50 protein-coding genes and 1 tRNA gene (1 of these 51 only partly in view) are annotated in these 57,671 nt (G+C 58.3%); 30 read left to right on the forward strand and 21 right to left on the reverse strand.

Annotated features, from left to right (window positions below):
- Complete coding sequence (locus tag BUE15_RS21490; RefSeq protein ID WP_139252163.1) at positions 1–213, forward strand: hypothetical protein; 213 nt, start codon at positions 1–3, stop codon at positions 211–213.
- On the opposite strand, the gene BUE15_RS06900 is transcribed toward BUE15_RS21490, so the two are convergent.
- Entirely contained in the window at positions 208–1,074 is an 867-nt protein-coding gene (locus BUE15_RS06900) for a LysM peptidoglycan-binding domain-containing protein (RefSeq protein WP_073282460.1), read from the reverse strand. The genes BUE15_RS21490 and BUE15_RS06900 overlap by 6 nt on opposite strands.
- A gap of 186 nt (positions 1,075–1,260) precedes the next feature.
- Between BUE15_RS06900 and BUE15_RS06905 the strand changes: the two genes are divergently transcribed.
- The gene (locus tag BUE15_RS06905; protein WP_073282462.1) at positions 1,261–2,019 is read left to right on the forward strand and encodes a glycosyltransferase family 2 protein; all 759 of its coding nucleotides are present in this window, start codon (positions 1,261–1,263) and stop codon (positions 2,017–2,019) included.
- On the opposite strand, the gene BUE15_RS06910 is transcribed toward BUE15_RS06905, so the two are convergent.
- The 4 genes from BUE15_RS06910 to BUE15_RS06925 all read right to left on the reverse strand — a co-directional run bounded on the left by BUE15_RS06910 (position 2,016) and on the right by BUE15_RS06925 (position 6,604).
- Positions 2,016–2,846, reverse strand: a complete 831-nt coding sequence (locus tag BUE15_RS06910) for a hypothetical protein (RefSeq protein ID WP_073282464.1) — start codon at positions 2,844–2,846, stop codon at positions 2,016–2,018. The two genes, BUE15_RS06905 and BUE15_RS06910, sit on opposite strands and share 4 nt — an antisense overlap.
- Positions 2,847–3,063: 217 nt before the next feature.
- Positions 3,064–5,328 carry a S46 family peptidase gene (locus BUE15_RS06915; protein ID WP_073282466.1) on the reverse strand — a complete coding sequence of 755 codons (2,265 nt, stop codon included), beginning with the start codon at positions 5,326–5,328 and terminating at the stop codon, positions 3,064–3,066.
- A gap of 140 nt (positions 5,329–5,468) precedes the next feature.
- A complete protein-coding gene (locus BUE15_RS06920) occupies positions 5,469–5,990 on the reverse strand; it encodes a YkvA family protein (RefSeq protein ID WP_073282468.1) in 522 nt (173 codons plus the stop codon).
- Between the two features lie 77 nt (positions 5,991–6,067).
- On the reverse strand, positions 6,068–6,604 hold the full coding sequence (locus tag BUE15_RS06925) for a YdcF family protein (RefSeq protein WP_211617599.1): 537 nt from the start codon (positions 6,602–6,604) through the stop codon (positions 6,068–6,070).
- 374 nt (positions 6,605–6,978) lie between these two features.
- Between BUE15_RS06925 and BUE15_RS06930 the strand changes: the two genes are divergently transcribed.
- Positions 6,979–7,509: a DinB family protein gene (locus BUE15_RS06930; protein ID WP_073282470.1), complete on the forward strand. Its 531-nt coding sequence runs from the start codon at positions 6,979–6,981 to the stop codon at positions 7,507–7,509.
- A 233-nt stretch (positions 7,510–7,742) separates the two neighbouring features.
- On the opposite strand, the gene BUE15_RS06935 is transcribed toward BUE15_RS06930, so the two are convergent.
- The 3 genes from BUE15_RS06935 to BUE15_RS06945 all read right to left on the reverse strand — a co-directional run bounded on the left by BUE15_RS06935 (position 7,743) and on the right by BUE15_RS06945 (position 9,931).
- Entirely contained in the window at positions 7,743–8,375 is a 633-nt protein-coding gene (locus tag BUE15_RS06935; RefSeq protein ID WP_073282472.1) for an AlbA family DNA-binding domain-containing protein, read from the reverse strand.
- A 64-nt stretch (positions 8,376–8,439) separates the two neighbouring features.
- A complete protein-coding gene (locus tag BUE15_RS06940; RefSeq protein ID WP_073282625.1) occupies positions 8,440–9,312 on the reverse strand; it encodes an SDR family oxidoreductase in 873 nt (290 codons plus the stop codon).
- 199 nt (positions 9,313–9,511) lie between these two features.
- Entirely contained in the window at positions 9,512–9,931 is a 420-nt protein-coding gene (locus BUE15_RS06945) for a DUF3127 domain-containing protein (RefSeq protein WP_073282474.1), read from the reverse strand.
- 145 nt (positions 9,932–10,076) lie between these two features.
- Between BUE15_RS06945 and BUE15_RS06950 the strand changes: the two genes are divergently transcribed.
- On the forward strand, positions 10,077–11,072 hold the full coding sequence (locus tag BUE15_RS06950) for an isoaspartyl peptidase/L-asparaginase family protein (protein WP_073282476.1): 996 nt from the start codon (positions 10,077–10,079) through the stop codon (positions 11,070–11,072).
- A 117-nt stretch (positions 11,073–11,189) separates the two neighbouring features.
- On the opposite strand, the gene BUE15_RS06955 is transcribed toward BUE15_RS06950, so the two are convergent.
- The gene (locus tag BUE15_RS06955) at positions 11,190–12,128 is read right to left on the reverse strand and encodes a cyanophycinase (RefSeq protein ID WP_073282478.1); all 939 of its coding nucleotides are present in this window, start codon (positions 12,126–12,128) and stop codon (positions 11,190–11,192) included.
- Between the two features lie 120 nt (positions 12,129–12,248).
- Positions 12,249–14,057 (reverse strand): M1 family metallopeptidase, encoded by a 1,809-nt coding sequence (locus BUE15_RS06960; protein ID WP_073282479.1) that lies wholly within the window; start codon positions 14,055–14,057, stop codon positions 12,249–12,251.
- Between the two features lie 362 nt (positions 14,058–14,419).
- Between BUE15_RS06960 and BUE15_RS06965 the strand changes: the two genes are divergently transcribed.
- From BUE15_RS06965 to BUE15_RS21910, 3 genes are all read left to right on the forward strand, one after another.
- Positions 14,420–16,204 (forward strand): L,D-transpeptidase family protein, encoded by a 1,785-nt coding sequence (locus BUE15_RS06965; RefSeq protein WP_073282481.1) that lies wholly within the window; start codon positions 14,420–14,422, stop codon positions 16,202–16,204.
- A gap of 311 nt (positions 16,205–16,515) precedes the next feature.
- Positions 16,516–17,175: a helix-turn-helix domain-containing protein gene (locus BUE15_RS22615; RefSeq protein WP_073282483.1), complete on the forward strand. Its 660-nt coding sequence runs from the start codon at positions 16,516–16,518 to the stop codon at positions 17,173–17,175.
- A gap of 769 nt (positions 17,176–17,944) precedes the next feature.
- Complete coding sequence (locus BUE15_RS21910; protein WP_170865206.1) at positions 17,945–18,112, forward strand: hypothetical protein; 168 nt, start codon at positions 17,945–17,947, stop codon at positions 18,110–18,112.
- Between the two features lie 145 nt (positions 18,113–18,257).
- Here BUE15_RS21910 and BUE15_RS06975 read toward each other — a convergent pair whose 3' ends face one another.
- Both BUE15_RS06975 and BUE15_RS06980 read right to left on the reverse strand, forming a co-directional pair.
- Complete coding sequence (locus BUE15_RS06975; RefSeq protein ID WP_073282484.1) at positions 18,258–18,728, reverse strand: hypothetical protein; 471 nt, start codon at positions 18,726–18,728, stop codon at positions 18,258–18,260.
- A gap of 201 nt (positions 18,729–18,929) precedes the next feature.
- Complete coding sequence (locus BUE15_RS06980) at positions 18,930–20,354, reverse strand: DEAD/DEAH box helicase (protein ID WP_073282486.1); 1,425 nt, start codon at positions 20,352–20,354, stop codon at positions 18,930–18,932.
- 377 nt (positions 20,355–20,731) lie between these two features.
- On the opposite strand from BUE15_RS06980, the gene BUE15_RS06985 reads away from it, so the two are divergent.
- Complete coding sequence (locus BUE15_RS06985; protein ID WP_073282488.1) at positions 20,732–21,247, forward strand: NUDIX domain-containing protein; 516 nt, start codon at positions 20,732–20,734, stop codon at positions 21,245–21,247.
- Between the two features lie 102 nt (positions 21,248–21,349).
- Here the strand turns inward: BUE15_RS06985 and BUE15_RS06990 are convergent, their stop codons facing one another.
- Positions 21,350–21,910 carry a hypothetical protein gene (locus tag BUE15_RS06990; RefSeq protein ID WP_073282490.1) on the reverse strand — a complete coding sequence of 187 codons (561 nt, stop codon included), beginning with the start codon at positions 21,908–21,910 and terminating at the stop codon, positions 21,350–21,352.
- 304 nt (positions 21,911–22,214) lie between these two features.
- Between BUE15_RS06990 and BUE15_RS06995 the strand changes: the two genes are divergently transcribed.
- From BUE15_RS06995 to BUE15_RS07010, 3 genes are all read left to right on the forward strand, one after another.
- Positions 22,215–24,167: an OmpA family protein gene (locus BUE15_RS06995; protein ID WP_084548879.1), complete on the forward strand. Its 1,953-nt coding sequence runs from the start codon at positions 22,215–22,217 to the stop codon at positions 24,165–24,167.
- 357 nt (positions 24,168–24,524) lie between these two features.
- Complete coding sequence (locus tag BUE15_RS07000) at positions 24,525–25,931, forward strand: 3' terminal RNA ribose 2'-O-methyltransferase Hen1 (protein ID WP_073282494.1); 1,407 nt, start codon at positions 24,525–24,527, stop codon at positions 25,929–25,931.
- 130 nt (positions 25,932–26,061) lie between these two features.
- Positions 26,062–28,788, forward strand: coding sequence for a polynucleotide kinase-phosphatase (locus tag BUE15_RS07010; protein WP_084548880.1), 2,727 nt, complete (start codon positions 26,062–26,064; stop codon positions 28,786–28,788).
- 73 nt (positions 28,789–28,861) lie between these two features.
- On the opposite strand, the gene BUE15_RS07015 is transcribed toward BUE15_RS07010, so the two are convergent.
- Complete coding sequence (locus BUE15_RS07015; protein WP_084548881.1) at positions 28,862–29,707, reverse strand: YwqG family protein; 846 nt, start codon at positions 29,705–29,707, stop codon at positions 28,862–28,864.
- A 127-nt stretch (positions 29,708–29,834) separates the two neighbouring features.
- Positions 29,835–31,544, reverse strand: a complete 1,710-nt coding sequence (locus BUE15_RS07020) for a M28 family metallopeptidase (protein ID WP_073282498.1) — start codon at positions 31,542–31,544, stop codon at positions 29,835–29,837.
- A 124-nt stretch (positions 31,545–31,668) separates the two neighbouring features.
- Here BUE15_RS07020 and BUE15_RS07025 point away from each other — a divergent pair, with 124 nt between their 5' ends.
- Entirely contained in the window at positions 31,669–32,436 is a 768-nt protein-coding gene (locus tag BUE15_RS07025; protein ID WP_073282500.1) for a nucleotidyltransferase domain-containing protein, read from the forward strand.
- Positions 32,437–32,534: 98 nt separating this feature from the next.
- Complete coding sequence (locus BUE15_RS07030; RefSeq protein ID WP_073282502.1) at positions 32,535–33,614, forward strand: DNA polymerase beta superfamily protein; 1,080 nt, start codon at positions 32,535–32,537, stop codon at positions 33,612–33,614.
- A gap of 55 nt (positions 33,615–33,669) precedes the next feature.
- Here the strand turns inward: BUE15_RS07030 and BUE15_RS07035 are convergent, their stop codons facing one another.
- Positions 33,670–33,900 carry a hypothetical protein gene (locus BUE15_RS07035; protein ID WP_073282504.1) on the reverse strand — a complete coding sequence of 77 codons (231 nt, stop codon included), beginning with the start codon at positions 33,898–33,900 and terminating at the stop codon, positions 33,670–33,672.
- Positions 33,901–34,213: 313 nt separating this feature from the next.
- On the opposite strand from BUE15_RS07035, the gene BUE15_RS07040 reads away from it, so the two are divergent.
- Positions 34,214–35,173: an ADP-ribosylglycohydrolase family protein gene (locus BUE15_RS07040; protein WP_073282506.1), complete on the forward strand. Its 960-nt coding sequence runs from the start codon at positions 34,214–34,216 to the stop codon at positions 35,171–35,173.
- A gap of 74 nt (positions 35,174–35,247) precedes the next feature.
- On the opposite strand, the gene BUE15_RS22470 is transcribed toward BUE15_RS07040, so the two are convergent.
- The 3 genes from BUE15_RS22470 to BUE15_RS07050 all read right to left on the reverse strand — a co-directional run bounded on the left by BUE15_RS22470 (position 35,248) and on the right by BUE15_RS07050 (position 37,015).
- The gene (locus BUE15_RS22470; RefSeq protein WP_262987457.1) at positions 35,248–35,382 is read right to left on the reverse strand and encodes a hypothetical protein; all 135 of its coding nucleotides are present in this window, start codon (positions 35,380–35,382) and stop codon (positions 35,248–35,250) included.
- Positions 35,383–35,776: 394 nt separating this feature from the next.
- Positions 35,777–35,850, reverse strand: a tRNA-Asp gene (locus BUE15_RS07045).
- 496 nt (positions 35,851–36,346) lie between these two features.
- Positions 36,347–37,015: a S24 family peptidase gene (locus BUE15_RS07050; protein WP_244535898.1), complete on the reverse strand. Its 669-nt coding sequence runs from the start codon at positions 37,013–37,015 to the stop codon at positions 36,347–36,349.
- Positions 37,016–37,369: 354 nt separating this feature from the next.
- On the opposite strand from BUE15_RS07050, the gene BUE15_RS07055 reads away from it, so the two are divergent.
- From BUE15_RS07055 to BUE15_RS21295, 13 genes are all read left to right on the forward strand, one after another.
- Entirely contained in the window at positions 37,370–37,630 is a 261-nt protein-coding gene (locus tag BUE15_RS07055; protein ID WP_073282510.1) for a hypothetical protein, read from the forward strand.
- Positions 37,630–37,938, forward strand: coding sequence for a DNA-binding protein (locus BUE15_RS07060; RefSeq protein ID WP_073282512.1), 309 nt, complete (start codon positions 37,630–37,632; stop codon positions 37,936–37,938). The genes BUE15_RS07055 and BUE15_RS07060 overlap by 1 nt, the downstream gene beginning before the upstream one ends.
- Positions 37,939–37,976: 38 nt before the next feature.
- Entirely contained in the window at positions 37,977–38,312 is a 336-nt protein-coding gene (locus tag BUE15_RS07065) for a helix-turn-helix domain-containing protein (RefSeq protein ID WP_244535899.1), read from the forward strand.
- On the forward strand, positions 38,309–38,911 hold the full coding sequence (locus tag BUE15_RS07070) for a hypothetical protein (RefSeq protein WP_073282514.1): 603 nt from the start codon (positions 38,309–38,311) through the stop codon (positions 38,909–38,911). The genes BUE15_RS07065 and BUE15_RS07070 overlap by 4 nt, the downstream gene beginning before the upstream one ends.
- Complete coding sequence (locus tag BUE15_RS07075) at positions 38,908–39,966, forward strand: hypothetical protein (protein ID WP_073282516.1); 1,059 nt, start codon at positions 38,908–38,910, stop codon at positions 39,964–39,966. The genes BUE15_RS07070 and BUE15_RS07075 overlap by 4 nt, the downstream gene beginning before the upstream one ends.
- The gene (locus BUE15_RS07080) at positions 39,926–40,696 is read left to right on the forward strand and encodes a hypothetical protein (protein WP_073282518.1); all 771 of its coding nucleotides are present in this window, start codon (positions 39,926–39,928) and stop codon (positions 40,694–40,696) included. Before BUE15_RS07075 ends, BUE15_RS07080 begins: the two co-directional genes overlap by 41 nt.
- A 2-nt stretch (positions 40,697–40,698) precedes the next feature.
- Positions 40,699–40,947 carry a hypothetical protein gene (locus tag BUE15_RS07085; protein WP_073282520.1) on the forward strand — a complete coding sequence of 83 codons (249 nt, stop codon included), beginning with the start codon at positions 40,699–40,701 and terminating at the stop codon, positions 40,945–40,947.
- A gap of 2 nt (positions 40,948–40,949) precedes the next feature.
- Positions 40,950–41,705 (forward strand): DNA cytosine methyltransferase, encoded by a 756-nt coding sequence (locus tag BUE15_RS22620; protein ID WP_073282522.1) that lies wholly within the window; start codon positions 40,950–40,952, stop codon positions 41,703–41,705.
- Between the two features lie 509 nt (positions 41,706–42,214).
- Positions 42,215–46,282 carry a DEAD/DEAH box helicase gene (locus tag BUE15_RS07095; RefSeq protein WP_170865207.1) on the forward strand — a complete coding sequence of 1,356 codons (4,068 nt, stop codon included), beginning with the start codon at positions 42,215–42,217 and terminating at the stop codon, positions 46,280–46,282.
- Between the two features lie 9 nt (positions 46,283–46,291).
- A complete protein-coding gene (locus BUE15_RS07100; protein ID WP_073282526.1) occupies positions 46,292–47,089 on the forward strand; it encodes a hypothetical protein in 798 nt (265 codons plus the stop codon).
- 101 nt (positions 47,090–47,190) lie between these two features.
- Entirely contained in the window at positions 47,191–48,390 is a 1,200-nt protein-coding gene (locus BUE15_RS07105; RefSeq protein WP_170865208.1) for an ABC-three component system protein, read from the forward strand.
- 11 nt (positions 48,391–48,401) lie between these two features.
- On the forward strand, positions 48,402–48,896 hold the full coding sequence (locus BUE15_RS07110) for a three component ABC system middle component (RefSeq protein WP_073282530.1): 495 nt from the start codon (positions 48,402–48,404) through the stop codon (positions 48,894–48,896).
- 24 nt (positions 48,897–48,920) lie between these two features.
- Entirely contained in the window at positions 48,921–50,864 is a 1,944-nt protein-coding gene (locus BUE15_RS21295) for a DUF3732 domain-containing protein (protein WP_139252165.1), read from the forward strand.
- A 100-nt stretch (positions 50,865–50,964) separates the two neighbouring features.
- On the opposite strand, the gene BUE15_RS21495 is transcribed toward BUE15_RS21295, so the two are convergent.
- Complete coding sequence (locus tag BUE15_RS21495) at positions 50,965–51,441, reverse strand: hypothetical protein (protein ID WP_139252166.1); 477 nt, start codon at positions 51,439–51,441, stop codon at positions 50,965–50,967.
- Between the two features lie 20 nt (positions 51,442–51,461).
- The gene (locus BUE15_RS07120; RefSeq protein WP_073282534.1) at positions 51,462–51,956 is read right to left on the reverse strand and encodes a Panacea domain-containing protein; all 495 of its coding nucleotides are present in this window, start codon (positions 51,954–51,956) and stop codon (positions 51,462–51,464) included.
- Between the two features lie 488 nt (positions 51,957–52,444).
- On the opposite strand from BUE15_RS07120, the gene BUE15_RS07125 reads away from it, so the two are divergent.
- The 3 genes in view from BUE15_RS07125 to BUE15_RS07135 are tightly spaced (at most 13 nt apart) and all read left to right on the forward strand, a layout consistent with a single transcriptional unit that may run on beyond the window.
- Complete coding sequence (locus BUE15_RS07125) at positions 52,445–55,060, forward strand: UvrD-helicase domain-containing protein (protein ID WP_073282536.1); 2,616 nt, start codon at positions 52,445–52,447, stop codon at positions 55,058–55,060.
- Positions 55,057–55,980, forward strand: a complete 924-nt coding sequence (locus BUE15_RS07130) for a PD-(D/E)XK nuclease family protein (RefSeq protein WP_084548886.1) — start codon at positions 55,057–55,059, stop codon at positions 55,978–55,980. Before BUE15_RS07125 ends, BUE15_RS07130 begins: the two co-directional genes overlap by 4 nt.
- A 13-nt stretch (positions 55,981–55,993) precedes the next feature.
- Positions 55,994–57,671 carry the 5' portion of a site-specific DNA-methyltransferase gene (locus BUE15_RS07135; RefSeq protein ID WP_073282537.1) on the forward strand. Its footprint extends 305 nt past the window's final position, so 1,678 of the gene's 1,983 nt are visible here — the first part of the coding sequence; the start codon lies at positions 55,994–55,996; the stop codon falls past the right edge of the window.

The raw sequence follows: 57,671 nt of genomic DNA on the forward strand, positions 1-57,671 counted from the left end.
ATGCAAAAAGGCGCTTCACCTGAAGCGCCTTTTTGCATGGTAGCCGCTACCGTCACCAACGACTTCCGGGCCGTTCCCAACGACTTCCGGGGCGTCACCAACGACTTCCGGGCCGTCACCAAGCACTTCCGGGGCGTCACCAACGGTTCCCAGACCATCACCAAGCACTTCCGGGACGTGCCCAATGGTTTCTGGGCGGCTCCGGGCCTATAGCTTGTAGCCGGGGAAGGTTTTGGTGAATTCGGCGGCCGGAATGGGCTGGTTGGCCACCACGTCGCTGAATTCGAACTTCTCAAACAGCCCTTTGTCGTCGTGCACCTGCACCACGAGCGGGAGCATGAGCTTCTGATCGACGCAGACGATGGTGCGGCGGCCGTAGCTGTTGGGCACCTGCAGCGTGCGGCCCGCGGCCAGTTTCTCGCCGGGGCTCAGGTTGTTGCGCTCCATCACCCGAAAATCGCCGCAGCCGAATTTATCGGCAATCCGCTCGGGGGTGTCGCCGGCCACGGTTTTGTAGGCCACGTAGCGGAACTGCGGAAAATCGGAGCGCAGGATGTAGCAGGAGCGGCCCGTAACGGTAGTGTCGCCGGCGTAGCGGAAGCTTTTCTCGAAGCTATGGTCGCGGCGCTGGCTGGAGCCTTTGATGAGGTCAGCAATGGTGCCGAAACCCGCATCCAGCACCGTGTGGTGCTGGTTTTTGCGCATCACCGAGCCTTTGGGGTCCAGGCTGAGCGTCACGTATGGGAAGCTGTTGGGATACACCCAGGCGTCGCCGTCGTTCTGGCCCGTCACCCAGAGCACCTCAATGCCTTTGGCATTTTTAAGGTACACCCGTTGGGGTCCGAACGTCATTTTCATGGCCGTGCGGGCCTGCTGGTAGCTGCCATTGCTTAGGCGCTCCTGGGCCCGCACGTTGCAGCGCAGGGTTTTCAGGTTTTCGATCGAGCTGCTCAGGCGGCTCATCAGCTGTTCGGTGGTGATACGGTCGGCGCCGGGAGCGGGCGAGGGAAGAAAAGCGGCTCCTATCACTCCAAAGCCAAGAAACAAAACCGGAAACCGGGAAAAACGCGTCATATCCAAGATAATCGAAAACGTAAGGGGATGTTGCCGGCCGCGTGTGCACAAATCGGGCCGGAAGAAACTCAACATCAGCAACAGGGGCTTAACGCCACTTCGCCGTGCAGAGTTGGGAAAAGGCAGCGGCAACTTTTTCGGGCCGCAGGCGGAATAAAGGGCAGTTCTGTTTCTGTTCCCATAGCTATGCACTTTTCAATTATCACGCCTACCCACAACCGCCGGCAGTTTCTCCCCGAAACCATTGCCAGCGTCCGCGCCACGGTTTCGGCGCCGCTTGATTTTGGCTACGAGCATTTTATCTGCGAAAATGCCTCTACCGACGACACCGCCAGCTGGCTAAAGGAAGCCGCCGCGCAGGACGGCTCGCCCGTGCGGGTGGTGCCCCAGGCCACCAAGCTGCTGCCCGGCCCGGCCCGCAACCTGCTCATCCGCCAGACCACGGCCGACAGCTGGATTGTGCCGCTTGATGATGACGACCTGCTGCTGCAGCGCTGCCTCTACCACTACGCCGGGCTGGTGCAGAAGAGCCCGGGGCAGCAATGGTTCGTAGCTGATTTCCTGCGCGTAGACGAAGAAAAGCGCTACCTGCCCGGCGAGGATTATTATGCCTGGCGCTTCGAAACTCCAACCGATATGCTGCGCGCCATTTTTCGGGCTGAGCATTTCATCCAAGGCAATGTATGTTACCGCCGCAGCCTGTTTGATGAAGTGGGCGGCTACAATGAAACGCTGAAGATGGCCGAAGACCTGGACCTGTACGTTCGGTTTCTGCTGGCCGGGCACCTGCCGGTTGTCTCGCCCCACATCAGCCACCTGCACCGCTTCCACTCCAGCAACGTCAGTATTGGGGTAGACGCCGGTAAGCACGGCGCCGACCTGCAGGAAATCTATGACCAGTATGCTGAACAGCTGCAGGCACTGGGCATCGAGCGGCCGGGCTAGGGTTGTTTCTGCTGTTGCTCAAAAGCCTTGCGCGTGAGCAGCGTCAGCGTCGCATCGGCGGGCGTAAACACCGACACGTATTTTTCGCCCAGCACCAAATGCTGTTTGCCAGGTAGCTGCGGGCGGTAGAGCAGGAGCGTGCAAATATCGGAGGGAGTAATGAAGGCCGCCGCGCCGGGCAGGTGGGTATGCAGAGTTGCCGCCACCGACTGGCCGGCCGGCGCCTTGCCAATGGAAATCAGGCTGCTATGCAGCTTGCTCTTGTGCGTGAGCCGGCCCGCCGAATCGTAGCGCAGCAGGTAGTCGTTGCCGAGCGGGACCGTGCCGGCCGCAGTGGCGCCGGTCAGCACATACACCCAGGTTTCGGCGCCTTTCTCCAGCAGCACCGGGTTCAGCGACGTGGTGGCGGGCACCTCGAAGCCGGCAATGCGCGTTACATCCTTCATCGACTTCGCCCGAATGGCCAGTAGCTGCTGTTCGCGCGTCGTCAGGGCCCGGGCACCGGACCGGTGGGCGCTGGCTGGCCGGATGTTGCCGGCCGGGAAGCTATAGGCCGCCAGTATCTGTGGCGCCGCTGCTGTTCCACCCACGAATACGGTGCGTACCGAGTCGCCGGGAGTAGGGTAGCTGAAGTAGCTGTGAATCTGCTGGGTGTTGAAACGGGTGGCCTGCAGCAGGTCGGTGGCTACCCACGAAGCCCGCTCGGACGTGTACAGGGCCAGGCCTTCACGCAGCAGATTTTGGCGGGTGGTTTCCAGGCTGGGCTGCGCCAGGGCCGCACGAAGCGGCAGGGCCAGCAGCGCGCCAGCCAACACATAGATTCTCATAGATACACAAGCAATTCAACACTAAACAGCTACAAGAAAGCCCGCTTCTATGAATAAAGCAAGGCTTCCAAGCCACAACAGCTATATATAGTTTCTGCGCCGGCTCTCAACCTCATGAGGCTGCCTGCCAGGCCGGCGCAATGAGTACGGAGGCCAAACAAAACGCCCGCTACCAGAACGGTAGCGGGCGTTTTTTAGTGGAGAAGGTAGCAGCAGGCTAGCTGGCCTTCTGGCGGGCGGGCTTGCGCTTCACTTTTATCTTTTCCAGCTTTTTGCCATCGGCCGGCGCGGCAGCTTCATTGGGGCCGCCTACCAGCGTCATTTCCTTCACCAAGTGGCTGGCGCCCGCAAACTTATCCACCACGAACAGCATGTAGCGCACGTCCAGCGTGATGTTGCGCACCCGGTCGGGGTCGAACATGATATCAGACATGGTGCCCTCCCAGTTGCGGTCGAAGTTGGTGCCAATCAGCTCCCCGCGGCCATTGATGACGGGCGAGCCGGAGTTGCCGCCGGTGGTGTGGTTGGTGGCAATAAAGGCCACCGGCACCGAGCCTTTGTAGGCATAAGGGCCGTAGTCTTTGGCGTTGTAGAGCTCCGTGAGGCGGGCCGGCACTTCAAAGTCGGGGTTGGTCGGGTCGGCTTTTTCCATGATGCCGTCGAGGGTGGTGTAGAAGTCGTACTTCGTGCCGTCGGCGGGGGTGTAGGGCTGCACCTGGCCGTAGGCTACGCGCAGGGTGGAGTTGGCGTCGGGGTAGAACTTGCGCTGCGTCTGTTGCTGGCGCAGGCCGGCCACGTAGGTGCGCTGGAGCAGCGCAATGTTATCAGTAGCAGTAGTATAAGTAGGCAGAATGGCTGTGCGGTAGTGGCCGATGATGGCCGAAGCCAGCTGGGCCGCCGGGTCGTCGAGCAGGGCGCGGGCGTTGCCTTTGGCTACTTCGTTCAGCACGGCCTGGGCACTCTCGTTGCTGGTCAGGCGCGACTTGCCGTAGAGCTGCGCCACATAGGCATTCCAGCCGCCTTTTGCGCCGTACTGCTTCTGCAGATTCTTCACGTAAGCGGGCAGCAGGGCGGCAGGCGTACCGTTGGCGTAGAGTGGCAGCAGGGCGGCGGCTACCTTCTGGTCGGTGGCAATGGTGGTGTTCTTGAAGAAGTTGGACGTGCCACCACGGGCTTTTTCCACGGCCGCATTCAGCTCGGTGGCTGATGCTTTCTTGTCCACCATTTCGGCCAGCGGGAGCAGGCTGTTGGCATAAGCCAGCAGCTCAATGCCCAGCGCCGCCTCCGTCACGTAGTCACGGGCCAGGGTATAGTCGCGGTTGGTGGTGTAGTATTTCTGGAGCTGTGGCAGCAGGGTGGCATAGGCGGCGCGGCGGGCGTCGTCGCCGGAAGTGGCCCACTGCTGGAACACGGCTTCCTGCTCCTGCTTGCGCGTCACGGCATCGAGCTTTTTCAGGCCGCGCACCTCGCCAATCCACTTTTTCCAGTAGTTGGCAATGCTGGCGTACTTGGCCGCGTACTGAATGCGCACCCGGTCGGAGGCCTTCATGTCGGCATCCAGCACCTTCAGCTTGGCTTCCCGAATCCGGATTTTGGCCGGGTCCGACACCGAGTAGATTTCGTCTACGCCCCAGGAGGTCAGGTACTCGTTGGTGCGGCCGGGGAAGCCGAATACCAGCGTGAAGTCGCCGGGCTGCACACCGGCCAGCGAGATGGGCAGGTGGTGGCGCGGCTTGAAGGGTACATTCTGGGCCGAATACGGCGCGGGCTTGTTGTCGGGGCCGGCGTAGATGCGGAAGATGCTGAAGTCGCCGGTGTGGCGGGGCCAGGCCCAGTTGTCGGTGTCGCCGCCGAACTTGCCGATGCTGCTCGGCGGGGCACCCACCAGCCGGATATCCTGGAACACCTCCGTCACGAACATATAATATTCGTTGCCATTGAAGAACGGCCGGATAAACGCCTGGTAGTGCGTGCCCTGCACAGCGGCCTGCGCAATGCGCTGGATGTTGGCCTGCACCAGCTTTTCGCGGTCGGCTTCCTGAATATTCTGGGTCGGCACGCCGGTCAGCACCTGGCTGGTCACGTCTTCCATCCGCACGATGAAGGTGGCCGTGAGGCCGGGGTTGGTCAGCTCCTGCTCCCGGTTCATAGCCCAGTAGCCCTTCGTGAGGTAGTCATTTTCCACCGACGAGTGCTGCTGAATCTGGCCGTAGCCGCAGTGGTGGTTGGTGAGCAGCAGGCCCTGGTCGGAAATGATTTCGCCGGTGCAGCCGCCCCCGAACTGAACCACGGCATCTTTCAGGCTGCCCTGGTTGATGGAGTAGATCTGGTCGGCGGTGAGCTTGAGGCCCTTGCTTTGCATGTCGGCCTCGTTGAGTTGCTTGAGCAGCAGCGGCAGCCACATGCCTTCATCGGCGCGGGCCTGGGGGAGAAAGGAAAGGAATGTAAGGGCCAGCAGCGCCAGCCGCGAAGTAATGCGCATAGGAGGGGAATTGGTGAGCGAAACGCAAAGATAGCCAGCCCGGGGAGCCGACAGAAGGCAGACGCCTATTTGGGCGAAAGGCTGCACAAAAAAGCCCGGCCTACGAGGTAGACCGGGCTGCTAACATGGGCCGTTTCTGCTTAGGAATGTCCCAGCTCAGCTACGGCCGGGCCGTTCTGCGTGTTGGTGTTGGACGCCGCCGGCTTAATCGAAGCCGCCGGAATGTCGTCGGTTTCCTCAGTAGCATGCGTCTTTTCCCACTCGCGGAAGCGGGTAATTTCGCCCTGGAACTTCTCCACGAACCAGCTCAGCAGGGCCAGATCATCCAGAAAGCCCACTATCGGCACGAAGTCGGGCACCAGATCAATGGGGGACAGGGTGTAGAGCAGCACGCCCAGCGCCGACACGATGGTGCCGGTTTCAACCTGGCGGTAGTTGCCGCTGACGTAGTTGCGCACCAGCCGCACCACGGTGCGGGCCACATCAAAGAGCTGGCGGAACTTGTTGTCGCCGCTGTCTTTGCTGGCGAGCTTGTTGGCTACCTCATTGAGCACCAGCACCACCTTAAAGGGACGGCCCAGCAGCTTGCCGGCGCGGTTGAGAAACACGCTGAACAGCGCATTTTTGGAAATGGAAAGGCCTTTTTCGACGAGAGAGGACATAGAAGTGTTTTTCGTCGAGCTTACGCGGGGATGTGGGGAGGGGTTGTAGGGAGAGAATAGTAAGCCCGAATGGCTGCTTACCCTTTCATTAGGTAGGTATGGTAGGCGAAGAACTCCCGTAGCAGCGCGTACGCGTCGCGCGCTTCGTAATAGTTGGCGTGAGCGCCATACACTTGAGCAAAGTGCTGTTGCCTGAGAAGAAGCTTGGTGCGACTCAAATGAAAAAACTGGGAAACTACTATCACAGAGGAAAAGCCGCGTTTCTTGGCTATCACGGTGAAATTTTGAGCCGTAGCCTGGGTAGTGTTGCCCGCATTGTCAACCACAATTGCTGCTGCCGGAATACCACGGCGCAGTAAATACTGCTGCATTGCGGTGCCTTCGTAGTGCCCCTCCTTTCCCAGGCCGCCACTTACGACTATAGTGCTGCTTGTTCCTGCGTGGTACAGCTGAATTGCCTTATCCAAACGGGCCTGCAACCGGTCTGAGAGGCTCCCGTTGCTGTTAACGGTGTTGCCCAGCACCAATAAAGAGTCAGCAGGCTGCACATCATCAGTTAGTCCATCTGTTGCAATGCACAGAACGCCTAGTACAAGCCAAGCAGAAAGCAGCAAGAACAGGGCTTTACTAGTTGATTTTAAGAGGTATAGCAATTCGTGTTTTGCCAGATGGCTAGTATAAGCAATGGGTTTATTTCTAGCTATTGCCAATCGTATTTAACAATGGCCACTGCTGTTTACTTGCCTTGCTATGTACTAATGCTGGTGTTCAACATCGGCACTATCTTGACAGGACGCCCCAGCAGCGTGACGGTGCAGCTGAGCAATATACCGAATAGCGCGTTGTTGGAAATAGAAAGGCTTTTTCGACAAAACAGGGCATGGGCGGGAGTTGGGAGTAAGTAGCTCTACGATTTCGGGCAGTGCGTGCGGAGTTATATAGCGCGGTGGTGGGCCTGGTAAGCGGAAATTTGTGGTACGTTTGCTCTATGAGCCTCTTTTCGCCTCCCGACGCTACCGAGTACGCCCCGTATTATGGTACCTACGTTCGCCTCATCACCGCTGATCCGCTGGCGGCCCTGCAGACGCAGCCGGCCGAATTGCGTCGGCTGCTCGCGGGCCTGACCGAGGAACAGGCGCAGTTCCGGTACGCGGCCGGCAAGTGGAGCATCAAGGAAATGCTGGTGCACATGATTGATACGGAGCGCATTTTCGCCTACCGCGCCCTGCGCATCTCACGCGGCGACACCACGGCGCTGCCCGGCTTCGAGCAGGACGACTACGTGCCCACTTCGGAAGCCGATGCCCGCCCCCTGGCCAGTATTCTGCACGAATATGACACTGTGCGGGCGGCCACGCTCAGCCTGCTGGGGTCGTTCAGCGCGGCGCAGCTCAGCCGCCGGGGCACCGCCAGCGGCCAGCCCGTGAGCGTGCGGGCCATGAGTTTCATCATGGCCGGGCACGAAGCACACCATCTGCATATATTGCAGCAGCGGTATCTGCCGCTGCTGGCTGCCTAAGGCATTCCTGCCAACAACACCCCGGCGTCTGGCACCGTTATGCTGGTAAGTTCTCATTCTCTAATTCCCCACTACCATGGCTAAAGCACAGGAGCCCCGCAAAGAAAAAAAGAAAGAGCCGGCCAAAACCACCAAGGAAAAGAAAGCCGCCAAAGAAGAGAAAAAAGCCCTGAAGGCTCGCCAGCAGGACTAACAAAAAGGCCTCTACCAATATGGTAGAGGCCTTTTTGCATCTAGAGCGTGTAATACACTTCCTTTTCCTTGTCGTGGTGCTTGAGGTAGCCGTGCAGCGTGAGCTTGATGAGGGTGCGGTAGGCGCGGCGCTTCCCGATGTTGAGCAGCTTCATGTACTGCGCCAGCGTGATGCGGGCGTGCTTGCCCAGGTACTCAAGCACGGCCAGTTCGTCCTTGTTGAGCGGTAGTTTTTCCAGCCGCGGCATGTCCAGGGCATCGTGGCGCTGCAGTACCTTTTCGGTGAGCTGGCTGGTTTGCACACTTTCGTCGCGCACCCGTACGTAGCCGCGCCAGTCGCCCTCGGCTACCTGGGCGCGGTGCGGCTTGAGCGCGCTTTCGGGCACCGTCACGATGAGCACCGTGCGGCCGTCTTCTTCCCACTCCTTAATATAAAGCGTCAGGGCAGGCTCTACGTAGTGCAGCGCGGCCTGGCGCAGCAGGTATATTTCCTCTTCTGCGTCGCGCACGCCCACAATCCGGCCATCATCCTCCACGCCCACCAGCACCTGCCCGCCGTGAGTGTTGGCCAGCGACGCCAGGGTGCGCGAAATGCGCGACGGATGCGTGGTCTTCTTCTTGAATTCCAGCTGCTCGCCCTCGCCCCGGCGAATGAGTTCCTGCAAATCGGTCATGTGGAAGATACGGTTGGCGCGGCCTGGCAGATGCGACCGCTGCGTGGCGTGTGCCGGTAGAAGCTTACGAAACGCCGGTTTCCTCCTCCGAAATGCGCCAGAGCCGGGCGGCTTCGGTGCGGCTCTGCGACCGGGAAGAGCAGCGGCCGGGCCGTTGGTTTTTGAAATACGTCCCGCTTACCCGTGCTACGTCCGGAGACGTAGCCAGATAGAGGCTGGTGCGCGCACCCTGCTCCGGACTGATCATGAACGGTTTGGCCGGCCACCACAGCGCTTTCATGCCCCAGGAGCTGCCCGGATGCACCAGCCCCGTATCAACCAGGCCGGGGTGCAGACAGTTGGCCGTCACGTTGGTGAGCTCCAGGCGGTGCGCCAGTTCGTTGGTGAACAGGATGTTGGCCAGTTTGGAATCGGCGTAGGCCGTGAGCCAGCTGTACTTTTCGGGGTTGTTGCGCGCCTCCTGTAGCGGCTCTATCTCGCCCAGCCAGTGCGCCTCCGAGGCCACTGTCACGATACGTCCGGCTTTGGCTTCGCTCAGCAGCGGCAGCAGCAGGTTAGTGAGGGCAAACACCGCCAAGTGGTTGGTCGCCCAGCTCAGCTCGTGGCCTTCCTCCGTGATGGTCAGCGGCCCCGGCATAATACCGGCATTGTTCACCAGAATGTCCAGCTGGCTATGGTCGCGCTGCAGGTCGGCGGCCAGCTGATGCACGTTGGCCAGCAGCGACAGATCCGTGAGGCGCACTTCCAGCTGAGCTTCCGGGATGGCAGACTGAATGGCGGCGCGGGCCTGCTCGGCCTTGTCGGGGTTGCGGGCCACCAGCACCACGCGCGCCCCACGGCGGGCCAGCTCGCGGGCCGTCACCAGCCCGATGCCGCTGCTGGCCCCCGTTACCAGTGCCGTTTTACCATGAAGAGAAGGAATAGAAGGTGCGGCCATGCGCAGAAAAAGAAGATGAAGAAAAAAGCGGCTGGCAAACTGGCCCAGGGGTGTAAACGGAAAAGTACGGGTCAGAAGTTCTGCCAATCTTTCGCGCCTGCCCGTCTGTTGTGCCAGCAGGCTCGTGTAGAGCTACAACAAAAATGCCGCCCCCATTGCTGGGAGCGGCATTGCAATGTATGCGCTCAACAAACGCACCCTAGAAGGGCAGGTCGTTGTCGTCGTCCGAAGCAATAGGAGCGGAGGAGGCGCGCAGGTTGGGGTTCTGGTTCTGAGCCGGAGCAGCTGCCCGGGGAGCCGACTGCTGGTAGCCACCACCCTGCGGAGCCGCAGCGCCGCCGGCGGCCGGCTCAATGCGCCAGGCTTCCAGGTTGGTGAAATACAGCATCTGGCCGTTCTTGTTGAAGCCGCGGCCCCGCAGGTTGAACGCAATTTTAACCTCGTCTCCTACTTTATATTGGTCGATGAGAGCAGTTTTGTCCTGCACCAGTTGGAACTTGATATGCTCAGGGTACTGGCCATCTACAACTTCCAGCACGAATTCGCGCTTGCGGAATTTCTCGCTCACCTGCTGTTCGTCGAAGATTTCGTGCAGGCGGCCGGTAGCATCGTAAGCCATAAGGGTAATAGTTTGTGGGGGTGAAAACAGTCTATCAAACGTACGAAAAAAAACGGGTTTCGGCTACTCTTCTTAGCACGGTCGAGCTGCACTGGCCTACGTACCTTTGCCTTACGTTTCCACTTTTCTTTCTGCTGCTCTGCTCATGAATTTTCCTTTCGCGCTAGCCATCCACGGAGGTGCCGGCACCATTTCGCGCCAGCTGATGACCACCGACAAAGAACAGGCGTATCAGGCGGCGCTGCTCCAAAGCCTGGAGGCCGGCCATACCATTCTGCGTGAAGGCGGCGCTGCCCTGGATGCCGTGGAGGCTGCCGTGCGCAGCCTCGAAGACTGCCCCCTGTTCAATGCCGGGCGCGGAGCCGTATTCACCCACGAGGGGCACCACGAAATGGACGCCGCCATCATGGATGGCCGCAACCGTGCCGCGGGCGCCGTGGCCGGCGCCCGCGCTGTGCAGAACCCGATTCGGGCGGCCCGCCTCGTGATGGAAAAAACGGACCATGTGCTGCTGGCCTACCCCGGCGCCGACGAGCTGGCCCGGGAGCATGGCCTGCCGCTGCAGCCCGCCGAATACTTTTTCACGCAGCAACGCTACGACCAGCTGCAGGAGGCGCTGCAGGAAGGCCGCATGCGCCTCGACCACTCCGAGCCGGTGCCCATGACAACTACGGCGCCCATTGCCGAGCCCGGCGCTTTCCCGACCAGCGAAGATCCGAAGAAGAAGATGGGTACAGTGGGGGCGGTGGCCCGCGACCAGCACGGCAACCTGGCCGCCGCCACCAGCACCGGTGGCATGACCAACAAGCGCTACTCCCGCATCGGCGACTCGCCCATCATCGGGGCGGGCACTTTCGCCGACAACCGTACCTGCGCCATCAGCTGCACCGGGCACGGCGAGTTTTTTCTGCGCGCCCTGGCCGCCCACGACATCAGCTGCCTGATGGAGTACCGCGGCCTGAGCCTGACCGAGGCCTGCCGCATTGTGGTGCACGACAAGCTGGCGCCCATCGGCGGTGAGGGCGGACTGGTGGCCGTGGATGCGGCTGGCAACATTGCCTTGCCCTTCAACTCTGAGGGCATGTACCGGGGCAGTATCGGCTCCGCTTCCTACCTGTACGTCGGTATCTACAAGGACTAGCCAGTCGGGCTTTTTCTGCGTCTATATATATAAGGAGTAGTGCCAGAACGCCTCAACAGCAGAAAAGCCGGCCTTCTTGGATAAGAAGGCCGGCTTTTCTGCTTGTAAGTAAGCGTCTTAGCTGCTGGCTGGCACCGTAAGGTTAGCGTCCTGGCCGGCAGTCATCCGAACGGAGTCGGCGGCCTGCTGGCGCAGCTTCAGGTCGGGGTAGAATTCGCGCTGGCGTACATCGTAGAGGTTGCCCTTCACCAGCACGTGCAGCAGCATGCTTTCGATGGAAATGGCCTCGCCCTTTTTGGCGGCGGCGGCATTGTTGTGCTCCAGCTTGTGCCCGTCCATGATAACGACCAGATTAGAGCCAATAGCCTCTAACTGGTTGCCCTCCGTGATGAGGACGCCGGTGTCTTCGCCCAGCCCGATACCAATGAGCTTGGGGTGCAGCGCCACGGACTCAATCAGCCGGCCGAACCGGCCGCGCTTTACAAAGTGCGAATCGATGACCACACTGTCGATCAGGCCCAGACCCGGCCCCATCTTTACGGCGCCTTTCATAAGGGCATCGGGCACGCTGCCGCCTTTGATCATGGTTTTGGACATGGCCATGGCGCCGGCCGAAGTGCCGGCAATGATGAAATTGGGCTGCTCATAGTAGCGCTGCTTCAGCACTTGGAGAAACTCGGAGCCACCAAACATTTCAGTGAGCCGCGACTGATTGCCGCCGCTTATCATTACTACATCGGCCTGCCGCAGGCGCTCCAGGTACTCGGGCTGCCGGGCATCTTCAGGCGTGCGGATGTCCATAATGTTCACGTTGTTGCAATTGAGCATCGTGAACGAGGAAATATAGATGCGGGCTACTTCTTCCGGAATCATGGAGGCGGTGGTAATCACCTCAATGCGCGGGTCTTCTTTGCCCGATTCCAGAATGACCCGTTTCAGAATGCCCAACTCGAAAAAGTTGAGGTAGTATTTCTTCTTGGTGCGGGGATTGGGATACGTGCCCTTGTCCTCGTTGCCGCCAATAGCAATAAGCTTACCGAGTGGTTTGGAAGTCATCAACGCAAAAATCAACTGAAAGAAAACGAAATGTAAACCTAGGCTGGCCCGAATGCAAGCTTCGGGCCAGCTAGACTAGTGCTGAGCTTGCAAAAATAAAGGCTCAGCTAAAAAGCGGGATTAGGGCTTGCCTACCAGTACGTCGAAGGTGCTGGTTGCGACGGAGTGGTAGTTGGGCCGGGCCTGCGCATACAGCTGGCGGGCCCGCGCCGCGCCGCCGGGCGTTGTGAGCAGGGCCTTGTAGAGCGGGGTCAGGAATTTGCGCCGCCCCACGCGGGTCAGGAACTGGTGCAGCGCTTCATCGGCGGCGGCGTAGCCGGCCGTGATGGTGTGCGGGAACCAGGCCGCCAGAATTTCTGAGTTGCCGGAATGGGTAAAACCGAATGCCGCATCCAGCTCGGACAGTTGCGCCGGACTAATGCCCGCGGGCAGGCCGTGCAGAAAATGCACCCACTCGTGGCTGCTCCACTCATCCGTATTCAGCACGCGCGCCGGGGTGCCCTGCTGCCAGTTCTGCAACGCATCGTCTACGGCCTCGAACCGGGTGGAGCCAATAGGAGGAGCGCCGGCCGGAATACCGGGGCCGTGTATCCAGGAATCAAGCTGCAGCTTTTCCGCCAGGCCCGGGTGCTGGTCGAGCAGCTCGTGGCGCAGGTACGCAATGAAAGATGCCGTGTCCATACTCTGGAAACTATGGCGGGCGAAGTACTCCTTGATAAAGGTGTCGAGAGCGGGCCGGCCAACAAGGTGCTCGAGCGTGAGCAGAAGGTAGTCGCCTTTTTCGTAGGCTATTTCATTGAGTCCTTCGTCCGGGTCGCGGCCGGTCAGGTTGAGGTGCAGATGGGTATCGGGGCTGGTGGCGCCGAGCTCGGCTATGGTATCAAGCAGGGCTGAGTGACCCAGCACCTGCAGCATGTCGGAGTAGGGGCGGCCGTAAAGCGCCTCCATAATGCGTCGCTCGAAGTACACCGTGAAGCCTTCGTTCAGCCAGAAGTCGTTCCAGGTGGCGTTGGTTACGAGGTTGCCGCTCCAGGAATGGGCCAGCTCGTGCGCCACCAAGCTGGTCAGGCTACGGTCGCCGGCCAGAATGGTGGGTGTTACAAATGTTAAACGCGGGTTTTCCATGCCGCCAAACGGAAAGGAGGGAGGCAGCACCAGCAAATCGTACCGTTCCCAGCGGTAGGGACCATACAGGTCTTCGGCGGCCGTCACCATTTTCTCCACATCTTCAAACTCGCTGGTTGCGACGGGCAGCGTCACGGGCTCGGCATAGATGCCGGTGCGCGCACTCAGCGGCACAAACTCCAGGTCGCCGACGGCCAGCGCCATCAGGTAAGCCGGTATCGGCTGATCCATCCGGAACTGGTACTCGCCGGCTTCGTTGCGCTCCTGCGGGTTGCTGGCGCTCATCAGGGCCAGCAGCTCAGCCGGCCCCTGCACCCGGGCCTCGTAGGTGAAGCGGATGCCGGGCGAGTCCTGGCAGGGCAGCCAGGTGCGGGCCAGAATAGCCTGCGACTGGGTGAACAGAAACGGCTGCTGGCCGCCGGCCGTTTGCTCCGGGCGCAGCCACTGCAGCGCTGCCGCGCGGGGCGTCGTCTGGTACCGGATGCTGACCGCCGTTGTATCGGGGCGGATGGTGATGCGGAGCGGCTGACCCAGAACAGCATCATCAGCGCCCAGCTCAAATGGGGTAGGCTCTCCGGTCGGGCCGTCCAGCAGCACGGCTTCCAGCAGCAGGCCGCGGGTGTCCAGCAGCAACTCGGTGGCACCGGAGTTGCGCAGCTGCCACGTAGCCGTGCCGCTCAGCGTTTGGGTCTGAAAATCTACCGTCAGCTCCAGCGCCAAATGACGGACACTAACCTCGGCGGGCCGGGCATAACTGTGCGGATCGGGGGTGGAGGCAAACGCGGTAGCAGCAGAATCAGACATAGAACAAGACGAAACAAGTGAACCGCAACCGGCTGGCTGCGGCGGCAAATCACGGGCAAAGATAGCCAAAACTGCCCGCGCGACTTGGCGCACGGCGTGGCCGCCGTGCTGGAAGCGGGCCATGCCGCGCCTTCTGTAAGCTACTGCACGGCTGACAATACTTCCCTACTTAACGCTTCGCAACAGCCGCGCTATAGGGTGGTCTACGAGCAAAACCACTATCTTGCAGGCAGAGTGCTAAGCTGCACCGTGGGCAACTAATAGGCCCCGAACGCAGTAAAACGCGAAGTTGGCTTCCCGCAGGTTTCGGCCTGGCAGGGAAGGCCCGCTACTCGTTGTTTTAGTCTCTCTTACCTACCTGCATGAATTCACCATTTCGTCCGGCCTTCCTGACTACTCTGCTGTTCTGGCTTCTGAGCCTCACGATGCTGGCCTCTGCCTCATCGTGCAGCCAGGAGCAGAAAGAGAAAATCAAGGAAGCCCTGCCTGGCGGCCCGGCCAAAGCCGGTGGCCCTCAGCCTACCCTCGACAGCGTGTACATTGTTCAGTACATGAGCGCCGAGCCCAAGTTTAAAGATCAGATTGAGTGGGGCAAGAAGTTCTACCGGGAGCGAAACTTCCGCCTTGGCTGGTTTCGCAACCACGAGCTTGTGCCGCAGGCCCGGACCATGCTGGGCGTCATTACCAAAGCCGCCGACGAGGGCCTTGACCCTAAAGAATACAAAACCAAGGACTTCGACAAGCTCTTTGCTGATCTGGAAGCGGCTCAGTCTGACTCCGTTAAGCGCAATGCACTGGAGAAGGAAATAGACGTGGCCCTATCGGGTACCTACTTCAACTGGGCTTCCGATTTCTACCGGGGCACCGTAGACCCGCGCGCCGTCAAGACGATTGACTGGCAGGTAAAGCGCAACAAAATCAAGCTGCATAAGGCGCTGATGACTATTCTTAAGGAGCGGGAAAGCACGTATCCTTATTACGAGTTCGAGCCTCTGCACACCGAATATGATCAGCTGAAAAAGGCGCTGGCCGAATACCGTACTCTGCAGCGTAACGGCGGCTGGCCGACCATTCCGGCCACTACCAAGCTCAAGCCGGGCCAGACTGCGCCGGCGGTTGCCGTGCTCCGCCAGCGTCTGCTGGGCACGAAGGCGCCCGCCCCAGAGCCTGCTGCTGCTACCGCAGCCGGAGTTACCCCGGCCCGTACGGTGTCCAATACCAGCGTGGCGGGCACGGCACCGGCAGCGGCTACCGGCGAGAAATATGATGAAGAACTGGTGCAGGCCGTAAAGGAATTTCAAACCCAGAACGGGCTCAAGCCCGACGGCGTAGTAGGGGGCGAAACGCTACGCCTGCTCAACATTCCTGTCGCGCAGCGCATCGATCAGCTGATCCTGAACATGGAGCGGTGGCGCTGGATTCCGAAGCGGTTCGAGCCCAATTATCTGCTGGTGAATATTCCGGATTACAAGCTGCACATGATCGAAAACAACAAGGAGGTTTTCGATATGCGCGTCATTGTAGGCAAGGCCCTGAACGCTACGCCGGTCTTCAGCGACAAGATGGAGTACGTGGTACTGGCCCCTTACTGGAACGTGCCGTTCAGCATTATCGATAAGGAACTGCGCCCGAAGCTGGCCGCCGATCCGCACGGCACGCTCGACCGGCTGGATATGGAAGTGGTGAAAGGCTCCGGCAGCAAGGCTACCCCCGTAGACCCGGGCAGCATCAACTGGGCCTCCCTGACTCCTGCTACCTGGAAGTACACGCTGCGCCGTCGGCCCGGTCCCAAGAACGACCTCGGGGATGTGAAGTTCATCTTCCCCAACTCCAACGACGTCTATCTGCACGACACGCCCAACGACCAACTGTTCAGCCAGGCCAAGCGCGGCTTCAGCCACGGCTGCGTACGGGTGGAGGAGCCACTGAAACTGGCGGAGTACCTGCTGCGCAATAAGCCCGGCTGGGACATGGCCAAGATCGAAGAAACCATAGCTGCCGGCGAAGAGAAGTACGTCAGCCTGAAGGAGCATTTGCCCGTGTATCTGGTGTACTTCACGGCATGGGTTGACCAGAGCGGCAACGTACATTTCCGAGATGATATCTACGGCCACGATAAGTCCCTAGCCAAAGAGTATTTCAACTAGAGTTTCCTTAGCAGTGGCAGCCATCTGCTGCGCTGCTAAGTTGCGGCCTGCGACCCTGGCTTCTCACTACTTGAGAAGGCAGGGTTTTTTATAGCTACTACCTGAGCTTCTAAATCATTGAAAGGAAAAGGAAGATTGTATAGAGCGCCCTGCTGTTTACATCTGTGTTAGATATGTAAACAGCGTAGAATGTCGGAATGCAGAGCTTGATTCTAAATGTAAATAGAAGATACAAATGTATGTGACGTTGAGAGAGGGCAGGTGCGAGAATATTACCTGTACATTTGTAATCATACAAAGTACAGTGCGTCGTGGTAGATAGAATAAGAGAACTTCTGGAGGCAAAGCAGCTTACTCCAACGCAGTTTGCGGATGTAATCGGTATTGCCCGGCCCATCGTGAGCCATATTCTGAGTGGGCGCAACAAGCCCAGCCTCGAAGTGGTGCAGAAAATCATTGCAGCCTTCCCAGACCTGGCAATGCCCTGGCTTTTGACCGGGGCTGGCCCTATGTCAGCACTACCCAGCTTGGCTGAGACAGTACATGCGGCTGCACCACCGAAGAAAGTATTCGTAAAAGGGCCAAAAGAGCCTCCTCAGGCGCAGCAAGACCTTGCCTTCGATACCCAGGACCAAATAGCGCCTTTAGCGGCTGCAGACGGCAGATTTGCCCTTGCTAGCAGCGTGGCTCCTGCTGCTGTGCCTACCCCTGCCAGTGCGGCGCCCGTTCAAACAACTGCTACACCGCCTGTAGCGGCTCGGCAGGTAGCCGCGGCACCCCCACAATCCGCTGCCAGCGCCACGCTTGCGGCGCCCGGATTCCCTGGCCCTGAGCCAACCGCTCAGGTGGCCGTTGAAAGGCCGGCTGCTGTGCCAGTATTACCAGCCTTGGCAGTTGCAGAAAAGCCTATCCGTCGCATCGTCATCTTCTATCAGGACGGAACTTTTAGTGACTTCCAACCTGAGCGCTAGAAGGCTGTTTAGTGGATGGATTTAGGTTGTGGCGTCACGTGCAGTTATATGCTGGCTGCTGACAGAGCCATAAGACCCAGTGCAATTTGTCAGTACCTCATATATGACTTGCTAAATGGAGGTGTAAGGCATCCAATATGGGTGCTTTACACCTAGAGAATAGGAGCATAATTATTGGCAGTAATACAATTTGTCATAGTCCTTAGAACTGGCGTGATTTAATGAAATTAACAAGAGTATAAAGCACTGTATTTGAACTATATGGATAATTATTTTGAAGTGTTGGTTTATGGTATTTTGGTCCCTGTGGGCAGCGGTAATGTGCTGAATTAGTCGATGTCTATCATTAGGCGCTAATAGCTTGCGGAAGCAGACTGCTTACTAAAGAGCTTGACAGCAGCTAACGCGTAGAAACGTCTAAGTTTCTTGGCTGCTAAGTCGGCTAATGATGTTGGCGATGCTAAAATATGTAACCAATTTATTTGTGCGTTACAGCGGCTGGAAATCAGACCAAGCTATATGTTAGTGCATTGCCCCCTCGCTCACCTAGGCAACACTTTCTGGTAGATTAACAGCCCGCCATACCTGAGCAATTCCGTTGCTGCATTCAGTGTCTGCAGAGTACAACGAGTGGCATTACTTTTCTGTTTACTTATGTAAGTACTGGAATCTTCTATAGTCTACGTAGGAATGGCCTGCACAGATTGAGCCGGGAAATCCAATCTTTCGGAAGCTTTGCGTTTTTAGGGGTGCTGCTTACCTTTGGGCTATGAAAAAATTCCGTCTGCTCTTCCTGCTTGCTGCCAGCGCTCCACTGTTTCTGACTTCCTGCTCACAGGCTCCCGACGCTGAGAAAGATCCGAACGCCGATGCCGAATACAAGCGTAGCCACCGTCCTGAGGGCTACCGCGAAGCTCAACGCAGCAACGTCAACTAGCAGCCGCCCGACTCGCTGGCTTTAGCGCTGTGCTGGCGCTGCTAGGCCACTTCTAGTGTAGAACAATACAGAAAGCCCCATCTGACCTGTGTCGGATGGGGCTTCAGGTTTTGAACCACCCCGCGAGTGGCAGTTGGTGAGTGGCTTAGGCCGGCACGCTATGGGGGAGCAGCAGATCCGGCAACTGAATGTCCGCCAGCAAGGGCTGTTCCAGCAGATCGGCCCAGGTGCGCAGGTACAGCACCACATCGTCGCGCTGGTTGTGGCGGAGGGTGTTTCGGCGTTCGAAGGGAATGGCCGCCAGAATCGCCGGGTCGGAGAGACGCTCTAGGTGCGTCAGACTGGCCCGCGTAAAGCCAGCGGCCAGCATCTCATCAATAGTCTGGTCGATGGGAAGGCCGCTGGTGGGGCAATAGTCGATAAGCTGCCGCTCCCAGTCGCCGTAGCGCTGCATGGCGCGGGTATGTATCTCGGCTTTCGTGAGCCGGGTAACAGTTTGCGCCAGGTGGCCGCAATTGCAGCTGCCCATGTGGCCCCATTGGTAGGGAGCCTGGGTGGACAGGCGCTGAGCTGTTTCGCGAAGCGCCTGAATGACGGCGAGGGTACGTTGAGCCATGAGACAGAGAAAGAATGCGCGGCGGTGGCAACGGCGCCACCAGCTATAAAAGCCTTCAAGCCTGCATTTTGTTTGGATTTTCCTGGCCCCAGCCAGGCGCTGGCTTTGCAGGCCGCGCTTGGTAAGCAACCAAAAAAGGCCCTGGCAAGTAGCCAGGGCCTCCAAGTTGAAAAGCCCCATCAGAGGGGCTATCCTAAGACGTTACTGCGTGCGTCCGCCGCCGTTGCCACCCCGGAACCGCCGGTTCTGGCCTCCGCCAGCCGACCGCTCACCCGCCGGGCGCGCCGACGAACCGGCGGCAGGACGGGCACTGCTGTGGCTGCGCTCCTGGCCGCCGCGCTGGGCTCCGCTGGCCTGGCCGGGACGCGGTGCACGGGAGGAAGAGCCGTTTCCTTCGCGGCCTGGGCGCGCTGGCCGGCCGGCCGGGCCTTTCGGCCGCTTGATAGGGGCGCCACCGTGCAGCAGCACAGGAGCAACCTGGTCCGTGGCATACGGGTGGTCCTCCACCACGTCAATCTGACGGCGAATCAGCTTCTGAATATCCTGCAGGTAGGCGCGCTCCTCGTCTTCCACAAACGTGAAAGCCGTACCGAAAGCCCCGGCCCGGCCTGTGCGCCCGATGCGGTGCACATACGTTTCGGGCTCATTGGGTACCTCGTAGTTGATGACGTGGGTTAGCTCGTCAACATCAATACCACGAGCCGCAATATCCGTGGCCACCAGTACCCGTGTGCTGCCGGCCTTGAAGTTGCTCAGGGCGCGCTGGCGGTGGTTCTGCGACTTATTGCCGTGAATGGCTTCGGCCGGAATGTTCACCTTGGCCAGCGCCTTTACCACTTTATCGGCGCCGTGCTTGGTGCGCGTAAACACCAGCACGCGGCGGATGCTCATATCCTGCAGCAGGTGTTCGAGCAGGGCGGGCTTGTCGCCTTTATCTACCAGATACACGGCCTGCGTCACGGTATCAGCGGTGCTCGATACCGGCGTTACGGCCACTTTCACCGGGTTGGGCTTCAGGATGCTGGCCGCCAGCTCCTGAATCTGGCCGGGCATGGTGGCCGAGAAAAACAGCGTCTGCCGGGAGGTAGGCAGCTTGGGCAGAATCCGCTTGATGTCGTGGATGAAGCCCATGTCGAGCATCCGGTCAGCTTCGTCCAGCACAAATACTTCAATGTGGCGCAGGTCAATAAAGCCCTGGCCCATCAGGTCGAGCAGGCGGCCGGGCGTGGCAATCAGCACTTCCACGCCGCGCTTAAGCAGCTGCACCTGGCTGTGCTGGCTTACGCCCCCGAAAATGACGGTGGAGCGCAGCTTAGGCAGATGCCGGCCGTAGGCTTTGAAACTTTCGCCAATCTGAATGGCTAGCTCGCGGGTGGGCGTAAGCACGAGGCAGCGGATGCGGCCCGGCGCGTGGCGCTCTACCTGCGCGGTCTGGTGCAGAATCTGCAGAATAGGGACGGTGAAAGCGGCCGTCTTGCCGGTTCCGGTCTGTGCTACGCCCAGCAGGTCGTGGCCTTCCAGCACGTGCGGAATAGCCTGTTGCTGGATAGGAGTGGGCGTGGTGTAGCCTTCTTCGTGCAGGGCACGCAGGATGGGCTCAATAAGGTTAAGGTCGTCGAAGAGCATCAAAGGGAAATGAAAAAACAAGGCCGCCCGGCTGGGCGGCACAACTAGCTGTGCATACGGTTGAGGCTGCAAAGGTCGTTGGTTTTGCGCCGATATACAGATTTCGGCCTCAGGCAAGGCCGCAAAGCCGCCCCGGACCGGGCTGGCAACCGGGTGAAAAAGCAGCTCTACATTGCCAAAGGCGAATAAATCAAGTATGCTGCATCCTGAATAATGCGCCAGTTTTATTCAGGCAAAGGAGTGGCTGACAGCAGAATATAAGAAGCGGAAGCCTGCTTCTGTGCCGGCCGGCGGCCGGTGGCTGTCTGGGTATAACCCCCGTTCAAGCGTTTTCCGTTTACTTTCCCGAAAAATAACTTCGCTTTCTGCCACACACTATGAAAATAACTGACCGCAAGACTGCCTACGACGGCCATTTTAAGCTCCGGGTGCTTACGCTGCAGGACGGCGACGACCAACTGAAGCGGGAGCGGTTTGAGCCAGGAAGGGCCGTAGCGGCGCTGGTCTGGGACACACAGCAGCAGCAGTACCTGCTGACCCGCCAGTACCGGATAGGGCCGGAAAGCCAGATGGTGGAGCTGCCCGCCGGCATGATAGACGGAGACGAGGCACCCGAAGCGGCTATCCGGCGCGAGGTGCAGGAGGAACTCGGCTACGACATCGACCAACTGGAGCAGATTGCCCGCATCTATCCTTCACCGGGCACAAGCGCCGAAATCATTACTGTGTTTTTTGCAGAGGTGAGCCACCAGTCGGGCCAGGGTGGCGGGCTGGCTGAAGAGCACGAGAAGATTGAGCTGGTGCCGATGAGCCGCACCCAACTGCAGCAATATGAGTTCGAAGATGCCAAAACCATTCTGGCGGTGCAGTGGGCGCAGTTGAACCAAAAGTAAAAACGGTAAATCAGCGTTATAAGTGTTTTAACAAATGGATGTACATAGAAAGGGCCTCACTATTTGGTGAGGCCCTTTCTATGTACATGTCTGTTTTTTAGTCTACTGTGCTTTCACAATGTACTCAAAGGTCTGTTTCGTCTTAATGTCGTTGATTAGCAGTGAAAGGTCCTGCGGAGCTTCTGTTTTAACAAATGGGATAGTGCGTTTGCTCACATACAGGTCTCGGTTCCAGAAGCGGCCCTGGCCTCCTTCTAGTGCCGGCACGTTGAAAACTTCTTTGCCTTCTTTGTCTTTGGCCACTACGCTCAGATAAGACGGGTCGGCGTTGGCGCCACCCCGGCGATACATCGTTACGGTGAGCTGGCCGCCGGCCGGCAGCTGGCCTAGGCGCCGCTGGTACGTGGTATCGGCCCAGGAATTCATTTTGCGCAGCACATCAATTTCCGTGAGCAGCTCGGCATAGGGCCGGTAGGCTACCCGCGTCACGCAGGCATCTACTTCGGCATCTTCGTCGGTGTTTTTGGTTACGTTCAGCACGTGCTGGCATTCCTCGTCCTTTTTAGGACGCAGATACTTTTTGCGGGGAGTGCCGGGCATGTACTGAGCCGAGGCCAGCAGCGTGCAGAGCAGCAGGGTAGCGAGGAGAAAAGCTTTCTTCATAGGGGCAGAAACAGATAAAAGCCGGCCGTCCGGTTTTCGGTATGCAAAGGTACACACGGATAAAGGCCATTTCGCTAGGTTTCGTCCAAAAACTCAGCAACTCTCCCAACGCCCGCACCGCGGGCCGGCAGGCTGTTGCCGGATAGCAGCCATGAGGGCCGACGGCAGCAAGGACGCGGGGCGGCCGGGGCATGAGTAGTCGGGGCCGCCGGGCCGGGTAGGGAGCCAACCCGCTGTCTGGTGCCGATAATGGCGTAAGTTTGGTTACTTTTCAAGGACAATTTCTGGTCTGCTTCCGCTGCGTATGAGGGTTTTGCTGACGCTGGTCTTGGCGGTATGCTGGCTGAAGCTGTGCGCACAGCCGTCCGCCGGACTCCACCTGTACACCGATGCACAGGGCCGCTTCCGGTTTGCGTATCCGCCGGGGTGGCAGCTGCAGCAAACCGGCCGGCAGCTGATCCTAACCCCCGGCGCAACCGGGCCAGCGTCCGCCCCGCCGGCCCTGACCATCGTTGTGCTGCCCGATACGCTCAGCCGCCTGCCCACCCGCACCCGGCAGGACACGCTTTGGCACAGCATCCGGCAACTCCCGCAGGCGCAGGTGCTGCAGGTGGCGGAGCAGGCCGCCGGCAGCTACCAGCAGCTACGCTACGACTACACCTATGCCGCCGATTCCGCGCTGCCCGGTGCCCGTATCCGTGTGCTCGGGCGCCGGCTCTGGCGCGGCGGCTCCGAGTATCAGCTGGAGTACCGGGCGGCGGGCGGCCCGGAAACCCAGTGGCTGCAGGCCCGGCAGCTGCTAGAATCGTTTGCTTTCCCCAACGCCGACGTAGCGGCCCCGCGCACCCGAGCCCCGCAGCAGCTCTGCGACGACAAGATGTACGGTATTGCGGCCCTGCGCTACCGCAACGACCTGTGGGAAGACGACTGCCGCACGATTCACGAGTTTTCTGTGGCTGACCCCAGCCGGCCGCCCCGCATTCACCGGCAGGTGCTGCCTTTCCAGTCCTATGCCCTCACCAAAGGCTTCGACAACTGCCTGTATTCGGTAACCAAAGCCCCCACCAACGCGCCCGAATACGTGTACCGCTACGACCCGGCCACGCGCACTGGCCGCTATACTTCCTGGCAGCTGCCGGCACAGGGGCCGGCAACCGTCTGGATAGCAGCGGCTACCGACGAGCGGGGACGCCTGTTTTTCAGCACCTCCGATGCCAGCAAGCTGGTCAGGGTAAACCCCGCAGATGGGGCCGTGCAGCTTGTGTGGAGCACTGACCCGGTGCGGCAGGCGGCGTACTACGCAGCTATTGCGCTTGATGGAGCCGGCTCACACGGCAATTTCTGCCTCGATACCGCCGGCACCCTCTACCAGGTCTACAGCACCGACGGCTCACTGATAAAAATTGACCTGAAAAGCCGCAAGCCTGCTCCGCAACTACTCCCGCTTGCCGGCCTGCCGGAGCGCGGCGGCTACAGCGACCTGCTGTTCCACTACGATGCAGCCGGCCGGCGGCGCCTGTATCTGGCCGGCCCGAAGGCGCTGTACTGGGTGGATATGGCGAGCGGGCAAACCCATTTCGTCCGGCGCGGCGTGTATACGGATCTGGCGGGCTGTAACCTGTTTCGTGCGCCCTCAGGCCCGGCTGCCCCGGCCGCGCTGGCTACTGTCTGGCGGGGGCGGGTGCTCGATGCCGCTACGCTGCAGCCCCTGCCCAAAGCGCAGCTGCAAGTAGGGGCGGGGCCGCAGCTTCTGCCGCTTGCCCCCGACGGCTCCTTCACCTTTCCTGCTGAAACAAACCGCCCTGTTCGGGTGCGCGTGCAGCAGCCGGGCTACCTGCCAACCGACAGCGTGTACGGTGGCGGCAGCGGCCCGTATGTGCAGGATATTCTGGTGCAGCCGCTCACCGTGGGTACTATGCTGCACCTGAACGATGTGCAGTTTGAGCAGGGCACCACCCGGCTGCTGGTAACGTCCTATCCGGCGCTGGACGAACTGCTGGCCATGCTGAAGCAGAATCCCGGCCTCACCATTCAGCTGCGCGGCCACACCGACAACGTGGGCGACCCGCAAAAGAACCTGGCCCTGAGCGAGCAGCGGGTGGCGGCCGTCAGAATCTACCTGGTCGGCCTCGGAATTTCCCCCCGCCGCATTACCGGCATCGGGCTGGGCGGCGCCGAGCCCCGTGCCAGCAATGCCCGCGAAGCCACCCGGAAACTCAACCGCCGCGTGGAGGTCCGGGTGACAGGCACGAAATGAAGGTCCGCGCAGCCCGTAGCCCACCCCCGAAAAGCCTCCGGCAGCGCCACCAGAGCCTACCGGGGCAAGCTTCAGCCGCGCTTATCCGAAACGCGCAGACACAGGCAAGTGAACTTCGGGCGGAGCTAGTTTGATAGAGTGCTTGCTATACTTCGTTAGTACAAGTGCTGGTAAACGGGCTTAGAAGTGGGCGACTAGTAAACCATCCTGTTTATTGCCCTCAGTTAGGGCAGAGAAATCATAACTTACTGGCCTTGGGCTCCCGAATTTTCCCGCGTTCAGGAGCTTATCGACTGACTGGTTGCCCTGCCGCCGCTGATACACAGGCACTTGCTGTTAGCATTCTATCCGTAGCTGATGTTACTCACTATCACCACCACTCACCAGCCCGCCACCGACCTGGGCTACCTGCTGCATAAAAATCCGGCCCGCCTGCAAACGCTGGAGCTTACCGCCGGGCAGGCGCACATCTTTTATCCCGAAGCTACGGCCGCACGCTGCACCGTGGCCCTGCTGCTCGACATTGACCCGATAGGGCTGGTACGAAGTCAGAAGGGGGCCGAGAATTTCGCGCTGGCCCAGTACGTGAACGACCGGCCTTACGTGGCATCGTCCTTCCTGAGCACGGCCCTGGCCAAAGCCTTCAACACGGCCATGAACGGCACCTGCCAGGACCGCCCCGACCTGCCCGACGCGCTGTTGCCGCTGGAAGCTACCGTGGCCGTAGTGCCGGCCGCGGACTCTGCTCAGCTGCACCGCCTGTTTGCGCCTCTTGGCTACGAAATCGAAACTGAGGCCCACCCGCTCGACCCCAGTCGGCCGGAGTGGGGCAACAGCCCCTACTACACGCTGCGGCTGCGCCACTCGGGCCTGCGCCTGCGCGATTTGCTTGCACACCTCTATGTGCTGGTGCCGGTACTCGACAACAACAAGCACTACTACATCGGGCCGGCTGAGGCCGACAAGCTGCTGCTGCGCGGCGGCGAGTGGCTGCCGCGCCACCCCGAGCGGGAATTCATCACCCGCCGCTACCTGCGCTTTGCCGAGTATGTGAACCCTACGCTGGCGCGGCTGCTGGCCTCGGAGCCCGAAGCGCAGGAGGAAGCTCCGGCCGCCGAAGCCGCCGCGCTGGCCCCCAACGATCTGCAGCTGCCCGCGGCCGGCCAAAAGCTGCACGACCAGCGCCTGGACCGTGTGGCCGAGGTAGTCCGGCAGCTGGGAGCAAAGCGGGTGCTGGATTTGGGCTGCGGGGAAGGCAAGCTGGTGCGCCGGCTACTGCAGAATCCGCAGGTGGAGCATGTGCTGGCGCTGGATGTTTCGTGGCGGGAGCTGGAGCGGGCCGGGCAGCGGCTGCACCTCGCAGAAATGCCCCCGCGCCAGCGTGAACGGCTGACCCTGGCGCAGGGCTCGGTACTCTACCACGACGCTCGGCTGGCCGGTTACGACGCGGCTGCGGTGGTCGAAGTCATTGAACATCTGGATGAAAACCGGTTAGCGGCCTTCGAGCAGGTGGTGTTTGCCCGCGCCCAGCCCGGCGCGGTGCTGGTCACGACGCCCAACGCCGACTACAACCAGCGCTACGAAACCCTCTCGGCCGGTGACTTCCGCCACTCCGACCACCGCTTCGAGTGGACACGGGCGCAGTTTGCGGCGTGGGCCGAAGGCGTGGCCGGGCGCCACGGCTACCGGGTGCGCCTGGAGCCGCTGGGGCCGGAAGCCGCCGAAGTAGGCGCCCCCTCGCAGTTGGCCGTGTTTGAGCGCTAACCGGCTTTCGCACTGCGTGTCGCACCGGTTGTAGTTGATTTATCCAGTGGCGCCTTAGTGAGTTAGCGAGGCGCGCAAAGTCTGTTCAGCGCAGATAGTTAGCTACTCTGGCTACATAGTTCCTTTCCTTATGCCTCAAGATACGCTCAAGCTTCCCGAACTTTCCCTTGTACTGCTAATCGGTACTTCGGGGGCCGGCAAATCCACGTTTGCGCGGCGGCTGTTTCAGGCCACCGAAATTGTGTCGTCGGACCAGTGTCGGGCGCTGGTGGCCGATGATGAGAATGATCAGGCCGCTACCACTGATGCGTTTGCCCTGCTGCACTACCTGGTGGGGCTGCGCCTGAAGCGCGGCCTGCTGACGGTGGTGGACGCCACCAACGTGCAGCCCGAAGCCCGCAAAACCCTCGTGCAGCTGGCCCGCGACTACCACGTGCTGCCCACGGCCATCATCCTCGACGTGCCCGACCGCCTGGCCGAGGACCGCAACCGCCAGCGCGCCGAGCGGCAGCACCTGGGCCGCCACGTGGTGCCCCAGCAGCGCCAGCAGCTGCGCCGCAGCCTCAAAACACTCAAGCAGGAAGGTTTCCGCCACATCTACCACCTGCGCGGCCCCGAGGAAGTGGACGCCGTGCAAACCATTCAGCGCGACCCGCTCTACAGCAACCGCAAGCAGGATTCCGGCCCCTTCGACATCATCGGCGACGTGCACGGCTGCTACCACGAGTTGGTGCAGCTGCTCACGGAGCTGGGCTACGCAGTGAAGGAACAGGCCGTAGCGGACGCGCGCGACCTGGGCGTGCGTGTAACGCGCCGTAGAGACGTAACATCTTGCGTCTCGCCGTTGAACGATGTGGAAACGGCCGACAATGCAACCAACCTCAGCAACCACGAGACGCAAGATATTGCGTCTCTACAGCCGCCGCGCCGTGTGCTCTTCCTCGGCGACCTGGTGGACCGCGGGCCGGCCTCGCCGCAGGTGTTGCGGCTGGTGATGAGCATGGTGCGCGACGGGCTGGCCTTGTGCGTGCCCGGCAACCACGACATCAAGCTGCTGCGCTACCTGGGCGGCAAGCAGGTAAACGAGCAGCACGGCTTCGCCGAAACGGTGCAGCAGCTGGCCGCCGAGTCCGACACGTTCAAGAGCCAGGTGCGGCAGTTTCTGGATGGGCTGGTGAGCCATTACGTCCTCGATGGGGGCAAGCTGGTGGTGGCCCACGCCGGTATGCGGGAGGAAATGCAGGGCCGCGGCTCGGGCGCCGTGCGGGCCTTCGCGCTGTTCGGCGAAACCACCGGCGAAATCGACGAGTTTGGCCTGCCCGTTCGCTACAACTGGGCCGCCGAGTACCGCGGCCGGGCCACGGTGGTGTACGGCCACACGCCCGTACCCGCCGCCGAATGGCTCAACAACACCATCGACATTGACACCGGTTGCGTATTCGGCGGCCGTCTCACCGCCCTGCGCTACCCCGAGCGGGAGCTGGTTTCGGTGCCCGCCGCTCAGGTGTATTCGGAGCCCGTGCGCCCCCTCGACTACCTGCGCCGCCTGGCCGAAGCTAACAACGAAAAATCAACCACTGAAAACCACCTCTCCGCCCAGCAGCAGCACGATGACCTGCTCGACATCCGGGACGTGACGGGCAAGCAGATCATCAAAACGCGGCTGCTGCCGTCCGTCACTATTCGGGAGGAAAACGCGGTGGCAGCGCTGGAGGTGATGAGCCGGTTTGCCCTCAACCCCAAGTGGCTGCTGTATCTGCCGCCCACCATGAGCCCGTCGGAAACGTCGGCGCTGCCCGATATGCTGGAACACCCCGCCGAGGCCTTCGACTACTTCCGCCGCCAGGGGCTGGAGCGGGTGGTATGTGAGGAAAAGCACATGGGCAGCCGCGTGGTAGTGGTGTTGGCCCGGGATGAGGACGCCGCGCGCCGCCGCTTTGGGGTGGTGGGCGAGGGGCTGGGTAAGGTGTACACCCGCACCGGCCGCAACTTCTTCACCGACACGAACCTGGAAGCCGCCTTCCTCGCCCGCCTCCAAGACGCCCTCACGGCCAGCAACTTCTGGGAACGGTTCAATACCGAATGGCTATGCCTGGATGCCGAGCTGCTGCCGTGGTCAGCCAAGGCCCAGCAGCTGATCAAGGACCAGTACGCCGCCGTAGCCGCGGCGGCCACCGCCGCCCTGCCCAAAGCTGTGGCCGTCCTCGCCCAGGCCACCGCCCGCGGCCTCGATGGGGTGGAAGCCCTGCTGGCCCGCACCACTGCCCGCCAACGTGCCGCTCAGCACTACGCCGAAGCTTACCGCCGCTACTGCTGGCCCGTGGACAGCCTCGCCGATTTGCGCCTGGCCCCCTTCCACCTGCTCGCCACCGAGGGCCGCACCTACTTCGACAAAGACCACGCTTGGCACATGGAAACGTTGCGCGCTGTTTGCCTGGCCGATGAAAGTCTGCTCCGGGCCACGCCTTACCGTGTGGTGCACCTTCAGGATATTGCCGACGTGGAGGCCGCCACCCAGTGGTGGCTGGACCTCACCGCGGCCGGCGGCGAAGGCATGGTGATGAAGCCCTACGACTTCATCCCCAGCGGCCAGAAAACCCTGGTGCAGCCGGCCCTTAAGTGCCGCGGCCGCGAGTACCTGCGCATCATCTACGGCCCCGACTACCTGCTGCCCGGCAACCTGGAGCGCCTGAGCGAGCGAAACGTAAAGAGCAAGCGCAACCTGGCCCTGCGCGAATTCGCCCTGGGCGTGGAAGGCCTGGAGCGGTTCGTGGCCGGCGCCCCGCTACGCGAAGTGCACCAGTGCGTATTCGGCGTGCTGGCCCTGGAAAGCGAAGCCGTGGACCCGCGGCTGTAGAAACCCTATAAGGGACAGTAAGCTTCAGCAAAAAGGCCTGATTTCCTGTAAATCCAGACCTTTTGCTGGAATGCTAATAGCATTGTAAGATAACCCAGCTTTTGTCAAAAGCTCGGGCTTGCAAATCCTGCTCCTTGATCCAGAAATATAGTCGTCCGGCATCACCCCACATCATTTCGTTCTCTTCCTCATTGCTATCAACCTGCAACAGCAGGCGCCAATCCGCAGCATTGGGTTCCAGCTCTTTGGCGCGTGGGTCTTGGTAGCCGGATGAGTCGCCGCAATACAGGCCGTTGGTCACCAGCTCACATTCCAGCTCCATTTCTCCTTGGATGGTGTCCGCGTAGCCCAGCATTTTGTTAGTTGGCCCTCCCTCATTGAAAATTTCGAAGATGGTTTCCTGTTCATCTTCGCTGAGGTTGTTGAAGATAGGCGTGTCGAAGCACATGCTGATTTCGGCCTGTGGCACCAGGGCACAAGGCGTAAAACGGGCATCATCAGCCAAGGAGTCCGGGAAGGAGGCTCTTCGCAGGTTGCTACCATCCCCGTTGTAGAACTGTACCCTGAACATACCGGCATCCTGGATGTCGTAGCCCCATGCTTCCTGTTCAGCAGAATAGAAGAAATACAAGAGTCCTTCGGAGGGTAAAAGCCCATCTTCATCAAATGGGGTGACTTCCTGCAAGTTGATTTGGGCAATAAAGGAAAGAGGGTGGCCAGTTTTGGGTTCAGTGGGCCACACGAAATCAACCGGCACGTCGGGTACGCCACCCGTACGGGAACTGCCCAACGAACTAAGGGCTGTAGTATCGGGAGCCAAATGTAATCGGATGGTTGATCGGGTTATCGAGCGCAAATCACCCCACAGATGGGCCAAATGGTTATTGTGTAAAGCTGCAATCAGTTCAGATTCGGTCATGTGGATTGAAAGATTAAACGACTAAATAGTATCACGCATGGCAAAACTACACTCCTAGCAAATTAATCAGGCAACGTGAGCGAGTAACAGGGCGGTTTGATGGTGGATATAGATGACAGAAAAGGGCCTACCTCCCGCCCATACTCTTGTCCCGCGCGCCCTTGAACTCCGAACCCTCGCGCCACTTGGGGAACGTGGTTTCCGAGGCCAGGCGCTGACCCACGCGGAAGTAGAGCTGGGCATCCTGGGCAATGCCGGTCAGGTCCCAGCTGGGGTCGAACTGGTCGGCGGGCTTGTGGTACATGGTGGTGGTGTAGTTCTGGCGCTGCTGGGCAATGGTGGCCTTGCCGCCGCTGCGGCTCTCGAAGCCACCCGAAGCGTAGAGCGAGGGCACGCCCACGTGGGCGAAGTTGAAGTGGTCGGAGCGGTAGAACATGCCGGTTTCGGGCGTCTGGTCGGGCAGCACGTAGCGGTCCTGCTCCTTGGCCGCCGCGTGGGCGTAGTCCTCCAGCTCCGACTGGCCGTAGCCGATGACGGTGAGGTCCTTCATCGGGCCGTAGGGCCAGAGCATGTCCATGTTCAGGTCGGCCACGGTTTTGTTGAGCGGGAAGGGCGGGTGCTGAGCGTAGTAGGCCGAGCCCAGCAAACCCTGTTCTTCAGCCGTTACGGCCAGAAATACGATGCTGCGCTGGGGCTTCTGCTTGGCTTGCTGGAAGGCCTCAGCAATGCTGAGCAGGGCGGCCAGGCCGGTGCCATCGTCCACGGCTCCGTTGTAGATGGAGTCGCCGGCAATGGCTTTGCCGATGCCGAAATGGTCCCAGTGGGCCGAGTAGATGATGTACTCCCCGGGGCGGGTGGTGCCGGGCAGCACGGCCAGCACGTTGCGCGAAGTCTGGCGGCGCAGCTTATTCTGGATGCTGCCCGTGAGCGTCAGCCCGCCCAATGCGCGCGGCTTGAAGCCCTTGGTATTGGCCGCGGCGTAGAGCTGCTCGTAGTTCTGGCCGGCGGCCCGGAACAGCTTTTTGGCCGCGTCCAGGGTCAGCCAGCCTTCCAGGGCGCACTTGTCGGCGCCTTTATTGGCGGTTTGGGGGCGCAGCTTGGGGCTGATGGCCCCGCTCAGCACCACCGACCACGGATAAGCGGCCGGCTTGGTATCGTGCACGATGAGGATGCCGGCGGCGCCGTGGCGGGCGGCTTCCTCGTATTTGTAGGTCCAGCGGCCGTAGTAGGTCATGGCCCGGCCCTTGAACAGGGTGGAATCCTGGCCCGCGTTGCCGGGGTCATTCACCAGCACCACCACGGTTTTCCCTTTCACGTCGAGGCCCGCGTAGTCGTCCCACCCATACTCTGGGGCCACCACGCCGTAGCCGGCAAACACCAGCGGCGAATTCGTGACGCTGACCTGCGCCTGCTCGCGCTGGGTGAAGGCCACGAAATCGGTCTTGTACTGCAGGTTCAGCGGCTGGCCCTTGCCCTTGATTTGCAGAGTAGTGCTCGGCGAACCGGTAATTTCTACCAGCGGCACCGGCTGGAAGTACGTGCCGTTCGGGCCGGGCTGCAGGCCGAGGCGCTTAAACTCGTCGGCCAGATACTGCGTGCTGCGCGTCTCGCCCTCGGTAAACGGCTTGCGCCCCAGCATCTCATCCGCCGACACCGCCCGCAGATACCGGCTGATGCTGGCCGCCCCGATGGCCTTAGTTGTATCCGTCGCGGCGGCCGGGGCGGCGGTGGCGGCCGTTTCGGTGGCGACGGACCTCGATTGGCAGCTGGCCAGGGCCAGGCCGAGCATGAGGGAGACGGGGAGCAGGTGAGCTGCGGAATGAATGGAAAAGGGCATAACGTGGGGGGCGGGGAGTTGGCGGATAGCCGGCCGCTGGCTGGGCCGCGTGGGCTGTACTTTCCCAATAGTAGCGGATATTCGGGTACGAATACTCTGGTTGCCGCCTTCTTTTCGTTTTCCTATGCACGCTCGTATCCAAACCGCCCTCACCCAGCTCGAAACCACTCACGGCATCCGTATTCTGTACGCCTGCGAGTCGGGGAGCCGGGCCTGGGGCTTTCCTTCGCCGGATTCCGACTACGATGTGCGCTTTATCTACAGCCACCCGGCCGAGTGGTACCTCACGCTCGATGACGGCCCCGACACGCTCAACTTTCCCGTGGATGCGGAGCTGGACCTGGCCGGCTGGGAGCTGCGCAAAGCTCTGAAGCTGCTGCGCGGCTCCAACGCGGCCTTGTTCGAGTGGCTACAGTCGCCGGTGGTGTACGCGGCGGCCGCTGGGTTTCGGGCGGCGCTGGGGCCGCTGCTGCCCGCCTGCTGGAACCCGCGGGCCGGCCTGCACCATTACCTGGGCCAGCTGCGGCGCGGGGTGGAGGAGGACCTGACCGGCGAGCAGGTGCGCCTCAAGCGGCTGTTCTATGCTTTGCGCTCGGCGCTGGCCGCCCGCTGGATTCAGCGTCATCCCGACCAGGTGCCGCCGATGGAGTTTGCCGCCCTGCGGGAGCTGCTGCCGATAGAGCTGCACGGCCAAGCGGAGGAACTGCTAACCCGCAAAGCTACGGCCGACGAGAAAACCACCGTGCCGCGCCCGGCCGCGCTGGGGGCGTTTCTGCAAGCCGAGTACGCCGCCGGCCAGGCTGCCCGCGCCACCCTGCCCGTCCTGCGCCATTCCGAGCCGACAGCGGCGCTGGATGCCGTATTCCGGGCGTGGCTGGCTGGTGTGATGTAGAGAAGCGTATTCGCGTCTCGCCGCCCGCGCCGTTTGACCCAGCATCATAAATAACCTCAGCAACGACGAAACGCGAATACGCGTCTCTACACCCGCCTATGACCATCCACGACCTGCGCCAGCGCGGCCTCATCCTGTTTGAAGCCATCAGCGGCAGCCGCGCCTACGGTACCAATCTGCCGCACTCCGACACTGACCTGAAAGGCGTATTCATCCTGCCCGAAACTGAGTTTTATGGTCTCGACTATGTACCGCAGGTAGCCAACGAAACCAACGACGAGGTGTTCTATGAGCTACGGCGCTTCGTGGAGCTGCTGCTCAAAAACAACCCCACGGTGCTGGAGCTGCTTGGCACGCCCGCGGACTGCGTGGTGTACCGCCATCCGTTGTTCGAGGTGTTTCGGGCCGAGGATTTCCTGTCGAAGCTCTGCCGTCAAAGCTTTGCCGAGTACGCCGTGGCCCAGATCCGGAAGGCTAAGGGACTGAACAAGAAAATCAATTACCCCGAGCCGCCCGCCCGCAAATCGGTGCTGGACTTTTGCTACGTGACGGTGGGCGCGGGCGCGCAGCCGGCAGCCACCTGGCTGGAACGGCGTGGCTACACTGCCAGCCAGTGCGGCCTCTCCAACGTGAATCACCTCCACGACTTGTACGCCGTGTTCGTGGACGAAACGCCCGAACGGCGCCACAGCTACCGCGGCCTCGTGCGCGACCCGGAAACCTCCCAGGACGTGCTGCTATCGGCCGCGCCGAAGGGAGAAGTGCCGGTAGCCTACTTAAGCTTCAACCGTAACGGCTACAGTACCTACTGCCGCGTGTTTCGGGAGTATAAGAAGTGGGAGCAGAAGCGCAACCCCGAGCGGTACCAGAACACCGTGCAGCACGGCAAAAACTACGATGCCAAGAACATGCTGCACGTGTTTCGGCTGCTGCGCATGGCCGAGGAAATTGCCCGCACCGGCCGCCTGCACGTGCGCCGCCCCGACCGGGACTTCCTGCTGCAAATCCGGCGGGGTGAGTTTGAGTATGAGCAACTGGTAACGGAAGCCGAAGCCCTGGTAGCACAGGTAGAAGCCGCTTTTGCCGCCTCCGCGCTGCCCGAAGCGCCCGACAGAACCGCCACTGAGGCGCTGCTGGTGCGGCTGCGGCAGGCGTGGTATGCTCAGAATAGGACGTAAAAAAGCCCGTCGGCAACAGGGTGCACGACGGGCTGCCAGTAGGCGCAAGTAAGAACTAGAAGCGGCTGGAACGCTTGGAACTGTACTTGGCTTTGCTGCGGCTGGTCTTGCCGAAGTGAAAGAGCTTTTTCTTCTTGCGGCCTTTGTACAGCTTATAATTGGGCCGATGCGTGAACATCCGGCCGCTCATTTTAGCACGGGCATAGGCACTTGGGCGGGCGGCCTCAGCCGTTTCCCCACCGCTTATCATGAGCAGCGCGAAGAGCAGAATCAGAATTCTGTACATGATGAAAACGGGTTGGTGTGCGCTTATAACTGTGGCAGCCCGATAAAAATTGCACAGACTGTACTTCACCACACCATTTTCGGCCCGATTCCGTGCAGCAGCCTCCTAAAAAACGGGGGCAGGTGCAAGCAGGAGACGTTGCACTGATCTGAAAATACTGGATTGTTTTGTTGCAGCAGGCACCAGCAACTCTGTAAAAAGTTGTTATAGGTCACAGATAAGCTGGCGGCGAAGTATGCTGCCAGCCCGGTGCACACCACAGCCTGCTATAAGCCAAACGGCTACCTTTCGGTTTGCTTCTACCATTCTAGTTATGGCTATTTCTCCCGCCTCTTCTGCCGAATCCCAACTCCGCGCCGCCCTGCTGGGCCTGGCCGTCGGCGACGCGCTGGGGGTGCCGGTGGAGTTCCAAAGCCGCGCCGCCCGCCACGCCGACCCCGTCACCGGCATGCGGGCCTACGGCACTCACCAGCAGCCCGCCGGCACCTGGTCCGACGATGCTTCCCTCACGTTCTGTCTGGCCGAAACCATTGCCAATGGCTTTTCGGTGCGCAAACTGGCCGAGACGTGCTGCCGCTGGTACTACCACAATCTGTGGACGCCCCACGGCTCCGTCTTCGACATCGGCATCACCACCCGCGAAGCCCTGCACCAATTCAACCGCAACCCCGGCGGCTCGCCTCTGGCCGGTGGCACCGATGAGTACAGCAACGGCAACGGGGCTCTGATGCGCATCCTGCCGCTGGCGTTCTACCAGACTGAGTTGCCGCTGAAAAGTCGTTTCCAGCTGATCTGGGACGTATCGGCCGTCACGCACGGCCACATCCGGTCGGCGGTGGCCTGCTGGCTGTATCTGGAAATGGCCCGCCACCTACGTGCTGGCCTCACACCCGCGGCGGCGTACGCGCGATTATGCCAGGAAGTGCCCGCGCAGCTTCAGCAATTGGCGGTTCCGGCCCCCGAAGTACAGCAGTTCAGCTACCTGCTGACTGGTCGTCTGGCGGAGTTTCCGGAGCAGGTTATTCGCAGCGGCGGCTACGTGATGCACAGCCTGGAAGCGGCCCTGTGGTGCCTGCTGCGCCATACTACGTACGCCGATACGGTGCTGGCCGCCGTCAATCTCGGCGACGACACCGATACTACAGGAGCAATAGCCGGCGGCCTTGCGGGGCTGTACTACGGAGAGGCTGCCATTCCGCCAGAGTGGCTGGCCGTACTGGCCCGCCGCGCCGACATTGAAGCACTAAGCCAGCGGATGGCCGCCAGCAAATAGAAGTGTAGGTTGAAAAACACAAAGGCCCGGCGAGTAACGCTGGGCCTTTGCTTGATGGGATGGGAGGAGGGGAGTTACTTACCGAACGACAGCAAGCGGAAAATTCCTTTCTTCTTTTTGTCGCCTTTGTAGTAGGTGTAATTCGGGCGGTGCAGAATGGGCTTCGACTTGAAAATGGGCGCTGCTTCTGGGGTGGCGGCGGCCTCCAAAGTACTAGTTGAAGCTAGAGGGGCAAGCAAAACAGTAGACGTGCCAGCAGAGGCCTGCGACAAACCAACAATGGCAATTAGGGCGGGTACAAACAGTATTGCTTTTCTCATAGGTGGTTGGTTATTTGGGTGAACCGATAGCCTAAGATATTTAGCTGATTTATTAAATGCAATTAATTAGAGATAAAACAACAAAATAATGTACGCTACATAGACAACAACTAATACATATAAGTCCAAATAAAAGGTGTTTTAACCCAATAAATACAGGTTTCGGGCTACAAAGCAGTGTGCAACATGAAATGCCCAAAATCAGATGCCAGTCTGGGCAAGGCGCGGGTACGCCTGGGCGGAAAAAGCAAAAGGCCCTTCAGACAAATCTGAAGGGCCTTTGCGGTCCGGACGGGACTCGAACCCGCGACCTCCGCCGTGACAGGGCGGCATTCTAACCAACTGAACTACCGAACCAGTTCATCTTGCAGGGAAGCCAACTGCTTTCCATTAAGGTGCTGCAAAGGTAAGGCGGGTTTTTACATTTCAAAACCCGAAACCTATTTAGAAGATAAAAAAAACGCTGTCAGAACACATAGAGCTGGTTTTGAGGAGTATAAATATTGACATTTTTTTGTCAACAGCTAACGCATATGGTACCGTGTTGGCCCGCTGAGGCAGAGCTATGCGCCTGGGAGCATCAGCGCTGCAGCAGGGGATAGCAGAATGACTGCGTGCCATTCATGAATTCGTAGACGCCGCGAATCGATAAGCAGACAGAGTGGCCCTATTTGTGCGAGTAGTCAAACTCAGGACGAACTATCAGTAAAGCTCACAGCCGGGAGAGGTGGGCGAAGGCGCGGGTACGCCTGGGCGGAAAAAGCAAAAGGCCCTTCAGACAAATCTGAAGGGCCTTTGCGGTCCGGACGGAACCTGAACTTCTCCCCATAAAGCGAATACTACGCATTGTAAATCAGATGTTTATCCTTTGGTTGCCTGCGGCAGCCAAACTATTGGGGGCGTCATTGGGGGAGGTTTCCATCAGATATCTTCTAACCTCGCCCCGGTCGTGCCCCAACAGCTCAATTACTTCCCACAACCGCTCGGAGGTAATGTCAGGTGTGGTAGGTATGTAGGTAGAAATATAGCCCAGCACCACCCACAGCTGCACAATGTCAGCGGCGGGCAGGTCGTACGGCTTTACCATTGGGTTATCCGACAGCAAGTCCACCATACCATTTCGGTTGGTAATGCGGCGCGGAATGCGCTTGAGCAGGATGTTTTCGTGCGTGACGACCACATAAATTTCGCCTGGCTGCAGCAGGTCCCAGCGGTCCACGTACTGGCTCACCACAATGTCACGGTGGTTGATAGTCGGTTCCATGCTGTCCCCCGACACCTCAAAAGCGCGGTAGGTGCCGTGCTCGAAACCGGGAATATGGTAAGGCCGCATCTGCTGCAGATACACTGCCTCATTGAAGGAGCGGGCATAGCCAGCCTGAGCGCGAGCCGGTATCATCAGGGTGTTTTCTTCCCCTTGGCGGTCTACCGTTACCGTCAGCACCTGACGGTCAGTTACCGCCCGGCTCAGGGTGTTCTTTTTCTCCGCTTTTTTTTCAGTGGACTCCCCGGTGTCAGTCACCCCACCCCGGAACATAGATCCATTACCCAACAACAACCAGTCTGGCGACACTGCCGGCCAGAGGCTTAAGAAATCTACTATGGTAGGATAGCTAGGTTCGGCCCCTTGTAAGATTTTATACATCTTACTGGTAGTTCCATAGCCCAGTTTTTTGGTGGCGCTACTGGCATTTAAGCCATAATGGCTCAACAAAGCCTGGATTCGATCTGCTATGCTGGCAGATGTGGCATGGCTTGCAGGTGTTTTGTCCATGATTTTTTAGCACCTGAGTGTAATATTTACACTCAAAGAAGTGTATGTTTGTGTGACAAGGTAGTCAAAAATTCTTATTTGTACACTACAACACACAAAAACATGGAACAAAATACCAATTCGCCTACCGAGTTCCAGCAAATCCTGCAGCGGCTGGGTACTGGCAACACGGTTGTACGCGACACCATCCAGCTGCTGGCGGAGCGCGGTGTTAAGGTCAGCCGCTCCGCCATGTACCAGGCCCTCGACGGCCGCAGCAACCGCAAAGAGTTGATTGAGGCCTTTCTGGAAACTGCTGAGGCCGAATTAGAACGCCGCCGCCAAGTTCGGGAGCGAGCCGCACGCCTAATCAATGAAGCCTGATGCAAACCGTCGTTCTTATCCCCGAACCCGAGTGGCGCCAGATTCTCGGCCGCCTGGAAAAGCTGGAAAGCGCCGAGCAGACACGTATCAGAGTAGAAGCCGCCGAAGCTGACGAGGTGCTGGCTGTGCGCCAGGCCGCCGCTTTTCTGGGTATGAAGCCCGAAGGCATCCGCAAAGCCCGCCGTGCCGGCCGCCTCAAGGGCGTCCGCATCAACGAGAAGGAGTGGGGCTTCTACCGCTCTGAGTTGAAACGCTACCAGTACCGCTACACTCGCCGCCTGCCCACCAACGAACGGCAAGCAGCCTGACGCTGAGCACCCCCGGCCCCCGCATCGGTTTTCTGGACATGGTTCAATCCTTAATGTTCAGCACCATGCAGCTAGTCGTCCTTGTATCCGAAACCGAGTGGCATACGCTCCAAACCGAAGTAAGCAGATTAGGCGAGGCCCTGGCAGAACTTCTCTCACCTACGGCACCACCCGACGATGTGCTGACCACGGCCCAGGCCGCCGCCTACATCGGCTTGTCTGCCGAGGCCCTGCGGCGGGCCCGGCGCTTAGGCCGCATTCAAGGAGTGCGCCTCAACGAGAAGGATTGGGGTTTCCGCCGCTCCGCCCTTGATGCCTACCCGCGCCGCTACTCCCGCCCCTCATCTGCTTCATCCCCAACCTCTACTCCATGACTACCCAGCTCCACGCCATCGTCGGCCCCGCTGCTCCGGCCACCCGCTCCATCATCCGCGTGCAGAAAGCCAAAGTCAAAAACCAGCACCTCACCTGCGAATTCACCGAGCAGCGCGCCGACGACGCCCCGCCCCGCGCGTTCTGCCTCACGGCCCAGGAGCAGGTGCACCCCGACCTGCTGCACTGGCTGGCCCAGCTCGTCCCGCACCTCTGCCTGCTCTGCGAACAGCTGACCGAAACGCCCCACTACTGGCCCGACGACGAAACCGGTACGCTGCCGCCTCACTTCGAGCCCTTCACCCTCACCGGCTTCAGCGTCGGCAGCGGCGGCCGGGGCGTAACCCTCATCGGCCAGCGCCAGCTCGCCGGCGGTAAGGTGCTCAATCTCACCAGTCCCTACGTGTCCTTCGACGACGAGCAGCCCACCTACGCCTACGCCGGCCTGCTGGAAACCGCCCTCGACGCGGCTACTACCGAAGTGGAAGCCGCCCTGCGCGGCAAATGCACCGACTACCGCCAGCTCGATCTGTTCGAGCCCACGGCTGACGAGCCCGGCACCGCGCTGATTTCCCTGATTCCGGTGGTAGCCCATGCATGAACTACATCCAGCACACCCGCGCTGCCCACCAGCAGCTGGCCAGCCAGCCCGCGGCTACCCCGCACCACGTCAGCCTGTATTGGGCCCTGTTCTACCAGTGGAACGCTGCCCGTTTCCCGGCCAGTCTGCCCCTGAATCACGCCGACCTGATGCGGGCCGCCCATATCGGCAACGAGAAAACCTACCGGGCCGCTCTGCGCGACCTACACGCCTGGCAGTTGCTGGCTTACCAGCCCAGCCACACCCGCTACCAGCCCAGCACCTGCTGCCTGGCTGACCTCTCCGACGCCCCCGGCATCGGGGGCGAAACTGCCCCTCAGGCCCCGCCCGCATCGGGGCCACAACTGCCCACGCAGCCCGGCACCGGGGCCAGAAGTGCCCCTTATGCCATTGCTTCATCGGAGGCAGAAGTGCCCGAACTACTTGGGGCAGAACTGCCCCTCATGCCGCCCGCATCGGGGGCAGATGTGCCCCAACACTCCTTATATGATAAAACAGGTAGTAGTAAAACCACTACCCATAAACCTACTCCCTTCGGTCGTAGTGAGGCGCCGCACCCCGAAAAAAAAATAGGGGAGATGCCGGCCACTAACGACAGGCTTTCAGGGGCGGAGGTGGTCGGCGACGAACCAACGCCCCCAATTACGCCCCCAAAAAACTCGGCCTCTGGTTCCCGTGCGGCCACCGTCCGCCAAGCCACCACCGGCACCCGCCTCGGTCGGCCGCCGCGCCCGGAAATCCCCTTTGCCGAGTCCGAATACGCCGACGTGGAGCACTTCATCCAGGCCTTCCAGGGCACCGATTACGCCCTGGCTGACCTGCGCCTTTACCACGAGAAAGTGCGCCTCTGGCGCGACCGGAAAACCGGGGAGCCGCCCCGCCGCCGCGACTGGCTGGCCACCGCCCAACGCTTCATGCTCAACGACGCCCATGACAACCGCCTCAAACTCGCTCCAACCTCACCGCCAGGGGCACCTGCCGGCCCCGGCGGGCACCAGCCCGGCCTCACAATTGATGCGCTTTACGAGCAGTTCTACCCTCGGCGCCCTGGTTAGCCAGCCCACCACCGAGGCCACGGCCATCCTGGTGGCCCAACTCAGCGTCGGCCTCACCATTGAGCAGGCCGCCGCTGCCCCCAAGCTGTTCCAGCTCAGCCGCCAGTACGGCGAGGATGAAATCCGTAAGCTGCTGGCTGTCATCCTGCGCGCTTTCGTGGATTCCGTGCGCGTACCCGACAAACCCACCGTCGCCGACATCCTCGACTTGGCCGACACCTTGCTGCTCACTTACTCCCACGATTCCCTGCGCGACATCGTGCTGGCCCTCAAACAGGCCCGCACCACCGGCACCATCTTCTACCAAGCCCTTGACCCCGCCACCATCTACGGCCTGCTCAAAACCTACTTCGAGAAAAAAGCCCAGTACCTCGAACAGCAGCACCTCGACCAGAAAGCCCGCAGCACCGCCGCTGAAAATAGCGCTCTAACCCAACTGCAGCAAGCCGCCCCGCAACTCGCCGCCGGCATCGGCCGCCAGCTCCCGCCCGACCACCCCAACCTCGACCACCTACGCCAGCGCCTCACCCTCATCAAGCAGAAGGCAAAACGTGGCCTACTGACCGACGAACAGGCCCAGCAGCTGCGCGACGAAACCCAAGCCGCCGCCCGGCGCGACCCGCGTCCCGACTGGCAGCCAAGCCCCGAGGCCCAGAAGCTCATCAACGCCCGCCACCGCGCCGAAGACCGCCGCCTGGCTGAAAAGTACCGTCCCAACTCAGCCGCCTGACCATGCACGCTTACACTACTACTCCCGCCCAGCGCCTGGCCGAGTTGCGCCGCGACCTAGCTACTAAAATCCGGCAACATCCTGCCTGGGTGCGCGAAAAGCACCTCACCCACGCCGCCGCCGACCAGCGCCTAGCCGCCACCCGTGACGCCCTAGCCGACCTCGAGCAGCTGCACGCGCCAACGCAAACTCCGGTGCCGTCAGCTGTGCCAGACACCAGCATGGTCAAATCCAAGTCCAGCAGCCAATAGGAGTGAAGCCACTTACCCACGCCTCGCTCTTCACCGGCCTCGGTGCCTTCGACCTCGCCGCCGAGTGGCTCGGCTGGCCCACCATCTTCCAGGTCGAGCAAAACTCCTTCTGCCTCAACGTACTCGCCCGTCACTTCCCCCATGCCCACCGCCACCCCGACATCCACACCTTCGACGCCACGCCCTACGCCGGCACAGTTGACGTGCTTACTGGCGGCTTCCCCTGCCAATCCTTCTCCCTTGCTGGAAAAGGCGCAATGGACCTCACGCTCTGGCGCCAGATGCTTCGCTGCGTGGTCGAGTGCAGCCCCGCGTGGGTCGTGGCAGAAAATGTTCGGGGTCTGCTTGCTCGTAGCCACGGGCTGGTACTCGAAGAAATCTGCGCTGACCTGGAAGCTGCGGGCTATTCCGTCTTCCCACCGCTGCTACTTCCAGCTGCTGCCGCAGATGCTGACCACCGCCGCGAACGGCTTTGGCTGGTTGCCCACGCCCGTAGCCAACGACAGCCGCAACAGCACGCTACCCCCGTCCCAGAAGAACCGGACGCGGGGCCAGTTCTGCTCCATTCCCTCGTTCCTGCTCAACCACAACTGCGCCCCCGGTACGCCTCTCTCAGTGAGGTTCTACGAGAGGCTAATGGGCTTCCCGAACAACTGGACCCTACCACCCGAAACGCCGCCCTGCACGCCCTAGGCAACAGTATACACCCAGTCGTAGCGTTCAATCTATTGCGAAGTATTGCCTATATGTATCCTTAACCAAGCTTCAAATCCAATGCGGCCAGCTTAAAGCGTTGCCAGTGGGCTGGTACTTTAGTATTACTGTCTTATCCAAGTCTGATAATTCACACTTCCTAGCTGAACAAGCATAGTATTGACCCATCTATTCATCTTATATTTAGAGCCCAATTCTGGGCGGTTCTCATCTATTTTTACTTGTTCTATTCGTTATGCCTCAGCTTCAGGCAGGCTATGCCATTGAGGAAGTAGTCCGGTTCCTATCCGATTCCAAGCTTCATAATCCTCTTCCCGCATCACAAGTCCACGCCCTTCTTCATCACCTGTCCTGGTTTGAAGTTGAGTCTTCGGTCACATTTGATGGTCCTGGCGTCGAGCATGACGATGAAGCCCTCTGGGCCGTAGCGGCCAATCTTGTCAGCCGTGGCTTACCCACCCGCGCGCCCGTTTCTCTGGCCGAAGCAACACTCAAAACGTATTGGCCACAAGGCACCGTTCAAGACGAGAATGCAGCTGCCAAGGGTGCCTGGATGTTCTCACTCACGCCACCCGCCAAGCCTGACTTATGGGCCCAATGGATGTGGCGGGCCATGCATCCTATCGACCCCCGCTTAGGTACCGACGCCAAGATGTTGCGCCAGCTGCAAAGCTGGGAATCTCACGGCAGCGACTTTGAGCGGCGCTTCCTAACCAGCATCCTGCCCGCCACTGATGGAGCCTACCTCATGCAGTTGGCCCAGCCCCAAGTGTCGTTGCGCAACTTGCTCGAATGGGCCCCCGACGATGCGGAACAGTTACACAAGCTTCTGCAAACCAACCCCGAGGACTTCACCGACCAGTCTATAGATTTTACCCTCCCTTTACCTTACCCATGGTACCGGAACGGACTGACCAGCAGCCCGCCCACCGCCGGCTTCATCCTGGAAGTAGATGGTAGTCAGCACTGGGAAGATGACGTCCAACAACGCAAGGACGCTGCCCGCGACAAAGCCGCCCGGGATGCTGGGTGGTGGCCACTTCGCTTACGAACCACCGAGTTTGACACCCCTGAACGGCCCCTTACTCCGCTCCAGGAGGCTATTAGTCAGCACAGTTACTTTCAACTTGTCCGAACCAACTACGAGCGTCCCCTCTTGGACACGCCCGCTGGCCGTTCTGCCCTTGGCCTGACTCTCGGGCCCTTGGCAGTGGCCCGTGTTCATCGCACCCTGTTGGAGTGCATGCTCAACGGCATCCTACCTGCTCACAAACCAAGCTGGCGCATTGCTATTATTGAGCGCGACCTACCCTGTGCCGTGTGGGCCGTTACCTGCCTCGTTGAACAACTGCAACAACTCTACACGCTGCAAGGTCTCGGGCGTAGTCTGCCTGGCATTGAGCTATATGTGCAGCCCTCAGCTGATTTCAGGCAGCCACCAATCACTGACGACCTCAGCTTCACAATCCATAAGCTGCTGCCAGAGGTAGCGCTGGAGGACAAGTACGATGTGCTGCTCGATGTTTCCATCCTGCAGCGCCCTGGCTTTACCCATGCTCCAGCCTTGGGGCAGACGCCCTGCCTTACGCTCCGCACGGCCCACGCGCCCCAGCAGGCCCGTCGTTTCCGCTCGGCCCCGCTCATCCCGTACCCGCCCATTGTAGAGCGTGACGGCAGCAGTGAATCAGCCTATAGCATCCCCGAGGAGCAGAAACCCCGCGAGGCAGCGCTGGAGTATTTCGTTCAGAATATCTTCCGCAAAATGGGGCTACGCAACGGCCAGCTTCCCATTATCAGCCGTGGCCTGCAAGCAAAAAGTGTCCTTGGTCTTTTGCCTACGGGTGGGGGTAAGTCCCTGACTTACCAGCTGGCAGCATTGCTCCAGCCTGGCGTGGCCTTGGTGGTCGACCCCATCAAGTCGCTCATGCTCGACCAATTCGACGGCCTCCAGGATAACGGTATTGACGCGGCCTCTTTCGTCAATGGCTCTGTGCGCTCCCGAACCCAGCGGGAACTGCGCTTAGCCCGCCTGAAGCGCGGAGAACTGCTGTTTTTCTTCATTTCTCCCGAGCGCATGGTCATTCCTGAGTTTCGGCAGAAGCTCCAGGATATGTACCGCGCCGAGCCGAAAGTCGGGTTCAGTTACTGTGTTATCGACGAAGCCCACTGCGTATCCGAGTGGGGCCACGACTTCCGCACTCCCTACCTCCGCCTCGGCGCGAATGCCCGTACCCACTGCCGCACCTACACCGGCGAGCCCATTCCCCTCTACGGTCTCACCGCCACCGCCTCCTTCGACGTGCTGGCCGACGTGCAGCGGGAGCTTAACCTCGAGCACGAAGACGAAGCCATTGTGCGAACTGAAGTGTCGGCCCGGCAAGAGCTGCATGTGCGCATCCTTCCCATCAAAGTCAACGACCCGTTCCGCTTCGACGCCGCCGGCGCCGCCAAAAAGAAGGCCCTGGCTGACTTGCTACCCCGCATAGCCCAAGATCTGATTGGCGTCAATGGTGAGTCCGCCATTTCCCTGGAAGACGATCAGCCCATCACAGTTCGATCTGTTCCCAACCTGCGCGAGGATACCTTCTTTGCACCCGATGAGCAGGGGCAATACCCGCACGCCGGCCTGATCTTCTGCCCGCACAAAAGTCATAAGATATCCTCGGGGGTACGCAACGTAGTCTACTCCCTCAACGAGCCAGGACAGGGTCTGCCACACCTTAGGACCGGCTATTTCATGGGCGGCAACTCCGACGATGGGGACGCCTCCGAGCAAACCCAGCAGCGTGAAACCGCTGCTATGGACGCCATGCAAACCCGGTTCAAAGCCAATGAGCTGAACTTGCTGGTGGCCACCAAGGCCTTTGGGATGGGCATCGACAAGCCCAACGTCCGCTACACCGTCCACGTCTGCTACCCCGGCTCCATTGAGAGCTTCGTGCAGGAAGCTGGCCGGGCCGGCCGTGACCGGGCCACAGCCGTCAACTACGTCCTCTACTATCCCGAAGACCTCGAAATTCAGCAGAACTTCCTGGCCAACGCTTTCAAAGGCAAGCACAAGGAGGACAGCGTAATGCGGGAGCTGCTCACGCGCATAACTTTCCCCACGTCTGAGCAATGCGAGGAAATTAACTTGGAGTTGAGTGATGCTTTTCCTGAGATTACAGTAACGGCCAAACTTTATATTCCGAAGGGTGAGACGCTTGCTCGGTATATTTATTTAAATGAAAGCCATGATTCTGCATACGGACTGGTAGACCTTGCCAAAGCTTCAGCTCCCCGTGGCAAACTCCTCAACAAAGGCCACATCTCAACGGAGGTTGCACAAGCTGTAATTGACTGGACGATAAACTACCTACTCACGGAGCTACCCGACCACGCGCGTACTTCTCAGGTAAATCTGGTTCATGCCCTGAGCGGCGGTAGCGCGACGGCTAGTACGCCCGGCATCCTGCCTCGCTTAGAAGAAGTAGACTTCAGCGAAACTCCCGAGGCGCTTACCCTTGGCTTCACCAACGGCACCCTGCGCGAAATCAGCGAAGCCGCTGCAACCTTCAATCTCAAATTACCGGTTCCTCTGTTGCGTAAAGCCGCGGCTTTCGCACACACTCCAGAAAAGTTTCTGGCCAACTTGGGTACAGAATACAAAAAGGCCCACAGCGTCACGCTGCAGGTTCCCGCTGACCTGCGGCAGCTGATTCATGAGTTAGTGCCGCAGCTTCGCCAAGAAGAAGACACCTTCAAAGCCGTGCACCGGCTCTGCCTGCTCGGCGTCGTGCGCGACTACACCATCGACTACGGGGCCCGTTCTACCACCCTGTACTTCGCTCCCCGCCAAACAGCCGAGGAACTACTGGCTGCCTACAAAAAATACTTGGAGCGCTACACTACTGCTCCCAGTGCCACCATCCGCCTCGCGTCTGTAGAGCAGGAAGCTCAGAGCAGATCTGTCCTGGAAGCCTGCCTCACCGACCTATTGGAGTTCACGTACACCGAAACCGCCGCCAAACGCCAGGAGTCCATCAAAGCAATGGCCAACGCCTGCGAAATGGGCCTCACCGGCGAAAACCTGAGTGAGTATTTTGACCTCTACTTCAACTCCAAATATGCCCGCGAAAAGTACCTGCCCGCCGAAACGCAGAAAGGCAAGCACTTCGACAAAGACTTGTTGTGGAAGTACATGGACTACCTCCGCAACCCACCTGACAACCTAGGCAAGGAGAAGGACAACGCCAAGCACCTGCGTGGTGCCTGCCGCCGTCTGCTCGATGACCGCGCCTTCAGCGCCAATGGCGCCGTGCTGCTCCTCAGCGGCTTTACCTCTTTGTTTCTCGAGTTAAGCAAGCCCGAGGAGCGCCAGGCTGAACGCATATTCGAGGAGGGACGCACCCAACTGCTGGCCGGTTTCCGTGCCTTTCAGGAGCAGGACCAGCTCAGCACCGAGGCCCTACTGGAATTCGCCCGCCAGTTCGCCACCGAAGCAGGCCGCTACGACTACAACTTAGCGGCTTTCATCAACACCCACATTACCGACCAACTTGAGCTGGAACTAAATGCTCGTTGGCTCCAGGAATTCAATCATCGTTTCGACGACCGCCTAGTCCCGGCCGTCGTTGCTTAAGGCTCTATTATGTCTGCCATTCAGCCCTCCTTCGAAATCCTCAAGCAAGAGCTTGCCCGCCTCCATTCCTATACCACCGAAATCGGCAAAGCCCAGGAAATAACCACTCAGGTACAAGAAGCCGCCGTAGCCATTGTTGATGCGGCTGAGACCATGGAGGCAAACCACCTCAAGCTTCTCGAAAAGCTGCAGGCTGAACACTTACGGACGGTCAATGAACAAAGTGCGACAGTAAGGAAAGTTGGGCAAAAGCAAACTGATGATTCACATGCACTTATCAAGAAGGAGCTGATTAATTTACGTCAAGGAGCTGAGGCTACCGTCGATGCTCTAAAACGCATAAAAACAGAACAGCCACGCATACTTGAGGATATTACTAGCCAACATGCCAAAGGCATGATATTGCAGTCAGACCTAATCCGTCAGACAATTACTGAATCCGCCACCACCCTCGACACCCAATTCACCGCCCAGATTCAGGAGCTGCACCAAGTCAAGCAAGACTTTTCCACCTCTGTTGGCAAGCAGCTGGACGGCCTGACATCTCTCACTGACCGCCTCCAGGTCATTTCCGCCAGCCTCACGGCCTTCCGGGATTCCATGAATGCCGCCCGCTTCTCCGACCGGCTGGAATCCATCGGCTCACAACAAGGCACTATTCAGGCCCGCCTTTCCAAGCTGGATGAGCTAGAAGCTCAGAACCAGAATCTTGCTACCAAGCTTGGAAGCTTGAAAACTCAAAACACCCTCATTCTGGTACTTGTCGGAATCAGTGTTGCAGTTTCAGTGGCTTTGCGGTTTTTGTAACCAGATTATTCAGCCTTCAACTCCCAATCATATCCCAAATAGTGGGGGCTACTTCATAACTGCATACATTGAAGATTCATAACTATCTATAATTCTGACTCGTGAATACGCCCCATTCTGCCGCGCCTCAAGCCCTGGGATATCTTTATCAAGTGCGACACTCGCTACTTGCGCTATTGAAGGATGACCGTGAAGAGGCTGCTGTTGTCTTGGAGGGGTTAGATGATGTGGCAGTCGAGGGGAATAACCATGTTACCCTGGACCAGCTCAAGCATCATGTCAAGCGTAGTGCGACGCTGACATCACAAAGCCCCGACCTTTGGAAAACCATACGGGTTTGGAGTAGTGGGCTCGCCACCGGTGCTTGGAATCCTAATGAAGTGACATTAAACCTCATCACGACTGCCAGCGCGAGTACTGATACAGTCGCGTATTATCTGCGTGAAGGTCGTACAAGGGATACCTCAACTGCCCTGAACCTATTGCGTACCGCTGCCCAGGAATCAGGCAGCCAAGAGCTAGCCCCAGCTGTTGCAGCCTTCCAAGCCCTGTCAGTCTCACAACAGCTGCAGCTGGTAAATGCTATTTATGTCCGCGACCAAGCACCAAATATTCAGGAGATAGAGTCGGCCATAAAGAAACAGCTCTATTTCGCCACATCTGCTGAATACCTAGATGCTGTATACATCCGGCTAGAAGGTTGGTGGTTTCCGAAGGTTGTGAATCAGCTTATCAGCCAAGCACGCCAACCCATTACCCGTCTCGAACTACGCGAGGTAGTATGTGAAATTAGCCGGCAGTTTCGTCACGATAGTCTACCCCTCGACTACACACTTGTTGAGCCTGATGAGCGGTATTACACTATTCATAACGACCGGCAATTTGTACGGCAGCTGCGACAGCTCAATATAAATCTCAAGCGTGTACGGTTTGCCGTAATTGACTATTACCGTGCTTTTGAACAACGTACCCGTTGGGCACAGGAGGACTTGTTGATTGATGAAGAATTGATAACCTATGAAAAACGGCTAAAAGAACAGTGGGAGCGCTGGGTAGCCGATATCACAGATGAGTTTGATGATTTAGAGGCTAATGAGCAGTGTGTAAAGTTCGGCCGCCAAGTATATAGCGCTATGCAAGCGGCTAACATTCCCATTCGCCCCAGTATGCCAGTTGGCCATGAGTACGTGATGCGTGGTAGCTATCATATGCTAACTGACGAAGAAGACCCTCATGTATGCTGGCATCCCAAGTTTCTTGATCAACTAGCGCAACTCCAAGCAGCAGCCGCTGCTAGCTAAATTAACTCTCGATGTTACCCTGGCAGCAGCGTCCCCCTGAACTAGCTAATCTATTCAACCCTGCGTTTTGCGCGCTGGTATTGCATCATGCCATTGCTGGATTTGAAGAGAAAGCCGGGCGAGGAATGGATTTCGGCTTAACCTTTTTGGTGCTGCCGCTAGTGTTGCACCGCGCTACCCGTGAGGCCTTACCCAAGAGTACCACCGCGAAGTTCCATGCTTGGATACAAGACCACGAGGAAATGCGGGTCGGTCTTGTGAAGCGCATGACTACGATGGTACCAGTTGCTAGAGAAAGCCTCCTGTTTGCCATGCAACATGAAGTTTTGGCGTTAAGTGGTGACGGCTTACTTCTAGCCCTTCCAATCAAACTCACCGATCTTACGCCACCAAGTCCGTCAGATACGCTCGAATGCTTAAAACGAGCAACTTTCCTAGGTAGATGGTTTGGCATTTCTGGTAATGCTGGAGCAATTCTAGCCGCTTGGGGAGTACAGCTCGCTTGATAATCTTTATTTTTCTTTCTGTCCGTGCAAATCAAATCCATCATCCTATATCACCATGACGGTCGGCAGCGCGAAATAGCCTTCCGTCTTGGAGCTGTTAACATTATCACTGGAGCGTCTCGCACTGGCAAGTCATCTATCATCCACATCTTGGATTATTGCCTTGGCCGCTCAACATTCAATGTTCCCAACGGCGCTATCCGTGATACAGTGGCATGGTATGCAGTGCTTCTACAACTGCACGATTCGCAGATCTTTATTGCAAAGCCCGCGCCTGTTAAGCCAGCAACCTCACAGTCTCAGGCTTTCATTTTTGCCGGAGCCACTGTCACACCGCCCTCATTAGCTGACCTCAGGCCCGAAACCAACGATTCTGCCGTTGTATCCTACCTGTCAAGAGTATTGGGCATTGGCCCTAACTTGACAACGCCCTTAAATGGCAGTTCAGCAGATACTTTTCAGGCCACTTTTGACCACACCAGATACTACCTCTTTCAAAATCAAAGTCTGACAACTAACAGCGAAATGCTGTTTTGGCGACAATCTGAGGATTCTAATTTTCGGCATATTCGCCTCACATTGCCCTATTTTTTGGGTGCTCAACGTGAGGATAAATTAGGGTTAAGTGACCGGTTGAACCAAGCGCGGAAGCTGCTAAAAGAATTGCAAAACCGCCAGGCAGAAGCGAATGCTGTAGCCAATCGTCAAAATCAGCGGGCACGCACGTTTGTTGAAGAAGCCCGTGCCGTAGGCCTGGTAAATGAGCAAATACCGGACAACCAGCTAATTCCTGTTCTTCGCCGCCTCAACAACTGGACACCAGCAAAAGCAACTGCTGGTGTAGCGGAAAGCCCTCTTGCTCAGGAGCAAGCACTTCTTGAAGATCTAAATGCTCAGTTCAGTGATAAGCGCAAGCAAATTCGAGAAGCAGAAGCGCATGTAGGTAACGCTACCCATTACCAGGATGCTGCTACTGCCCACGCCGCTCGGCTGAGCGTCATCAAAGTATTCAAAGACAATGAGGATTCTGGGCACCAATGTCCTGTGTGCTCATCCGACTTAGATGAAGTGCCTCCCTCTGTGGCAGCCTTGGTATCTGCTTTCGAGCGAATGCAGACTCAACTTTCAACAGTCCAACGTGAGCGGCCTCAGCTTCAACAACATTTGGCAGCTCTACGAACTCAACTCGAAACGATAAGAGCGAGCATCAAGGCCGCTGAAGAACGAATAGTGGCTCTGAGTCGCCAGCAAACGGCTGCTTTACGTCTACGAGAGCAAAATGCAGAAATTGGCCGGGTGGTAGGTCGAATCAGCCTTTATCTAGAAAGCGTAGCTGCATTATCCCCCGATTCTAATCTGCAAACCCGTATCAGCAACGGGTTGCGTATCGTTGAAGAGCTAAATGCGCAGCTTGATCCGGAAGAGGAGCGCGCACTCCTCGAGTCCGTTCTCACTTTGATTGGAACTTCCATGACACAATGGGCGGCGTTCCTTGGGTTGGAATATGCTGGTGCTCCCCACAGACTTGAGATAAAAAAGCTAACTGTTGTGGCCGATACCCACGACGGCCCTACGCCAATGGCTCGCATGGGCAGTGCCGAAAACTGGTTAGGTTGCCACCTTATTGCCCTGTTGGCCCTGCACGAGTTCTTTATCAGCCGCAGCCGACCCGTACCTCATTTCCTCTGCATAGACCAACCCTCACAAGTCTACTTTCCAACAAAGGAAGCTTACAAGAGTCTTGACGGCAATTCCGGCGCGGCGGGTGGCGATATTCAGGCTGTTGCACGAATGTTCGAACTGCTGTTCAAAGTAACCGACGAATTATCCCCCAATTTCCAGATAATAGTCGTTGAGCACGCAAACCTGGAAGACGAACGCTTTCAGGAAAGTTTGGTGGAATCCCCTTGGAACAACGGTAATGCTTTGATTCCAGCGGATTGGTTATTAAATAATGCTACTGGTTGATAGACTAAGTCCGTAAAATATGCTCAACTCATTTATACAAACAGCACTAAAGAAATAAAAACGGCTCCTCATTCGAGGAGCCGTTTTGGTGTCACCGGGTTTACTCCTCGTATACCTCATGCTTGCCATCGAGCCATACTATGAACATGAAATGTGCTTGCCTAAAGCAATGTACGCGTGCTCGCTGAGTAACTCTCAGTTCGAACATATCAAGCATCAAATTCACATCTGGTCCTAGTCCAGCCACCAATCCTTTATTAGGAAGGACAGATTTGTCTTTATGCTGAGTGTAACCAAGTCCAGCCTTGTTCTGGCCTTTTCCACCGCTTTGATAAATCTGTTGCCAAGTCTGCTCCCTTACTCGCTCAATAAAGCTGCTAAAAGCTTTGAGGTTACCAGCAGGCCAATCAGATAAGCACTCATGAGAAGATTGGTAGTAACGTAAACTAGGATGTGCTACCGCGTTGTTGCCTTTATCACTATAGCCAATAACCTGAATTGCATTAGCGGGCAAATGGATGCGGGTACCCTCATCCAGCTCAGCAACTTTTGGTGAGAGACGGTTTTTCTTAGCCACGTCAGATCAACGTAAAAATCTTAATTAGCTTGTTGTGCAGTTCGATTAAGCTGCTCATAGAAGTTACGCATATTCTCTTTTTCTATAACAACTTGGCAAGGAGCTTCTAACGGCAGATCACCACGTGCTATAAGCCAAGGCTGTTCAGCATGAGAAAGCTTCTCTAAGAATTTAGCTGATTTGCTGCCATAAATGAGCCAGACATCATCCAATACTTCTGTGATTTCAGTATCAGTTATGCTATCTGCATCCCCATCTGGTACTTCTTCAATTGGAGCGCGGCCCGCACCAGTGAGTGCAGTCCATAGCCTGCGCGATACTGGTCCATGCGTCCAAGCCTCAAATTCGTCTTCAAAAAGGCTTTTGCCAGTGAAAACCATAATCCAAGCTTGAGCATAGTAGAGAAGCTTTTGAAGCTTCAAATGAGTCATCAAGTCGCCCGCTTCTTCGTCCTGCTTAGCCTTTTGGACAATCCAAGCAGCTACATCCAATACGTTAGCGTTGTAAGAATCCATGGGGATGATATTTGAATTGGGACTGCAAAGGTAACACTAATCACCTTAGCTGAGTGCCTAGGAATTTGGCAAAAATTTCTTTTACGAGCGAGCCGGACTAATGAAGGATCAATGTAGCCTTTTTCTTTCCCACACCTTAGTCAGGAAGAGGGGTTGCCGGCCCAACTATCTATGCTTAAGCAAAGAGTATACCCAATATATGCCTATACCAGTCGGTATACACACTGTCTTATTGCCATTATCAACCTCATTTCCTTCTCTCATTGCGCCACCTATATAGGCCTCGTGTTTCACGAGGCCTTTCTCATGTCTTTCCCGCACTAGAACATGTGCATTCTAGTGCATCTCATCAAACCAAAAAGTATATTTACAGGCCACGGACCGGCATTTTGTCCGTGCCTCGCCCTATCCAGCATTTATAGCGTTTTTGCCATAGTACACCTATTCGCGTGGCATTCAGCTAATCACAATAAACCATAAGGCACCTCATGCCTGAACTAACCTTAGAAGACCTCTGGGCTGAATCTGGCTTCACGCCTAACCCCGAGCAGGAGCAGGCCATCCGTCACATCGACGGCCCCCTATACCTCACTGCCGGCCCCGGCTCCGGTAAAACCCGCGTCCTGCTCTGGCGCACCCTCAACCTCATCGTCTTTCACGGCGTCAAGCCTGAGCATATCTTCCTCAGCACCTTCACCGAGAAGGCGGCCCACCAGCTGCGCGAAGGCCTGAAAAATTACCTCGGCCAAGTCACCAACCATACCGGCCAGCCCTACGACCTGGCCAATATGTACGTGGGGACCCTCCACTCGCTGAGTCAGAAGATAATCCAGGACCGCAACCTCAATCCCAACTTCCGCAATGGCCGCCCCCTGCGGGTTATGGATGAGTTGGAAACCTACTTCTTCGTCTCCCGCCGCCGCAACTGGCAGCAGCTCATCGAAGCTGCCGAGCTGACGGACTTGGAGCCTGAAGTCCAGAACCATACCATCAACACTTTCTTCGACGCCAACCGGCCCAGCCGCTCCCGCCACAACGCCGTCCAAAACGTCCTCGGCTTCTTCGGACGCCTCAGCGAAGAAATGATTGACCCCCAGGTCGTCATGGACCAGGCTCCCAGCGCCGAGGTACAGATGCTACTGCGCATGTACGCCCGCTACCGCGGGCTGCTGGCCGAGCAAGCAGGCTTCGACTACACCGACTTCTCCCTACTGCAGCAAAAGGCCTACGATGTAGTTGTTTCCAATGCCGCCTCTCAGCAGTATTTCCGCCACATCATCATCGACGAATACCAGGATACCAACCTCATTCAGGAGCGCTTGGTATTCAAACTCGCTGCCGGCTCCCAAAACCTCTGCGTCGTCGGCGACGACGACCAGGCCCTCTACCGGTTCCGCGGCGCCACCGTCGAAAACTTCGTGGAATTTCCCGCCCGCTGCCAACACTACCTGCAGCGCCAGCCCGTCAAGATTCCGCTCAGTACCAACTACCGCTCCCGTAACCGGGTAGTCCAGTTCTATACCGACTACATCACCCGCCACAGCTGGCAGAAGGAGGGAAGGCCCGGCGAATTCTACCGCGTCCACGACAAAAACATTCAGCCTTACAGCCAGGATACCGAGCCCTCGGTCATAACCACGCCCGCCGGCCACCCCGACGACGTGTCCGCGCAAATAGCCGCACTGGTGCGCGAGCTACTCGACGCCGGCAAAGTGGACGACCCCAACCAGATTGCGTTTCTCTTTCCGGCCTTGCGCAATAGTCCCCAGGTCAACCGGATGCGCAACGCCCTCGAAGCCGTAGGCCTTCAGGTATACGCACCCCGCGCCGGCCGTTTTCTTGATACCGACGAGCCCACGCTCATCTTCGGGGCATTCTTGCACGTCTTCGGCAAACCCCAGCAGGGCCCGTTCACCTCCCAGGACTACACCGAGTATTTCGCCTGGCTCGACCGCAGTGCCGCCAGCGTCACTGCCCTGTTCCGTCAGGAACCCCAGCTCAAACGCTACCTCGACGCCAAGCGTCAGGAAGTAGCCCAGGTAGTGGCCGACTACCGCGCTCTGCTGGCCACCTGTGAGGCGAACGGTTGGGACGTAACTGCTGAGTATGCCCCCGACCAGATGAAGGAGGCCCTCTACCGCACCCGCGGCCTCTCGCTTAAAGCCCAAAAGGCCATCAACAGCGTGGCCCTCACCAACCAGGTGCGCCGCCGCCTCCAGCGAAACGACGGCGACAAGGAGCCCTTCAAGCTCGGCGACATCATCAACCGCTCCACCGCCCTCGACTGGACCATCCTCGACTTGTTCTACCGCCTGGGCGGCTTTCCTACTTACAAGCGCATGTACGACTTGGCCGAGTCCGGCCAGGACGAAGGCCCCATCTGCAACCTGGGCCTCATTTCGCAGTACCTCTCGCGCTTCATGGAGATGTACGCCATTGTTATTTCGGCCTCCTTCCTCAACGACGACCGGTTCCAACGCCTGCTGTTCATGAGTTTCCTTTACAGCATCTACCGCCGCAGCGAATCCGAGTTCGAGAATGCCGAGGACCCGTTCCCCAAAGGCCGCATTCCCTTCCTCACCATTCACCAAGCCAAAGGCCTGGAGTTCCCGGTTGTCGTAGTACCCAACCTCCGCAAAGACGCCCGCCCCGCCGGCCCCGTTGAGGAAACGATCCGTGCCCTCGTACCCTCCGACGGAGAGCCCCTCGACCGCATGGCTCGCTTCGACGTGGCTCGCATGTTCTACGTGGCCCTGTCCCGCGCCAAAAGCCTCATGATCCTGGGCCGCTACCAGGCCACCGGCAACTACATCAACGCGGAGTTCCGGCCCATGCTCGCCCAACTCCCCACCACGGCCACCTACGACGTCAACGCCTTCCAGCCTAACCCGCACCGCGAGGAGAAGCCCCCCAAAGCCTATTCTTACACCGCCGACTACCTACTCTACGAGCGGTGCCCCCGGCAGTATATGGTGTTCCGGCGCTACGGCTTGGTACCTTCCCGCTCCCAAACCCAGTTCTTCGGCTCCCTAGTTCACTATACCATCGAAGACCTGCACCACCACCTCATCCAGAAACGCGCGCAAGCTACCCTGGCCGTATGATCAAACGCACCGCCGCCCAAATCAAGGCCGACCTACTCAAGCGCGACCAGGAAATCCGGGAGCAAATGCGCCTTCTGGCTCTGGAGCAGGAAGCCTCCGAGCTGGAGTTACTTATTCTCGAACGATTCGAGCGCAACTACGAAACCCTGGCCCTCGAATCCGGCCGCCGTATTTCGCCCGACGTCAAGGAGGCCGCCCTCAAGCAGGTGCTCATGTACTGGCGCAAGCTGCCCGAAGTAGCCACCACCGTTACCCAGACGGAGGTGCGCCTCTCCCTTCCCAACCAGCGCACCAGCACCGGTACCGTCTTCACCATCGAGGGCGTCGTCGACATCATTCGTGACAACGACCGCACGGTGATGTACGACATCAAAACCCACGACATCGACTCTGTTGTCTCCAACATCGAGCTGTACCAGCAGCAGCTCAACGTATATGCCCACATCTGGCAAACCCTCCGCCAACAGGAGCTACACGAAACCTGCATCATCGCCACGGCCTTTCCCAAAGCCGTGCGCGACGCCGTAACCACCGGCGACGACGCCAAAATCGACGCTGCCCTGGCCAGCTGGAATCCCGCACTCACCATTCCCTTCGACCAACAGACGCTGGAACAAACCATCATCCAGTTCACCCAAACCGTCGAAGCCATTGAGGGCGGCCAGTTTGCGCCCCCACCCGTCAGCCGCCTCCAGGAGCGCGTGCCTGGCAGCCGCACGCTCTACGCCACTCGCATCTGCATCAACTGCGACTCCCGCTTTTCCTGCAACGCCTACCGCGCCTACGCCGAAGGCGACCAAACCACGGCGGCCGACGAGTTTGGTTTCTACAACGACTACGGTACCGCCATCGACCAATCCGAATGGCTGAGTACCAACTTGAGCATTGCTCCCCCCGCCGACATCGACGACCTGATTTAATTTCCCTACTACCGTGAGTGAACGAATTGTCCCCTTCTCTGCCAACATAGAGCCCAACTTCTTGAAAGAAAAGCTCCTTGCCCTCTGTCCCGAAGTGTTTCAGGATGGAAAGTTGAACGTCGAAGAACTACAAAACCTGTTGTCTGATGACAGTGAGGAGGATAAACAGTCTAAAGAATACTTTGGATTGAATTGGCCTGGCAAGGCAGATATTAAACGTCTCGCACTTAAAAAAGCCGTAGGCAGCACTTTAAACTATATCTCAAACGAAGGAATTAATCCTAATAATACTCAAAACATTTTTATCGAAGGAGAAAATTTACAAATACTAAAATTGATTAAACATGCATATGATGAGAAGATAAAAATGATTTATATTGACCCGCCATATAATACAGGAAAGGATTTTATATACAAAGATAAATTTGAATCATCAATAGATGATTATCTAGTGAAATCAGGCCAAAAGGACGAGAGTGGTCTGCTAGTAGCTAATCCAAAATCACAAGGTCGTTATCACACCAATTGGCTGAATTTTATATACCCACGACTAAGAGTTTCTAAAGAATTATTGATTCAAGATGGGGTTGTATTCGTGTCTATCGGAGACAATGAAATAGCCAACTTAATTCTAGTGATGAATGAGATATTTGGTGAAGAAAATCATATATCTACATTTATCTGGAATTCCGAAGGCCATACAGACAACCAATTAGAAGTCAAAATTAACCATGAATATATTGTTTGCTACAAGAAAACAAATGTTGAAAACACTTTATCCCATATTGTAGATCCAAACACAAGAAAAGAAAGTAATTTGTGGAGGGGATTCGCCGAGAATTCTATAACTAAAAATGGCCCTGCTAATCCACCATCATGGATTGAACTACCTGTTGGCTTCCCTTGCGCTTCAAAATCTACTCACCTTGCTGCTACTGCAGTTTCAGTTGGCTTTTTTGCTGATGTTGAGGAGGCAGGATACATAACAAGAGAAATAACGAATCAATATGGGTACGCATACCCAATCAGGGAAAATGACATGGTTATTGAGGAGGGACAACTCACCAATCCATGCAAGGTTTTCGCTGGATGGGCCAATGCAAATAAACTAAGAACGTTCATAAATTCAGGATTCCAGCCCATAGAGGAAATAGATGGAAGTATAACATTCTACCTGTCTAATAAGGGAGTCGTGTATTACAGAAAGGAACGTGCTGCTGCAAAAAATATCTTATCTGTCTTGAGAAATTTCTCGACAACTGAAAAAACCCGTTCGGATTTAGAGAAAGTCGGCGTGTATTTTTCCTATCCCAAACCAGTAGACTTGATACAATATATCTGCGACATGGGACTAGATGACGGAGATATTGTTTTGGACTTCTTTGCTGGATCTGGCACTGTTGGCCACGCTATATATAATTTGATAGCAAAAGGCAAGAAGGTGCAATATATATTAACCCAATTACCAGAAAACGTGCCTACAGAATCTCTAGCGTATCAAAAAGGATATCGTTATATTAATGAAATTTGCAAAAAAAGATTAGCATATTTTGCAAAAGAATATAATGACAAAAAAATCGATGGAGACTTCGGCTTCAAAGTGTATAAGCTTAATAAATCAAATTTCAATTCCCACCAAACCTACTCCGGCACCAACGTAGCTCAGCTCTCTTTATCATTCCAACAAACCA

The sequence above is a fragment of the Hymenobacter psychrotolerans DSM 18569 genome (genome assembly GCF_900142395.1).
Taxonomy (GTDB): Bacteria; Bacteroidota; Bacteroidia; order Cytophagales; family Hymenobacteraceae; genus Hymenobacter; species Hymenobacter psychrotolerans.

What these genes read in the sequence shown, in the direction of transcription:
- BUE15_RS06940 (WP_073282625.1), bottom strand. Translation starts at nt 9,312, where the DNA reads ATGGCCGCACCTTCTATTCCTTCTCTTCATGGTAAAACGGCACTGGTA.
- BUE15_RS06980 (WP_073282486.1), bottom strand. Translation starts at nt 20,354, where the DNA reads ATGCTCTTCGACGACCTTAACCTTATTGAGCCCATCCTGCGTGCCCTG.
- BUE15_RS06995 (WP_084548879.1), top strand. Translation starts at nt 22,215, where the DNA reads ATGAGGGTTTTGCTGACGCTGGTCTTGGCGGTATGCTGGCTGAAGCTG.
- BUE15_RS07130 (WP_084548886.1), top strand. Translation starts at nt 55,057, where the DNA reads ATGATCAAACGCACCGCCGCCCAAATCAAGGCCGACCTACTCAAGCGC.
- BUE15_RS06905 (WP_073282462.1), top strand. Translation starts at nt 1,261, where the DNA reads ATGCACTTTTCAATTATCACGCCTACCCACAACCGCCGGCAGTTTCTC.
- BUE15_RS07015 (WP_084548881.1), bottom strand. Translation starts at nt 29,707, where the DNA reads ATGACCGAATCTGAACTGATTGCAGCTTTACACAATAACCATTTGGCC.
- BUE15_RS07025 (WP_073282500.1), top strand. Translation starts at nt 31,669, where the DNA reads ATGCACGCTCGTATCCAAACCGCCCTCACCCAGCTCGAAACCACTCAC.
- BUE15_RS06945 (WP_073282474.1), bottom strand. Translation starts at nt 9,931, where the DNA reads ATGGCTTACGATGCTACCGGCCGCCTGCACGAAATCTTCGACGAACAG.
- BUE15_RS07110 (WP_073282530.1), top strand. Translation starts at nt 48,402, where the DNA reads ATGTTACCCTGGCAGCAGCGTCCCCCTGAACTAGCTAATCTATTCAAC.
- BUE15_RS06960 (WP_073282479.1), bottom strand. Translation starts at nt 14,057, where the DNA reads ATGTCTGATTCTGCTGCTACCGCGTTTGCCTCCACCCCCGATCCGCAC.
- BUE15_RS06935 (WP_073282472.1), bottom strand. Translation starts at nt 8,375, where the DNA reads ATGACCGATTTGCAGGAACTCATTCGCCGGGGCGAGGGCGAGCAGCTG.
- BUE15_RS07000 (WP_073282494.1), top strand. Translation starts at nt 24,525, where the DNA reads ATGTTACTCACTATCACCACCACTCACCAGCCCGCCACCGACCTGGGC.
- BUE15_RS07065 (WP_244535899.1), top strand. Translation starts at nt 37,977, where the DNA reads ATGGTTCAATCCTTAATGTTCAGCACCATGCAGCTAGTCGTCCTTGTA.
- BUE15_RS06915 (WP_073282466.1), bottom strand. Translation starts at nt 5,328, where the DNA reads ATGCGCATTACTTCGCGGCTGGCGCTGCTGGCCCTTACATTCCTTTCC.
- BUE15_RS07095 (WP_170865207.1), top strand. Translation starts at nt 42,215, where the DNA reads ATGTTCTCACTCACGCCACCCGCCAAGCCTGACTTATGGGCCCAATGG.
- BUE15_RS06965 (WP_073282481.1), top strand. Translation starts at nt 14,420, where the DNA reads ATGAATTCACCATTTCGTCCGGCCTTCCTGACTACTCTGCTGTTCTGG.
- BUE15_RS06930 (WP_073282470.1), top strand. Translation starts at nt 6,979, where the DNA reads ATGAGCCTCTTTTCGCCTCCCGACGCTACCGAGTACGCCCCGTATTAT.
- BUE15_RS06910 (WP_073282464.1), bottom strand. Translation starts at nt 2,846, where the DNA reads ATGAGAATCTATGTGTTGGCTGGCGCGCTGCTGGCCCTGCCGCTTCGT.
- BUE15_RS07040 (WP_073282506.1), top strand. Translation starts at nt 34,214, where the DNA reads ATGGCTATTTCTCCCGCCTCTTCTGCCGAATCCCAACTCCGCGCCGCC.
- BUE15_RS06920 (WP_073282468.1), bottom strand. Translation starts at nt 5,990, where the DNA reads ATGTCCTCTCTCGTCGAAAAAGGCCTTTCCATTTCCAAAAATGCGCTG.
- BUE15_RS07010 (WP_084548880.1), top strand. Translation starts at nt 26,062, where the DNA reads ATGCCTCAAGATACGCTCAAGCTTCCCGAACTTTCCCTTGTACTGCTA.
- BUE15_RS21490 (WP_139252163.1), top strand. Translation starts at nt 1, where the DNA reads ATGCAAAAAGGCGCTTCACCTGAAGCGCCTTTTTGCATGGTAGCCGCT.
- BUE15_RS06955 (WP_073282478.1), bottom strand. Translation starts at nt 12,128, where the DNA reads ATGACTTCCAAACCACTCGGTAAGCTTATTGCTATTGGCGGCAACGAG.
- BUE15_RS07075 (WP_073282516.1), top strand. Translation starts at nt 38,908, where the DNA reads ATGAACTACATCCAGCACACCCGCGCTGCCCACCAGCAGCTGGCCAGC.
- BUE15_RS06990 (WP_073282490.1), bottom strand. Translation starts at nt 21,910, where the DNA reads ATGAAGAAAGCTTTTCTCCTCGCTACCCTGCTGCTCTGCACGCTGCTG.
- BUE15_RS06975 (WP_073282484.1), bottom strand. Translation starts at nt 18,728, where the DNA reads ATGGCTCAACGTACCCTCGCCGTCATTCAGGCGCTTCGCGAAACAGCT.
- BUE15_RS07035 (WP_073282504.1), bottom strand. Translation starts at nt 33,900, where the DNA reads ATGTACAGAATTCTGATTCTGCTCTTCGCGCTGCTCATGATAAGCGGT.
- BUE15_RS06950 (WP_073282476.1), top strand. Translation starts at nt 10,077, where the DNA reads ATGAATTTTCCTTTCGCGCTAGCCATCCACGGAGGTGCCGGCACCATT.
- BUE15_RS07080 (WP_073282518.1), top strand. Translation starts at nt 39,926, where the DNA reads ATGCGCTTTACGAGCAGTTCTACCCTCGGCGCCCTGGTTAGCCAGCCC.
- BUE15_RS07070 (WP_073282514.1), top strand. Translation starts at nt 38,309, where the DNA reads ATGACTACCCAGCTCCACGCCATCGTCGGCCCCGCTGCTCCGGCCACC.
- BUE15_RS07060 (WP_073282512.1), top strand. Translation starts at nt 37,630, where the DNA reads ATGCAAACCGTCGTTCTTATCCCCGAACCCGAGTGGCGCCAGATTCTC.
- BUE15_RS07030 (WP_073282502.1), top strand. Translation starts at nt 32,535, where the DNA reads ATGACCATCCACGACCTGCGCCAGCGCGGCCTCATCCTGTTTGAAGCC.
- BUE15_RS06985 (WP_073282488.1), top strand. Translation starts at nt 20,732, where the DNA reads ATGAAAATAACTGACCGCAAGACTGCCTACGACGGCCATTTTAAGCTC.
- BUE15_RS07120 (WP_073282534.1), bottom strand. Translation starts at nt 51,956, where the DNA reads ATGGATTCTTACAACGCTAACGTATTGGATGTAGCTGCTTGGATTGTC.
- BUE15_RS07125 (WP_073282536.1), top strand. Translation starts at nt 52,445, where the DNA reads ATGCCTGAACTAACCTTAGAAGACCTCTGGGCTGAATCTGGCTTCACG.
- BUE15_RS07055 (WP_073282510.1), top strand. Translation starts at nt 37,370, where the DNA reads ATGGAACAAAATACCAATTCGCCTACCGAGTTCCAGCAAATCCTGCAG.
- BUE15_RS21910 (WP_170865206.1), top strand. Translation starts at nt 17,945, where the DNA reads ATGAAAAAATTCCGTCTGCTCTTCCTGCTTGCTGCCAGCGCTCCACTG.
- BUE15_RS07100 (WP_073282526.1), top strand. Translation starts at nt 46,292, where the DNA reads ATGTCTGCCATTCAGCCCTCCTTCGAAATCCTCAAGCAAGAGCTTGCC.
- BUE15_RS06900 (WP_073282460.1), bottom strand. Translation starts at nt 1,074, where the DNA reads ATGACGCGTTTTTCCCGGTTTCCGGTTTTGTTTCTTGGCTTTGGAGTG.
- BUE15_RS07020 (WP_073282498.1), bottom strand. Translation starts at nt 31,544, where the DNA reads ATGCCCTTTTCCATTCATTCCGCAGCTCACCTGCTCCCCGTCTCCCTC.
- BUE15_RS07085 (WP_073282520.1), top strand. Translation starts at nt 40,699, where the DNA reads ATGCACGCTTACACTACTACTCCCGCCCAGCGCCTGGCCGAGTTGCGC.